This is a genomic window from Mesorhizobium sp. WSM4828 (assembly GCF_055811175.1).
Genome location: NZ_JBVVQK010000013.1, coordinates 1 through 55,340, shown reverse-complemented (window position 1 = coordinate 55,340; position 55,340 = coordinate 1). Strand labels below are relative to the sequence as shown.

At 61.5% G+C, this 55,340-nt stretch carries 58 protein-coding genes and 1 pseudogene (1 of these 59 running past the window's edge); 33 read left to right on the top strand and 26 right to left on the bottom strand.

The window, feature by feature from the left end; translation table 11 throughout:
* Positions 1 to 360, top strand: partial view of a nuclear transport factor 2 family protein gene (locus tag AC0L2X_RS16825; RefSeq protein WP_473555584.1) — the 3' portion only. It extends 69 nt beyond the left edge of the window; 360 of the gene's 429 nt are visible here — the last part of the coding sequence; its start codon lies beyond the left edge, outside the window; the stop codon is at positions 358 to 360.
* A 23-nt stretch (positions 361 to 383) separates the two neighbouring features.
* On the opposite strand, the gene AC0L2X_RS16820 is transcribed toward AC0L2X_RS16825, so the two are convergent.
* Positions 384 to 737, bottom strand: coding sequence for a gamma-butyrobetaine hydroxylase family protein (locus AC0L2X_RS16820; protein WP_023717628.1), 354 nt, complete (start codon positions 735 to 737; stop codon positions 384 to 386).
* A gap of 199 nt (positions 738 to 936) precedes the next feature.
* Between AC0L2X_RS16820 and moaA the strand changes: the two genes are divergently transcribed.
* Together moaA and AC0L2X_RS16810 are read left to right on the top strand one after the other, a co-directional pair.
* Positions 937 to 1,932 (top strand): GTP 3',8-cyclase MoaA, encoded by a 996-nt coding sequence (moaA, locus tag AC0L2X_RS16815; RefSeq protein WP_352491308.1) that lies wholly within the window; start codon positions 937 to 939, stop codon positions 1,930 to 1,932.
* A 55-nt stretch (positions 1,933 to 1,987) separates the two neighbouring features.
* A complete protein-coding gene (locus tag AC0L2X_RS16810; protein WP_352566232.1) occupies positions 1,988 to 2,461 on the top strand; it encodes a hypothetical protein in 474 nt (157 codons plus the stop codon).
* A gap of 42 nt (positions 2,462 to 2,503) precedes the next feature.
* Here the strand turns inward: AC0L2X_RS16810 and AC0L2X_RS16805 are convergent, their stop codons facing one another.
* The gene (locus AC0L2X_RS16805; protein ID WP_473600049.1) at positions 2,504 to 3,178 is read right to left on the bottom strand and encodes a hypothetical protein; all 675 of its coding nucleotides are present in this window, start codon (positions 3,176 to 3,178) and stop codon (positions 2,504 to 2,506) included.
* 260 nt (positions 3,179 to 3,438) lie between these two features.
* Between AC0L2X_RS16805 and AC0L2X_RS16800 the strand changes: the two genes are divergently transcribed.
* The 11 genes from AC0L2X_RS16800 (at position 3,439) to AC0L2X_RS16750 (ending at position 11,540) form a co-directional block, all read left to right on the top strand.
* Positions 3,439 to 3,795, top strand: coding sequence for a hypothetical protein (locus AC0L2X_RS16800; protein WP_352491305.1), 357 nt, complete (start codon positions 3,439 to 3,441; stop codon positions 3,793 to 3,795).
* A gap of 122 nt (positions 3,796 to 3,917) precedes the next feature.
* Positions 3,918 to 4,838 (top strand): DMT family transporter, encoded by a 921-nt coding sequence (locus AC0L2X_RS16795; RefSeq protein ID WP_352491304.1) that lies wholly within the window; start codon positions 3,918 to 3,920, stop codon positions 4,836 to 4,838.
* A 66-nt stretch (positions 4,839 to 4,904) separates the two neighbouring features.
* Positions 4,905 to 5,534 (top strand): molybdenum cofactor guanylyltransferase MobA, encoded by a 630-nt coding sequence (gene mobA, locus AC0L2X_RS16790; RefSeq protein ID WP_352491303.1) that lies wholly within the window; start codon positions 4,905 to 4,907, stop codon positions 5,532 to 5,534.
* Positions 5,531 to 6,040, top strand: a complete 510-nt coding sequence (gene mobB, locus AC0L2X_RS16785) for a molybdopterin-guanine dinucleotide biosynthesis protein B (RefSeq protein ID WP_473555591.1) — start codon at positions 5,531 to 5,533, stop codon at positions 6,038 to 6,040. The genes mobA and mobB overlap by 4 nt, the downstream gene beginning before the upstream one ends.
* Positions 6,041 to 6,253: 213 nt before the next feature.
* The gene (locus AC0L2X_RS16780) at positions 6,254 to 7,036 is read left to right on the top strand and encodes an ABC transporter substrate-binding protein (protein WP_292653573.1); all 783 of its coding nucleotides are present in this window, start codon (positions 6,254 to 6,256) and stop codon (positions 7,034 to 7,036) included.
* A gap of 118 nt (positions 7,037 to 7,154) precedes the next feature.
* Positions 7,155 to 7,868, top strand: a complete 714-nt coding sequence (locus AC0L2X_RS16775; RefSeq protein WP_473555594.1) for an ABC transporter permease — start codon at positions 7,155 to 7,157, stop codon at positions 7,866 to 7,868.
* Complete coding sequence (locus AC0L2X_RS16770; protein WP_473555596.1) at positions 7,865 to 8,692, top strand: ABC transporter permease; 828 nt, start codon at positions 7,865 to 7,867, stop codon at positions 8,690 to 8,692. Before AC0L2X_RS16775 ends, AC0L2X_RS16770 begins: the two co-directional genes overlap by 4 nt.
* 82 nt (positions 8,693 to 8,774) lie before the next feature.
* A complete protein-coding gene (locus tag AC0L2X_RS16765) occupies positions 8,775 to 9,644 on the top strand; it encodes an NAD(P)-dependent oxidoreductase (RefSeq protein ID WP_473555598.1) in 870 nt (289 codons plus the stop codon).
* A gap of 9 nt (positions 9,645 to 9,653) precedes the next feature.
* Positions 9,654 to 10,358, top strand: coding sequence for a DNA alkylation repair protein (locus AC0L2X_RS16760; protein WP_473555599.1), 705 nt, complete (start codon positions 9,654 to 9,656; stop codon positions 10,356 to 10,358).
* Positions 10,318 to 10,899 carry a GNAT family N-acetyltransferase gene (locus tag AC0L2X_RS16755; protein ID WP_473555602.1) on the top strand — a complete coding sequence of 194 codons (582 nt, stop codon included), beginning with the start codon at positions 10,318 to 10,320 and terminating at the stop codon, positions 10,897 to 10,899. Before AC0L2X_RS16760 ends, AC0L2X_RS16755 begins: the two co-directional genes overlap by 41 nt.
* Positions 10,900 to 10,967: 68 nt before the next feature.
* Complete coding sequence (locus AC0L2X_RS16750; RefSeq protein WP_292653568.1) at positions 10,968 to 11,540, top strand: DUF3299 domain-containing protein; 573 nt, start codon at positions 10,968 to 10,970, stop codon at positions 11,538 to 11,540.
* An 11-nt stretch (positions 11,541 to 11,551) separates the two neighbouring features.
* Here the strand turns inward: AC0L2X_RS16750 and AC0L2X_RS16745 are convergent, their stop codons facing one another.
* The 4 genes and pseudogenes from AC0L2X_RS16745 to AC0L2X_RS16730 all read right to left on the bottom strand — a co-directional run bounded on the left by AC0L2X_RS16745 (position 11,552) and on the right by AC0L2X_RS16730 (position 14,147).
* On the bottom strand, positions 11,552 to 12,043 hold the full coding sequence (locus tag AC0L2X_RS16745) for an Lrp/AsnC family transcriptional regulator (RefSeq protein ID WP_006333679.1): 492 nt from the start codon (positions 12,041 to 12,043) through the stop codon (positions 11,552 to 11,554).
* A gap of 202 nt (positions 12,044 to 12,245) precedes the next feature.
* Positions 12,246 to 12,937, bottom strand: a pseudogene (locus AC0L2X_RS16740) (uracil-DNA glycosylase family protein).
* Entirely contained in the window at positions 12,877 to 13,488 is a 612-nt protein-coding gene (locus AC0L2X_RS16735; RefSeq protein ID WP_352466226.1) for a glutathione S-transferase, read from the bottom strand. The pseudogene AC0L2X_RS16740 and the gene AC0L2X_RS16735 overlap by 61 nt, the downstream one beginning before the upstream one ends.
* Positions 13,489 to 13,529: 41 nt before the next feature.
* Positions 13,530 to 14,147: a thermonuclease family protein gene (locus AC0L2X_RS16730; protein WP_473555604.1), complete on the bottom strand. Its 618-nt coding sequence runs from the start codon at positions 14,145 to 14,147 to the stop codon at positions 13,530 to 13,532.
* Between the two features lie 75 nt (positions 14,148 to 14,222).
* Here AC0L2X_RS16730 and AC0L2X_RS16725 point away from each other — a divergent pair, with 75 nt between their 5' ends.
* Complete coding sequence (locus tag AC0L2X_RS16725; protein ID WP_473555607.1) at positions 14,223 to 15,737, top strand: sensor histidine kinase; 1,515 nt, start codon at positions 14,223 to 14,225, stop codon at positions 15,735 to 15,737.
* Positions 15,738 to 15,741: 4 nt separating this feature from the next.
* On the opposite strand, the gene AC0L2X_RS16720 is transcribed toward AC0L2X_RS16725, so the two are convergent.
* A complete protein-coding gene (locus AC0L2X_RS16720) occupies positions 15,742 to 16,740 on the bottom strand; it encodes a nicotinate-nucleotide--dimethylbenzimidazole phosphoribosyltransferase (RefSeq protein ID WP_473555741.1) in 999 nt (332 codons plus the stop codon).
* Positions 16,741 to 16,938: 198 nt separating this feature from the next.
* Between AC0L2X_RS16720 and AC0L2X_RS16715 the strand changes: the two genes are divergently transcribed.
* Positions 16,939 to 17,172 (top strand): DUF1289 domain-containing protein, encoded by a 234-nt coding sequence (locus tag AC0L2X_RS16715; RefSeq protein ID WP_031193575.1) that lies wholly within the window; start codon positions 16,939 to 16,941, stop codon positions 17,170 to 17,172.
* Between the two features lie 13 nt (positions 17,173 to 17,185).
* Positions 17,186 to 17,890 carry a TIGR02281 family clan AA aspartic protease gene (locus AC0L2X_RS16710; protein WP_473555609.1) on the top strand — a complete coding sequence of 235 codons (705 nt, stop codon included), beginning with the start codon at positions 17,186 to 17,188 and terminating at the stop codon, positions 17,888 to 17,890.
* Between the two features lie 8 nt (positions 17,891 to 17,898).
* On the opposite strand, the gene dusA is transcribed toward AC0L2X_RS16710, so the two are convergent.
* Both dusA and AC0L2X_RS16700 read right to left on the bottom strand, forming a co-directional pair.
* On the bottom strand, positions 17,899 to 18,891 hold the full coding sequence (gene dusA, locus AC0L2X_RS16705; protein WP_473555612.1) for a tRNA dihydrouridine(20/20a) synthase DusA: 993 nt from the start codon (positions 18,889 to 18,891) through the stop codon (positions 17,899 to 17,901).
* 200 nt (positions 18,892 to 19,091) lie between these two features.
* On the bottom strand, positions 19,092 to 19,763 hold the full coding sequence (locus AC0L2X_RS16700; protein WP_473555614.1) for a GntR family transcriptional regulator: 672 nt from the start codon (positions 19,761 to 19,763) through the stop codon (positions 19,092 to 19,094).
* Between the two features lie 140 nt (positions 19,764 to 19,903).
* Between AC0L2X_RS16700 and AC0L2X_RS16695 the strand changes: the two genes are divergently transcribed.
* The 8 genes from AC0L2X_RS16695 (at position 19,904) to AC0L2X_RS16660 (ending at position 28,724) form a co-directional block, all read left to right on the top strand.
* On the top strand, positions 19,904 to 20,491 hold the full coding sequence (locus AC0L2X_RS16695) for an amino acid synthesis family protein (RefSeq protein ID WP_473555616.1): 588 nt from the start codon (positions 19,904 to 19,906) through the stop codon (positions 20,489 to 20,491).
* Entirely contained in the window at positions 20,484 to 22,283 is a 1,800-nt protein-coding gene (locus tag AC0L2X_RS16690; protein ID WP_473555619.1) for an alpha/beta fold hydrolase, read from the top strand. Before AC0L2X_RS16695 ends, AC0L2X_RS16690 begins: the two co-directional genes overlap by 8 nt.
* Before the next feature lie 5 nt (positions 22,284 to 22,288).
* Positions 22,289 to 23,347, top strand: a complete 1,059-nt coding sequence (locus AC0L2X_RS16685; RefSeq protein WP_473555620.1) for an LLM class flavin-dependent oxidoreductase — start codon at positions 22,289 to 22,291, stop codon at positions 23,345 to 23,347.
* Positions 23,344 to 24,819 (top strand): aldehyde dehydrogenase, encoded by a 1,476-nt coding sequence (locus tag AC0L2X_RS16680; protein WP_473555622.1) that lies wholly within the window; start codon positions 23,344 to 23,346, stop codon positions 24,817 to 24,819. Before AC0L2X_RS16685 ends, AC0L2X_RS16680 begins: the two co-directional genes overlap by 4 nt.
* An 83-nt stretch (positions 24,820 to 24,902) precedes the next feature.
* On the top strand, positions 24,903 to 25,922 hold the full coding sequence (locus AC0L2X_RS16675) for an ABC transporter substrate-binding protein (RefSeq protein WP_473555624.1): 1,020 nt from the start codon (positions 24,903 to 24,905) through the stop codon (positions 25,920 to 25,922).
* A 66-nt stretch (positions 25,923 to 25,988) separates the two neighbouring features.
* Positions 25,989 to 26,849 carry an ABC transporter permease gene (locus AC0L2X_RS16670; RefSeq protein WP_473555742.1) on the top strand — a complete coding sequence of 287 codons (861 nt, stop codon included), beginning with the start codon at positions 25,989 to 25,991 and terminating at the stop codon, positions 26,847 to 26,849.
* Position 26,850: 1 nt separating this feature from the next.
* Complete coding sequence (locus tag AC0L2X_RS16665; protein ID WP_473555626.1) at positions 26,851 to 27,651, top strand: ABC transporter permease; 801 nt, start codon at positions 26,851 to 26,853, stop codon at positions 27,649 to 27,651.
* Entirely contained in the window at positions 27,648 to 28,724 is a 1,077-nt protein-coding gene (locus AC0L2X_RS16660; protein ID WP_473555629.1) for an ABC transporter ATP-binding protein, read from the top strand. The genes AC0L2X_RS16665 and AC0L2X_RS16660 overlap by 4 nt, the downstream gene beginning before the upstream one ends.
* A 589-nt stretch (positions 28,725 to 29,313) precedes the next feature.
* Here the strand turns inward: AC0L2X_RS16660 and AC0L2X_RS16655 are convergent.
* The 4 genes from AC0L2X_RS16655 to AC0L2X_RS16640 form a co-directional block, all read right to left on the bottom strand.
* Positions 29,314 to 30,351, bottom strand: a complete 1,038-nt coding sequence (locus AC0L2X_RS16655) for a phosphatidylglycerol lysyltransferase domain-containing protein (protein WP_473555631.1) — start codon at positions 30,349 to 30,351, stop codon at positions 29,314 to 29,316.
* 273 nt (positions 30,352 to 30,624) lie between these two features.
* Positions 30,625 to 31,347 carry a glycosyltransferase gene (locus AC0L2X_RS16650; protein ID WP_352491981.1) on the bottom strand — a complete coding sequence of 241 codons (723 nt, stop codon included), beginning with the start codon at positions 31,345 to 31,347 and terminating at the stop codon, positions 30,625 to 30,627.
* A gap of 89 nt (positions 31,348 to 31,436) precedes the next feature.
* The gene (locus tag AC0L2X_RS16645) at positions 31,437 to 32,228 is read right to left on the bottom strand and encodes a glycosyltransferase family 2 protein (RefSeq protein ID WP_473555634.1); all 792 of its coding nucleotides are present in this window, start codon (positions 32,226 to 32,228) and stop codon (positions 31,437 to 31,439) included.
* A gap of 113 nt (positions 32,229 to 32,341) precedes the next feature.
* The gene (locus AC0L2X_RS16640) at positions 32,342 to 33,505 is read right to left on the bottom strand and encodes a glycosyltransferase family 4 protein (RefSeq protein ID WP_473555635.1); all 1,164 of its coding nucleotides are present in this window, start codon (positions 33,503 to 33,505) and stop codon (positions 32,342 to 32,344) included.
* Here AC0L2X_RS16640 and AC0L2X_RS16635 point away from each other — a divergent pair.
* Positions 33,473 to 34,687, top strand: a complete 1,215-nt coding sequence (locus AC0L2X_RS16635; RefSeq protein WP_473555637.1) for a glycosyltransferase family 2 protein — start codon at positions 33,473 to 33,475, stop codon at positions 34,685 to 34,687. The genes AC0L2X_RS16640 and AC0L2X_RS16635 overlap by 33 nt on opposite strands.
* A gap of 30 nt (positions 34,688 to 34,717) precedes the next feature.
* Here the strand turns inward: AC0L2X_RS16635 and AC0L2X_RS16630 are convergent, their stop codons facing one another.
* The 11 genes from AC0L2X_RS16630 to AC0L2X_RS16580 form a co-directional block, all read right to left on the bottom strand.
* Positions 34,718 to 35,413: a sulfotransferase family protein gene (locus AC0L2X_RS16630; protein WP_473555640.1), complete on the bottom strand. Its 696-nt coding sequence runs from the start codon at positions 35,411 to 35,413 to the stop codon at positions 34,718 to 34,720.
* A 14-nt stretch (positions 35,414 to 35,427) separates the two neighbouring features.
* A complete protein-coding gene (locus AC0L2X_RS16625) occupies positions 35,428 to 36,207 on the bottom strand; it encodes a sulfotransferase domain-containing protein (protein WP_473555641.1) in 780 nt (259 codons plus the stop codon).
* 303 nt (positions 36,208 to 36,510) lie between these two features.
* Positions 36,511 to 37,689: a glycosyltransferase family 9 protein gene (locus tag AC0L2X_RS16620; RefSeq protein WP_352491986.1), complete on the bottom strand. Its 1,179-nt coding sequence runs from the start codon at positions 37,687 to 37,689 to the stop codon at positions 36,511 to 36,513.
* A complete protein-coding gene (locus tag AC0L2X_RS16615) occupies positions 37,679 to 38,866 on the bottom strand; it encodes a glycosyltransferase family 9 protein (protein ID WP_473555644.1) in 1,188 nt (395 codons plus the stop codon). The genes AC0L2X_RS16620 and AC0L2X_RS16615 overlap by 11 nt, the downstream gene beginning before the upstream one ends.
* A 9-nt stretch (positions 38,867 to 38,875) precedes the next feature.
* Positions 38,876 to 40,057 carry a glycosyltransferase family 9 protein gene (locus tag AC0L2X_RS16610; RefSeq protein WP_473555646.1) on the bottom strand — a complete coding sequence of 394 codons (1,182 nt, stop codon included), beginning with the start codon at positions 40,055 to 40,057 and terminating at the stop codon, positions 38,876 to 38,878.
* Between the two features lie 6 nt (positions 40,058 to 40,063).
* Positions 40,064 to 41,851 (bottom strand): ABC transporter ATP-binding protein, encoded by a 1,788-nt coding sequence (locus tag AC0L2X_RS16605; RefSeq protein ID WP_352710210.1) that lies wholly within the window; start codon positions 41,849 to 41,851, stop codon positions 40,064 to 40,066.
* 236 nt (positions 41,852 to 42,087) lie between these two features.
* Entirely contained in the window at positions 42,088 to 42,630 is a 543-nt protein-coding gene (locus AC0L2X_RS16600) for a class I SAM-dependent methyltransferase (RefSeq protein WP_352491990.1), read from the bottom strand.
* Between the two features lie 424 nt (positions 42,631 to 43,054).
* Entirely contained in the window at positions 43,055 to 43,309 is a 255-nt protein-coding gene (locus AC0L2X_RS16595; RefSeq protein ID WP_352977186.1) for a DUF6894 family protein, read from the bottom strand.
* A gap of 215 nt (positions 43,310 to 43,524) precedes the next feature.
* Complete coding sequence (locus AC0L2X_RS16590; RefSeq protein ID WP_473555649.1) at positions 43,525 to 43,749, bottom strand: hypothetical protein; 225 nt, start codon at positions 43,747 to 43,749, stop codon at positions 43,525 to 43,527.
* A 264-nt stretch (positions 43,750 to 44,013) separates the two neighbouring features.
* Complete coding sequence (locus tag AC0L2X_RS16585; RefSeq protein ID WP_352491992.1) at positions 44,014 to 44,556, bottom strand: hypothetical protein; 543 nt, start codon at positions 44,554 to 44,556, stop codon at positions 44,014 to 44,016.
* A gap of 6 nt (positions 44,557 to 44,562) precedes the next feature.
* Positions 44,563 to 45,084 (bottom strand): hypothetical protein, encoded by a 522-nt coding sequence (locus tag AC0L2X_RS16580; RefSeq protein WP_473555651.1) that lies wholly within the window; start codon positions 45,082 to 45,084, stop codon positions 44,563 to 44,565.
* 34 nt (positions 45,085 to 45,118) lie between these two features.
* On the opposite strand from AC0L2X_RS16580, the gene AC0L2X_RS16575 reads away from it, so the two are divergent.
* Together AC0L2X_RS16575 and AC0L2X_RS16570 are read left to right on the top strand one after the other, a co-directional pair.
* Complete coding sequence (locus AC0L2X_RS16575; RefSeq protein ID WP_473600048.1) at positions 45,119 to 45,478, top strand: hypothetical protein; 360 nt, start codon at positions 45,119 to 45,121, stop codon at positions 45,476 to 45,478.
* Between the two features lie 3 nt (positions 45,479 to 45,481).
* Positions 45,482 to 46,435, top strand: a complete 954-nt coding sequence (locus tag AC0L2X_RS16570; RefSeq protein WP_473555656.1) for a methyltransferase family protein — start codon at positions 45,482 to 45,484, stop codon at positions 46,433 to 46,435.
* A 36-nt stretch (positions 46,436 to 46,471) separates the two neighbouring features.
* On the opposite strand, the gene AC0L2X_RS16565 is transcribed toward AC0L2X_RS16570, so the two are convergent.
* On the bottom strand, positions 46,472 to 47,032 hold the full coding sequence (locus AC0L2X_RS16565) for a DUF982 domain-containing protein (protein WP_473555657.1): 561 nt from the start codon (positions 47,030 to 47,032) through the stop codon (positions 46,472 to 46,474).
* Between AC0L2X_RS16565 and AC0L2X_RS16560 the strand changes: the two genes are divergently transcribed.
* The 5 genes from AC0L2X_RS16560 to AC0L2X_RS16540 all read left to right on the top strand — a co-directional run bounded on the left by AC0L2X_RS16560 (position 47,031) and on the right by AC0L2X_RS16540 (position 54,687).
* On the top strand, positions 47,031 to 48,092 hold the full coding sequence (locus tag AC0L2X_RS16560) for a glycosyltransferase family 4 protein (RefSeq protein ID WP_473555658.1): 1,062 nt from the start codon (positions 47,031 to 47,033) through the stop codon (positions 48,090 to 48,092). The two genes, AC0L2X_RS16565 and AC0L2X_RS16560, sit on opposite strands and share 2 nt — an antisense overlap.
* A gap of 47 nt (positions 48,093 to 48,139) precedes the next feature.
* A complete protein-coding gene (locus AC0L2X_RS16555; protein WP_352491996.1) occupies positions 48,140 to 50,302 on the top strand; it encodes an amylo-alpha-1,6-glucosidase in 2,163 nt (720 codons plus the stop codon).
* 178 nt (positions 50,303 to 50,480) lie between these two features.
* The gene (locus tag AC0L2X_RS16550; RefSeq protein ID WP_352466252.1) at positions 50,481 to 52,262 is read left to right on the top strand and encodes an alpha,alpha-trehalose-phosphate synthase (UDP-forming); all 1,782 of its coding nucleotides are present in this window, start codon (positions 50,481 to 50,483) and stop codon (positions 52,260 to 52,262) included.
* Positions 52,259 to 53,101, top strand: a complete 843-nt coding sequence (gene otsB, locus AC0L2X_RS16545; RefSeq protein WP_473555661.1) for a trehalose-phosphatase — start codon at positions 52,259 to 52,261, stop codon at positions 53,099 to 53,101. Before AC0L2X_RS16550 ends, otsB begins: the two co-directional genes overlap by 4 nt.
* Before the next feature lie 128 nt (positions 53,102 to 53,229).
* The gene (locus AC0L2X_RS16540; protein ID WP_352491999.1) at positions 53,230 to 54,687 is read left to right on the top strand and encodes an NCS1 family nucleobase:cation symporter-1; all 1,458 of its coding nucleotides are present in this window, start codon (positions 53,230 to 53,232) and stop codon (positions 54,685 to 54,687) included.
* A 30-nt stretch (positions 54,688 to 54,717) separates the two neighbouring features.
* Here AC0L2X_RS16540 and AC0L2X_RS16535 read toward each other — a convergent pair whose 3' ends face one another.
* A complete protein-coding gene (locus AC0L2X_RS16535) occupies positions 54,718 to 55,257 on the bottom strand; it encodes a DUF1697 domain-containing protein (RefSeq protein WP_473555664.1) in 540 nt (179 codons plus the stop codon).
* Positions 55,258 to 55,340 lie beyond the last annotated feature (83 nt).

The following is a 55,340-nucleotide window of genomic DNA, read 5'->3' as shown; positions in this document are numbered from 1 at the left end:
CGTTTCCTGCAATCAGGGTCGGAGAGCCTCGATATGCTTGCCGGCGCATTTCATGCCGAGATTGTCGTGCATGAGCCGCGCTCCCTGCCCTATGCCGGTGACTGGAACGGCCTCGACGGCGTTGGCGCCCTTTTCCGCAAGATGCGGGAAATCTGGAGCGACGTGGCGGTGGAGGACCTTCAGGTCGCCCAAAACGATGACACGGTGTTCATGAGCTGCACGCTTTCACTGACGTCGCGGGCCAATGGTGCAACCATCAAACAGCCGTTTGCCGAAGTCTTGCGCTTCAAGAATGACCGGCTGATCGAAGGCATGCCGTTTTATTACGACACCAGCGAGATACTGGCGATCCTGCGTTGACCGGAGAGTCCTGCGGGATCCATTCAACGGTCGCGGCTCAGGCCCTTCTCTTCCAATTCGGCGAGATAGGCGGCCCAGCGTGCATCCTTCTCATGACCCAGCGTGTGCAGGTAATTCCAGGTGAAGATGCCGGTATCATGGAAATCGTCGAAGGTGATGCGTACAGCATAATTCCCGACCGGCTCGATCTTAAGGATCGCGACATTGCGCTTGCCGGGAACGGTGACGCGCTGTTCGGGCGAATGGCCCTGCACCTCGGCGGATGGCGAGGCGACGCGCAGCAACTCGGCCGGCAACTCGAACGGCTGATGGCCCGGAAAGGTCACGGAAAGCAGCTTGCGATCTTTCGAGACCCTGAGTTCCTTCGGCGCTGTCATGGTGGTGGATCCTGCGGAGAACTGCCCTTCCCTACGCCGCTTCGTGTCGAGGGAAAAGGCCGCATGGAAAGTTCCGACATGATCTGTCGGCGTCGGAATGTTACCGAAGATCGCGAGCTTCTATCTTGAATGGCAAGTTGGCTCGTATCACATAGCCATATATAACGAAGCCGTTCACGGCCACGGGAAGCGCATAAGCATGGATATGATCGATCCTTTCGGTCGCACGATCACCTACCTGCGCGTGTCGGTCACCGACCGCTGCGATTTCCGCTGCACCTATTGCATGGCCGAGGACATGACGTTCCTGCCTAAGAAGGACCTGCTGTCGCTGGAAGAACTCGACCGGCTCTGCACGGTCTTTATCGAAAAGGGCGTGCGCAAGCTCCGCCTCACCGGCGGTGAGCCGCTGGTGCGCAAGAACATCATGCACCTAGTGCGCCAGCTTTCGCGGCATCTCGAGAGCGGTGCGCTGGAAGAGCTGACGCTGACCACCAACGGATCGCAACTTTCCCGCTTTGCCGCCGAGCTCGCCGACTGCGGCGTCAAGCGCATTAACGTCTCGCTCGATACGCTCGATGCCGACAAATTCCACCAGATCACCCGCTGGGGCAATCTGGACAAGGTCATGGACGGCATCGACGCCGCGCAGGCGGCCGGGCTGAAGGTAAAGCTCAACGCCGTGGCGTTGAAGGACTTCAATGACGCCGAATTGCCGGACATGCTACGCTGGGCGCATGGCCGCGGCATGGATCTGACGGTCATCGAAACCATGCCGATGGGCGAGATCGACGCCGACCGCACCGACCAGTATTTGCCGCTGTCGCTGCTGCGCGCGGCACTCGAGCGCCAGTTCACGCTAAGCGACATCCCTTACAAGACCGGCGGCCCGGCCCGCTATGTCCACGTCGCCGAGACCGGCGGGCGGCTCGGCTTCATCACGCCGATGACGCATAATTTCTGCGAAAGCTGCAACCGGGTCCGGCTGACCTGCACCGGCACTCTCTACATGTGCCTCGGCCAGGAAGATGCCGCCGACCTGAGAGCGCCGCTGCGTGCGTCGGAAGGCAACGAGCTGGTCGCCGATGCCATCGACGAAGCAATCGGCCGCAAGCCCAAAGGCCATGACTTCATCATCGATCGCCGCACCAACCGTCCCTCGGTGTCGCGGCATATGAGCGTCACCGGCGGCTGATTTTTCGCCGATTTCGTGCAAGAATAATCGCCTTGGTATCGGCGCGAGGCAAGGCGTGCAGCGGTTTTTTGCAGTCCTGACGTTTTTCGGAGTGATGGCGGGGACCACGGCAGTCGCCGCGCCATTTACCTATACGAACGAGCGCTTCGGTACCGTCTGCACCTTTCCGGATGAAATCTTCACTCTTCGCCAGCCCGAGCCGGACAATGGCGATGGACAGCAATGGCTCACCGCCGATGGCGCCAGCCTGATCTGTTCGGGTATCCTCAACATCGATGATGACACCCCGACAGCCTTCGTCTCCGCTGAGAGGGCCAGCAAGGAACCTGGCTACAGGATCACCTACAGCAAGACTGGCAAGGACTGGGCGGTGCTGTCGGGCATCAAAGGCGGGAATATCTTCTATGAACGCCGCCTGTTCGGAAAAGACGGTGTCATCCGCACGGTCTGGATCGACTATCCGCCAGCCTTGAAATCGAAATACGACGCGCTCGTCGATGCGATTGCCGGTAGCCTCAGGGGACTGTGAGCATCCGCGACGTCAGAACTTATTCGCAGCCTATTGTTTTTGCTAGCGAGTCACGGTTGTTGACGCGTGTAGTCGTATCGTACGGCAATCCATTTCTTGCCGCTGCCATTGGCCTGGAGGAAATGTTGCTCGGCCACTTCGTGATTGTCGCCGTCCCTGGAAAATGACGAAATCGGAGGCCGTGAATCGCCCTTCGACCTCGGGCCCGAACCCGACGAAACCAAGCGGCTCGAACAGCAGTGAAATCTTGCCGTCCTCCTCGCCACCAAAACTCCAGGCGGGCATGATCCCTGCCGGGAAACGGGTGTCCATGGAGACATACTTCCAGCGGCCCTCCACCCGGTCATAGCTCAAATAGGCTATCCGCTGGAAGTCTGGGATTTTCGACCCGCGCGCCGGGCGCATCACCTCCTGCATGAAGGGGCCGATCATCGTGCGCTCGGCCACCAGCCCGGTCATCACGATCGGCTGGGCGCCGGGCGTTGGCCAGATCGTGTTGACGACGGACCATTTCCCGACGCGGCGAGCGAGCTCATCCGCTTCGTGACCCGGCGTGGACATCCGTTCGACTGCCGACGCCGAAGCGCCGTTCTCGGCGAACGCAGGCGCTATCGCCATGAGGATAACCGCCAGTGCAGAAGAGAACCGGAAAGCCGACGAAACGTGCCGCCTGCTGCCTGTGCCAAGCCTGTCCGCATTGCCTCGTGCATTCATCATGGACTACCTCCCCAGACAAGATCAGAAGCCTACAATGACCAATTTGGTGAATCTTGCCGAGCAAATTTGATGGCGTCGAAAAGTTTTCCTGGAGCCGCGGTGTGATCAGTTTGCCCTCCGAAGCCACCCTTTAGAACGGCACCTTTCGGGGTCACACCCAGAAAAGGTCTTGTCCGCAAACGGTCACCGGATTTACCGCAAGCCCATTCGGGCCTAGCCTCTGCCCTGGAGCGGTTCTTCGCCCAGTGGGGGAATACGATATGCGCAAACTCATTCTTTCTCTTGCATTGCTCAGCCTCGCGGCCCTGCCTGCGGCGGCTCAGTCGATCGGCGGCACCTATGTCGTGGCCGGCACCAATTTCGATGGGTCGTCCTATGATGGCGACGCGACGATCACGCTGACGAGCGAGACGACCTGCACGATCCATTGGGAGACAGGCGGCTCGTCCTCGGACGGTATCTGCATGCGGAACGACGATGCCTTCTCCGCCGGCTATGTCATGGGCAAGGCGGTCGGTCTTGTCGTCTACAAGGTGCAGGAAGACGGCTCGCTGCATGGCCTGTGGACGATTGCCGGCAAGGAAGGCAACGGCACCGAGGTACTGACGCCAAAATAAGCCCTGCCGCGCTTGCGCGGCAGATGTCATCGGCCACAGAAAGGCTGTGGCCCAGCCCTTTGACGTTGCTGTCTTGTGGGTGCCTGCTAGACGCTTGCTGCAGGACTCACACGGTAATCGCCTTGCCTCTTTCGCCAAACCTGCGCGGCGCGTTGTTCATGATGGTGGCCATGGCTGGTTTCACCCTCAACGACGCGATCACCAAATTCTCATCGGAATCGATGAACATGGCGCAGGTCATGCTGATCCGCGGCGCCTTCGCTTCGCTTTTCGTTGGCCTGCTTGCGTGGCAACGCGGCGCGCTTGCCCTGCCAGCTTCGATGCTGCAGCCGACAGTTGCGCTGCGCGTCGCCGGCGAGGCCGGCGCCACCGTGTCGTTCCTGGTTGCCCTGGCACATCTTCCGATCGCCAATGTCTCCGCCGTGCTGCAGGCGCTGCCGCTGGCGGTGACGATGGGCGCCGCGCTTGTGTTCAACGAGGGCGTCGGCTGGCGGCGCTGGCTGGCTATTGCCGTCGGTTTTGCCGGCGTGCTGATCATCGTGCGGCCGGGCTTCGAAGGGTTCAGCGTCTTTTCTCTGCTGGCGCTGGCCAGCGTCGCGTGCTGTGCGGTGCGCGATCTCGCCACCAAGCGGATACCGCAGGCAATTCCGACATTGCTGGTGTCGAGCGCCACGGCACTTGCCATGACAGTTCTGGGCGCGGCACTGCTTTCGCCGATGGGCGGCTGGACACCGATGACAGGAAGAACCACGGCGTTCCTGGCGCTGGCGGCGGTGCTTGTGCTCATCGGCTACCAGTTCATCATCACGGCGATGCGGGTGGGCGATATCTCCTTCATCGCGCCGTTCCGCTACACCGCCCTGCTCTGGTCAATCCTGCTTGGCTTCACGGTCTTCGGCGATGTCCCTGATCTGCCGATGATCCTCGGTGCCACGATCATCATCGTGTCGGGCCTCTATGCACTCTACCGCGAACGGATCGTCGGCCGGCAAAAGACAGCTGCCGAAAGCGCTGGACCGGACATGGCGCCGGACGGCATATAGGCGTGACCGTCGACGACCGTCTGATTTGAAAACTGGATTTTGGTCATTGGGTCTAGGCAGCAAACGATGGGCCGACATATCGCAGGGATCATTCTGGCCGGCGGCCGGTCGAGCCGGATGGGTGGCGGCGACAAGACCCTGCTTGCACTTGGCGACGGTACTCTGCTCGACCGTGTCGTTTCGCGCCTTGGCCCGCAAGTCGGCCCGCTTGCGCTAAACGCGAATGGCGATCCGGCACGGTTTGCCGCGACGGGGCTTCCGGTGCTTGCCGACACCGTCAAGGGTTATGCCGGGCCGCTTGCCGGGATCCTGACCGGCCTCGAATGGGCTTTCGACACGACTTGCCAGGCGCTGGTCACGGCTGCCGGCGACACGCCTTTCCTGCCCAGGGACATGGTCGAGCGGCTGCTTGCGGCAGCCGACGAACGCCCCGGCTCGATTGCGGTCGCCTGTTCCGGCGGCAAACGGCATCCGACCTTTGCGCTGTGGCCGCTGAGTTCCGGCCAGGTCTTGCGACAATTTCTCGTCGAGGAAGACAATCGGCGCGTTTCGGCGTTCATCGACCGGCACGGTTTTGTCGAGGTGGAATTTCCCATCCTGAAATCCGGCGGGGCCGAGATAGATCCGTTCTTCAACATCAACACTCCGGACGACCTTGCCCAGGCCGCGCATCTGTTGCAGAGCATCGAGCCATGAAAAGACGTATTTTCGGCATCACCGGCTGGAAGAACTCCGGCAAGACGACATTGACCGAAAAGCTGGTAGCAGAACTCGTCCGGCGCAACTGGAAAGTGTCGACTGTAAAACACGCCCATCATGATTTCGACATCGACAAACCCGGCGCGGACAGCTTTCGCCACCGGCAGGCGGGAGCGACGGAGGTCGCGGTCGTGTCGGGCAGGCGCTGGGCGCTGATGCACGAATTGCGGGGCGAGGACGAGCCGACGCTGGACGCGATCCTGTCACGGCTGGCACCCTCCGATATCGTGCTGGTCGAGGGGTACAAGCGCGAGGCGCACAAGAAAATCGAGACGAGACGGCTCGAGGCCAAGGACCGGACACCGCTCTCGGCAGGCGATCCACACATTGTCGCCATCGCGTCCGACTTCCCCATTGTCGGCGAAGACTTGCCGGTTTTCGATCTCGACGACACGAATTCGATAGCTGACTTCATCGAGCGCGCCACCGGCCTGTCGCGCTGAGAATGCGGCAGAAGACAGTTTCCGCCCACTTACTTTCCAATTTAGGCGTCTGACCCAGCGTCATCGCTTTCTGAACATGACCTTCCCTCAAGCGACGGTTTTGCAGTTGCTTTTTCTTGGGAAAGAATGGGAGTATCGCGCCAGCGGGCGGTCAAAAGCACCGCCCACAGAGCCGTTCGGGAACGACGGCCGGGACCAACAGAGAGGACCATTATGCGTATTGCACTGCGTATCGCGCTCGCCGCATCGGCTGCGCTGCTGACGCTTGGCGTTGCCCAGGCCCAGGAAAAAACCTTGCGGATCGGCACCGAGGGAGCCTATCCCCCATTCAACAATCTGACAGCCGACGGCCAGCTCGTAGGCTTCGATATCGACATTGCCAAGGCGCTCTGCGACGAGATGAAGGTGAAGTGCACCTTTGTCGCGCAGGACTGGGACGGCATCATTCCAGCCCTTCAGGCAGGCAAGTTCGACGCCATCGTCGCGTCTATGTCGATCACGCCGGAACGCGCCGAGAAGGTCGACTTCACCCACAAATATTACAATACGCCGCCGGCGATCGCCGCGCCCAAGGACACCGACATCAAGGGTGTCACCAAGGAAGACTTGGCCGGCAAGACAATCGGCGTGCAGGCGTCCACCACGCATTTCAACTATTCGACCAAGACTTATACCGACAGCACCGTCAAGCCGTACCCGACCGCGCAGGAATACCAGCTCGATCTGGCCAATGGCCGGCTCGATGCCGCCAATGACGACGTCGTCGTGCTGCAGCAATGGCTGGATTCGCCGGACGGCGCCTGCTGCAAGCTGGTCGGCACAATCCAGCCGGTTATCGAAATCCACGGTCCGGGCGCCGGCATTGCCGTGCGCAAGGGCGAGACCGATCTGGTCAACCAGTTCAATGCGGCGATCGACGCCATCCGCGCGAATGGAAAGTACAAGGAAATCAACGACAAGTACTTCAAATTCGACGTCTATGGCGGCGAGTCCTGATCGACCGACATAGGTCGACGTGAACGGCGGGAGATTCCCGCCGTTCTTATAAGGATGCCGCGCACGAGGGGTGACGCGGCACGGGTGGCAAAGAGCCTCAAGGAGAACAGGCCGGCGGATGCAGAGCGCACTGACGCTTCTCAGTTGGGGACCCGAAGGCTGGCTCGACGACATCGCCGCGGGTGTGTTTGTCACGGTATGTCTTGCGCTGGCCACTTTGCCATTTGGCCTGACGCTCGGCTTTTTCGTGGCGCTGGCCAAACAGTCGGAAGAGCCGTCGCTGAGACTGGCCGGGAACATCTACACCACGATTTTTCGCGGAATACCCGAGCTGCTCACGCTGTTTCTGATCTTCTTCGGCATCCCATTGATCCTGCAGTACATTGTCCGGCTGGTGAGCCCCGGAACGTCCGCCGACGTCAACAGCTTCGTCGCCGGCATGATCGCGCTATGCTTTATTTTCTCCTCTTATTCCAGCGAGGTATTTTTATCCGCCTTCCGTGCCATTCCAAAAGGGCAATATGAGGGAGGCTATTCAGTTGGCCTGTCCAGCGGTCAGACGATGCGGCTGATCGTGCTGCCGCAGTTGATCCGCATCGCGTTGCCCGGACTTGCCAATCTCTGGCTGATCCTGCTCAAGGACACCGCCCTCGTATCGGCCGTTGGCCTCAACGAGATCCTCCGGCAGAGCGGGGTTGCCGCGCGCGTCACCAAGCATGCCTTCCTGTTTTATGGTTTTGCCAGCCTGATTTATCTCCTGCTGGCGATCGTCTCCTCCTTCGGTATCAATGCGATCGAACGAGCGGTCGGCGGCAGAGAGGTCAAGAGATGAGCCTGGCCACCGATACGCTGAAGGTCGACCGGCCGCCGCCGCCCGCACGCGGCTGGTCGCGCCAACGCATCCTCGGCCATGTCCTGGTCGGCCTGTGGATCGCTCTCGGCATTGGCATGGTCGTCTACCTGGTCGCTGCGTGGAACCCGGAGTTCTTCCAGAAATATGCACCCGGTTACATATCCGGCCTCGGCATCACCCTGTTGCTGGTTGCCATCTCGATTGTGCTTGGTGCGATCCTGTCAGTGCCGATCGCCTATGCACGCATGTCGAAGAACCCGATCCTTTCGGGGTTCGCCTATGCCTATGTCTATTTCTTTCGCGGCACGCCGCTGTTGGCGCAGACCTTCCTGGTCTACTACGGGTTGGGCTCCTTCCGGCCGGAGCTCGAGATGGTCGGCCTGTGGGGTTTCTTCCGCGAGGCGTTCAACTGCGCGATCTTCGCCTTTTCACTGAATACTGCCGCGTACCAGGCCGAGATTTTGCGTGGCGCGATCGAGAGCGTGCCGAGGGGCCAATGGGAAGGTGCCGCCTCGCTCGGCCTGCACAAACTGCAGACGATGTGGAAGATCATCCTGCCGCAGGCGCTGATCGTCGCGCTGCGACCCTACGGCAACGAGATCATCCTGATGATCAAGGGCTCGGCGATCGTCGCCATCATCACCGTCTACGATCTGATGGGCGTGACGAAGCTCACCTATGCGCGCACTTTCGACTTCCAGTCCTTTATCTGGGCGGCGATCGTCTACCTGATCATTGTCGAGATGTTGCGCCACGCAGTCGAATGGATCGAACGGCGCATCACCATCCATCTGCACCGCTGACTCCCACCGCACTATCTCATCCGCTAAGAAGGCCTGATCCGGTAAGAAGGCCGGAAAGCAGGCTTGAAAGGATTTCGAAAACATGGCTTCGGTGGCATTTCTCGGTCTTGGCGTCATGGGCTATCCGATGGCCGGGCATCTCAAGAACAAGGGTGGTCATGACGTCACCGTCTACAACCGCACCAGGGCCAAGGCCGAGCAGTGGGTTGTCCAGCATGGCGGCAGCTTCGCCGCGACGCCGGCGGAGGCGGCCGAGGGCAAGGACTTCGTCTTTTCGTGCGTCGGCAATGACGACGATCTGCGCTCGGTAACGACCGGCGCCGGAGGCGCCTTCAATTCCATGAAGAAAGGCGCCATCTTCATCGACAACACCACGGCATCGGCCGAGGTCGCGCGCGAACTGGCGCAGCAGGCGCAAGCGCTCGGGTTTGCGTTTCTCGACGCCCCGGTCTCCGGCGGTCAGGCAGGCGCCGAGAACGGCATGCTGACCGTGATGGTCGGTGGCGAGCCAGACGCCTTCGACAAGGCCAAGCCAGTCATAGATGCTTATGCCCGCATGATCGGATTGATGGGACCGGCCGGGGCTGGCCAGCTCACCAAGATGATCAACCAGATCTGCATCGCCGGCCTCGTTCAGGGCCTGGCCGAGGGCATCCATTTCGGCCAAAAGGCTGGGCTCGACATCGAAAAGGTCATCGAGGTGATCTCCAAGGGCGCCGCCGGTTCCTGGCAGATGGAGAACCGCCACAAGACGATGAACGCCGGCAAATATGATTTCGGCTTCGCCGTCGACTGGATGCGCAAGGATCTTGGCATCTGCCTCGCCGAGGCCGACCGCAACGGCGCCAAACTACCGGTGACGGCACTTGTCGACCAGTTCTACAAGGACGTGCAGGCGATGGGCGGCAAGCGCTGGGACACGTCCTCGCTGCTGGCGCGGCTGGAGAAATAGGACTTCACCGTGGCCGAGCTTTCGCCTCAATCCAGCGCCGACGAAATCGTCGCTCATCTGCGCTCGATCGCCTCGGAGGAAAATCGACTTGGCATGCTGCGCTACGGCATCAAGATCGAACGTGCGCTCGGTATCTCGCATGGCGTGCAGCGGCAGATTGCCAAGAAAATCAAGCGCAACCATGAGCGTGCCTTCGAGCTTTGGCAGACAGGCATCATGGAGGCGCAGTTCATCGCTTCCGTGACAGCCGATCCGGAGCGGTTCTCCGCCGCGGATGCAAGACGATGGGCGGCGACTTTCGACTCCTGGGATATCGTCGACGGGGTCTCCGATCTCTTTGTTGATACGGATTGCTGGAGGGAATTGATCGCCGAATTCGCGGTCGACGAACGGGAATTCGTTCGGCGCACGGCTTTTGCGATGATGGCCTGGTCGGTGGTTCACCGGAAGAAGGAACCCGACACGACCTTCCTCGAATTCCTGTCGATCATCGAAGCGCATGCGACCGACGGCCGCAATTTTGTGAAGAAGGCCGTGAACTGGGCGCTTCGTTCGATCGGCAAGCGATCGATGAATTTGCACCGCCCTGCCCTTGCCGTGGCGCAAAAACTGGCAGCCTCGACGGACAAGACTGCACGCTGGATCGGCAAGGACGCCGTGAAGGAACTTTCCGATGCCAAGACGCTTGAGCGGCTCGCTGACAGAAAAGCTTGACCTGAGCGAACTGCGCTTCACGGAGGTGACGCAATCGACGCGCGCCGATTTCGAAAACCTGTTCGAGCAACCCGGCGGGCCGAAATACTGCTGGTGTATGGCTTGGCGCAATCTTGACCGCCGCGAGCATGTCGAGAACGTCGAGAAGAAACGCGCGATGATGGCGCTGATCGACGCCGGCACGCCGGTCGGCATTGTCGCCCAGAACGATGGCCGGACCGTCGGCTGGTGCTCGGTCGCGCCGCGCGAGACCTACCGCAAGCTGTCACGGCAGCAGGACGACCGCGAGGCGGGGATCTGGTCGATCGTCTGCTTCTTTGTGCCTAGAGCGTTGCGCGGCGGCGGGCTGGCGAGCGCATTGCTTGATGCAGCCATCGATCACGCCTTTGCCAAAGGCGCCACGACGATCGAGGCTTATCCCGTCGACCAGGCGTCGCCGAGCTACAGCTTTATGGGTTTTCGGGACATGTTCGCCGCCCGCGGCTTTCGCGAGATCGGCATGACCGGCTCGCGCCGGCATGTGATGCGGCTTGAACGTTGACCTTGGCGACAGCGGCAGCTTTACTTGCTGGCATAGGCCGCAGATCAAGGCTCAGCAGTGGAGCAGGAATGAAAAACCGTCTCAAGTCAGGCGCGACGCTTGCAGCCGCAGTGTTCGCGTCTGTTGTCGCAGGCAACGCTTGCGCCGGGACGATGCATATTTTCTGGAAGGATCTGCGCCCGGCGAGCCAGGCAGCCGCCGAAAGCGTCGGGCTGCCAATGATCGCGGCCAAAATGCCGGATCATGGCGAGACGCTGTCACTCAACTTGCAGGACAAGACCGTACAACTCGCGGGCTATGCACTGCCGGTCGATCGCGACGGTGATCTCGTCTATCAATTCCTGCTGGTGCCCTGGACGGGAGCCTGCAGCCATATGCCGACGCCGCCGCCCAACCAGATCGTCCTCGTTACGCCTGCCCAACCCTACCGGATGTCTGAGGCCTACCAGCCGGTTTCGGTAACCGGCGCATTGCAGCCGGGCATGGAGAAGAGTCAGCTTTTTATCCTTGACGGTGTAAGCGTCATCCAGTCGGGCTACACCGTGCGCAAGGCCGAGGTGGTCGACGTCGACACCGTGCCGGATACGATCACGCTGCCGGTCAACTCGCCCTGGACTTTCCTCAACAAAAAGAAGAACTAAGCAGAAGAATCTCAGGCGGCGTTGGCGCCGGACTCCTTGTCGAGCACCATGTAATCCAGCGGCATCTCGGTCGTGTATTTGATCTGCTCCATGGCGAAGGAAGACGACACGTCGCGGATCTCGATCTTGGCGATCAGCCGCTTGTAGAAGGCGTCGTAGGCGGCGATGTCGGGCACCACGACGCGCAAGAGATAGTCGACGTCGCCGCTCATGCGGTAGAATTCGACCACTTCGGGAAATTCCTGGATAACCTCCGAAAAGCGCCGCAGCCATTCATGGCTGTGCGAATTGGTGCGGATCGAGACGAACACGGTGACCCGCACATTGACCTTTTCATGATCGAGGATGGCGACACGCCGCTTGATGACGCCCTCTTCCTCGAGCTTCTGGATGCGCCGCCAGCACGGCGTCGTCGACAGGCCCACCTTCTTGGCGACGTCGGCGACTGCAAGCGTCGCATCCTCCTGAAGGAGGCGGAGGATTTTTCTATCGAGGCGGTCCATTGGGTGCTCCCCTGATGCAAGTCGTCCAAAGTGCGCAGCGGCCTTGGCACAACGACATGCATAAAAACAAGAATTTAACGCGCGTCCCCTCATGCGCGACGCGCTTCGAGGAATGGATTACCATATTCCCTCTTGCTCAAGCCTATTACAAGAAAGAAATTCTGTTGAATAGCGCAAAAGCGAGTGATTTCTTGCCGAATGCCTAGCCGAGGCGATAGCGGATTTCCGATCTCAGAAAGGGCAGCAAATCCATTTCAAACCATGGATTGCGCTTCAGCCAGCCGGTGTTGCGCCAGGACGGGTGCGGCAGCGGCAGGACTTTCGGGTCGGTCGCCGCCGCCCAGATGGCACGCCAATCCATGACCGTTTCCGTCAGCGAGGGACGGCGCGCCGCGCCCATATGCCAGCTTTGCGCGTAGATGCCGATCGTCAGCACCATATCGACTTGCGGCATCAGCGCCATCAGCGATGTGCGCCATGCCGGCGCACATTCGCGGCGCGGCGGCAGGTCGGCGCCCTTGGCGTCCTGACCGGGAAAGCAAAAGCCCATCGGCACGATGGCAAACTTGTCCGTGTCATAGAATTCCTCGCTGCCGACGCCTAGCCAGCTTCGCAGTCGGTCGCCGGAGGCGTCGGTGAACGGCATGCCTGACACGTGGACCTTGGTACCCGGCGCCTGGCTGGCAATCAGGATACGTGCGCTCGAAGATGGCCTGAGCACGGGCCGCGGTTGGTGCGGCAACGGCCTGCCGGCCGGCCTATCGACGCAGATGCGGCAGGCGCGTACCCTCGCCGCCAGGGCTTCCAGCTCTTCGCTCATTCGGAACTCATTGTCAGGCGGCTGCACTCGGCCGGCTGGAGATTTCTCGATACCAGCGCAGCACGTTGGTGCACTCTTCGGGTACCTTGATGCGAGCCGGCTTCATGAAGTCGATGGCGACCAGCCCGGTGATGTCGGCGATCGAATAGGCATCACCGGCGACGAATTCCCTGCCGGCGAGCTCAGTGTCCAGAAATCTCAGGAATTCGATCGCCTTCGGCTTGTTGGCCTCACCCCATTCGGGGATTTGCGGGATCTCCCATTCCCTCATTGCGGGGTGGATATGCCGGAACGCCGCGGCGACGCAGCCGAACAGATTGAACTCCACACGTCTTTGCCACATCTCGACGATCGCCTTGCCGAGCGCGCCACGCCCGAACAAAGCCGGCTCGGGGTGCAGCTCCTCGAAGTAACGACAGATTGCGACGGATTCGGTGATGATGGTGCCATCGTCGAGCTCGAGCACCGGCAGACGCTTCAGCGGATTGCGCGAGCTGACCGGCTGCTCTTTGTGCTCCAGCGCGCCCATGTCGACGGGCACCAGCGGCACCTGAAGTCCCTTTTCGGCCAGAAAAATCCGAACCCGACGTGGATTGGGCGCGCGCCCGCCGTCGAACAGCTTCATCTCTATCCTCCTCGTCCGTCTCGACGAACTATAGGCACAGCTCACCAGAAGCGAAAAATTTCGCGCAAGGCATCGCCGATCGACGCCAAGGTGCCGTGCTTTCTTTCGACCATCTCGTGGCCGTGGCTCTCGCGCCAGTTCTTCGGCTCGTCGAAAGTTCCGGCCCAGATGCCGGCTTTGCCCGCGCGCGCAGCAGCTTCCTCGGTCTCGAAATCGCCAAAGGCGACCGCCCAGCCGGCCTCGACCTGCGCGCGGTTGAGATCCTTGCCGCCGACCTTGCAGTCGCCGAGCAGCCTGCCGTAGCGGTCGCGCTGCCAGCCGCTGCAGGAGACGGCTTTGCCGGCTATCAACCGCACCAGGGACTGCCGCGCCAGCTTGCCGCAGGGATAATCGGCACCGTCCTTGCGGCAGATCTGCGAATATTCCGGGGCGTCGATGCCACGCATGCGGATGCGCTCGCTGCCGAGCGTGATGCTATCGCCGTCATTGACAATGGCCGCGCCCTCCGTCTTGCGCGTCTCCACCCGGTCGAGGCGCGCCGCCAGGAGGATCAGCAAGCCGAGCACGGTGAGTGTCAGCCCATAGTCCATCAGCCTGCGCCACAGGGGACGCGGCGCATAGTATCGCGGGCGCGGCCATCGCGACCACGAACGGCTCATATGGCAAACCGTTGGTTAATCATTCGAACGTAGCTTAACGATTTGAAATTGCTGCCCGCGTAAATTGAAGACTTCATGCCCCTGCAACGCTCGACCACGGCGGACAAGTTTATTGTGGACCGCAGGAAACGCCATCGCAACAGCGATGTCGCGCGCGCGGTCCGCAAGACGCGCGACCGTCTTTCGCAGCAAGCCGGAAATCCCGACTTCGACCGCGAGCTGTTGAAGCTCCACGCGCTTTCGATGACCGGCGGCGTGATCGTCATCCCGCTGCTCGTTCTGGCAACGGCCGCGGCAGGCTTGCTCGCGGGCATCGGCAAGGAGATCGGCGTCTGGGCGCTGTTCACATTCATCTGCTATACCATCGTTGCATTCATGGCGAGACGCGTCACTCAAGCGTCCGAGCTCAACCCGCTGGAGACGCATAGGGATTTCCTGATCGGCCATTTTCTTTGCGGGCTTGGCTGGGCCTGGTTCGCATGGCTCGGCTGCGAAACTTGCCAAATCGATCAGTTCCAGGTCGCCAAGGCGGTGGTGCTGCTGCTCGCCATGTCGGCAACCGCGATCCTGGCATCGTCCCTGCGCGGCGCGCTGTTGGCGACCTTCGCCCTCCCGGCCGCCATCTATGCCTATGCCAGCGCAAAATTATGGATGCCGGTCGAAGTGATCATGGCCGGTTTGCTGATCGCGTCGCTGCCTTTCTTCGCCTATGTGGCGCGCCAGCTCAACCGTTCCTCGCTGATGCTGCTTTCGTTCCGCTCCGAAAAGGATGCGCTGATCGCCGAATTGGAGACGGCGAAATCGATGTCGGACGAGGCACGGCGGCGGGCGGAAGACGCCAATCTGGCGAAATCGCGTTTCCTGGCCTCGATGAGCCACGAACTGCGCACACCGCTCAACGCCATTCTCGGCTTTTCCGAAGTGATGGCCAACGAGGTGCTCGGCCCGATGAGCAACCCGACCTATCGCGACTATGCCCGTGACGTGCATGACTCCGGACAGCATCTGCTCGACCTGATCAACGAAATTCTCGATTTGTCGCGCATCGAAGCGGGCCGCTACCAGCTCAACGAGGAGCCGATGATGCTGCTCTCCGTCGTCGAGGATTGCTGCCACATGATGGAGCTGAAGGCGCGCAACAAGGACATCCGCATCGTCCAGGATTTCGAAAACGCCTTGCCGCGCCTGTTCGCCGACGAACGCGCGGTGCGGCAGATTGCGCTCAACCTCTTGTCCAATGCCATCAAGTTCACCGCGACCGGCGGCGAAATCCGCGTGCGCGTCGGCTGGACGGCGGGCGGCGGGCAATATCTCTCCGTCAAGGACAATGGGCCGGGCATACCGGAAGACGAGATTCCGATCGTGCTCTCGGCCTTCGGCCAGGGCTCGATCGCCATCAAGAGCGCCGAACAGGGCACCGGGCTTGGCCTGCCGATCGTGCAAGGCCTGCTGGCCATGCATGGCGGCGAATTCCAGCTCCATTCCAGGCTACGCGAAGGCACCGAGGCGATCGCCATCTTCCCGCTGAGCCGGGTGATGGAGGAACTGCCGGCGCTGCCGACCAAGGCGGTTGCTTCGCGCCGGCGCTGAATGCTTAACCGCGGACCGCGGCTGCCATGCCGGAGCTGGTCAGCGCGGCCGCCTTGACCAGGCCGGCGGCAAGAGCCGCCCCTACCCCCTCGCCTTGACTGACGCCCAGATCGAGCAGCGGGCGAAGGCCGAGGCGCTCGGCGGCCTTGGCATGACCAGGCTCCGGCGACAGGCTTGCAAGGAGACAATGATCGAGCGCGGCGGGGTTGGCGGCATGTAGGACACCAGCGGCCGCGGTTACCGCAAACCCGTCGAGCAGCACAGGGATCTTCTGCATCCGCGCCGCCAGAATGGCGCCGCAGATCGCCGCGAATTCTCGTCCGCCGACGCGGCGCAGCGCTTCCAGCGGGTCCTTGAGGCTCGCGCCGTGAAACGCGATCGCGGCATCGACTACCTCCGCCTTGCGCCTCTGCATCGCCGCGTCGGCCCCTGATCCAGGGCCAACCCAGTCGGCGCCGGTGCCGCCGAACAGTGCCGTGCAAAGCGCCGCGGCAACAGTCGAATTGCCGACGCCGAGGTCGCCAAGGCAAAGCAGGTCGGTGCCGCCGGCAATCGCTTCCATGCCGAAGGCCATGGTGGCGGCGCAACCGCGCTCGTCTAGTGCCGCATCCTCGGTGATGTCGGCTGTCGGGATGTGCAGAGCCAGATCGAACACCTTCAAGCCGAGATCGTTGGCTATGCAGATCTGGTTGATCGCTGCACCGCCGGCGGCGCAGAGCTCGACTGCATTTGCCGTGGCGGCGGCGGGGCGCGGTGAAATGCCGTAGCGGGTGACGCCATGATTGCCGGCAAAGATTGCCACCAATGGTCGCGTCACCGCCGGCGGCGCGCGACCGCTCCAGCCGGCGAGCCATGCGGCGATGTCCTCGATGCGGCCGAGCGAGCCTTTGGTCTTGTCTGCCCTGGCAAACAGCTGGCGCACGCGGGCGTTGGCCGCCATATCTGCCGGCCGCAGGCTCACCAGGAGGTCGCGAAAATCGTCGAAAGGCAGCGCGCTGGTCATGTCGATGGCGATCGTCCGTGTGAATTGGTTAGCGGCATAGCCGCCTTGGCCAGCCGGCACAACCTCAAGCCGGCACAACCTCCAGGCCCCGGTACAACTTGGCGGTATTGACGCGAAAGCACCCGTTGGCGGCGCATCCCGGAGGGCTTGCATTGACATTGTCGTTGCACCATGTGGAGGCTAGCCAAGGAAATCCTTATGACGGCCATTGAATCTCCGTGTATCCTGGTCTGCTCGATCGACATGAAAACCGGCTTCTGTTTCGGTTGCGGGCGCACGCGCGAGGAAATCGCCGCCTGGATCGACATGACCCCACAAACGCGCCGCAGCGTCATGGCCGAGCTGCCGGCAAGGCTGGAAACGGTCGAGCGACGCCCCCGCCGGGAAACCCGTCGCAGCCGCATGGCACGCGAACGCGACGCCCTCTCGTGAACCGGCCGCAGAGATGAACCGACTGTTGTGGATTCTGATCGTCGCGATCGGGGCGGGTGTACTCCTGCTCATGCTCAACGATTCCGCCGGCAGCACATTCGGCGTTGAGAATTACGATTTCAGCCAGCTGATCTGGCTTGGCGCTTTAGCGGCGCTCGTCGGCGCCGGCCTGCTCAGATCAGGCAGGCCGTTAGGCACCATGGCCCGCAGCCTCGGCGCCTGGGGTGCCATCGTGCTGGCGCTGATCGCCGGCTATCAGTACCGCTATGAATTGCAGGATTTCGCCAGCCGCATCACCGCTGGCCTTGTTCCCGGCAGTCCGCTGGCGCTGGGCGTGGAAGAAGGCCATGCCACCGTCACCCTGGACAAGGCCGGCAGCGGCCATTTCGAAGCGCGCGTCACGATCAACGGCACGCCGATCCTGACGGTTGTCGACACCGGCGCAACCAGCACCGTGCTGACCGCCGAGGACGCGCTGGCGGTCGGGTTCAATTCGGCGGCTCTCCGCTTCACCATACCGATCTCTACCGCCAACGGCATGACACGCGCCGCCGCCGTAAGAACCGATGAACTGTCGATCGGCGGCATCGTGCGCAAGGACATGCCCATCATGATCGCCGCACCCGGCACGCTCGGCCAGAGCCTGCTCGGCATGAATTTCATCGGCTCGCTATCGGGCTTCGACGTACGCGGTGACCGCATGGTGTTGCGGGATTAAGTTTTTCCTCAGGCCGCCTCTGCGGTCCTGCCGAAATCGACCTCTGCGAAAGCCGCCTTGAGCACCTGCGGTCCGGCACCCTGCTTGGTCGCCTCGATGGAAAGGATCTGCCGGTAGCGGCGTGCACCGGGCAGGCCGTGAAACAGCCCGACCATGTGCCGGGTGACATGCCCCAGCCGGCCGCCCTGTTCGATATGGCGTGCCGCGTAGTCCGCCATCGCATCGATCAGTGCGGCAAAATCGAACGGCTCAGCTGTGCTGCCGTAAAACGCGGCATCGATGCCGGTCAGTATCCCTGGCGTGTGATAGGCGGCGCGGCCGAGCATGGCGCCATCGACATGGTCGAGATGCGTCAGCGCCTCTGCGAGAGATTGAATGCCGCCGTTGATGCCGATGAATTTGTTTTTCTTTCTGGCTTTCAGCCGATAGACGCGGCCATAGTCGAGCGGTGGGATGTCGCGATTTTCCTTTGGGCTCAGTCCTTCCAACCAGGCCTTGCGGGCGTGCACCCACAGCGCGTCTGCGCCGGCCGCGAAAACACCGTCGGCCAACGAATCGAGTGCCGGTTCCGGATCCTGCTCATCGACGCCGATGCGGCATTTGACGGTAACCGGTATTTTCACCGCCGCCTTCATCGCCGCGACGCAATCCGCGACGAGCACGGGCGCCTTCATCAGGCAGGCGCCGAAGGTGCCCGACTGGACGCGGTCGGACGGGCAGCCGACATTGAGGTTGATTTCATCATAGCCGAAGGCTTCGCCGATGCGCGCCGCCTCGGCCAGCTTTCCAGGATCGGCGCCGCCGAGCTGCAGAGCCACCGGATGTTCGTTGTCGTCGAAGCCGAGCAGCCGCTCGCGTGCGCCGTGGATGACCGCATCGGCCACCACCATCTCGGTGTAGAGCAGCGCCTCGCGCGTCAGCTGGCGATGGAAGAACCGGCAGTGCCGGTCCGTCCAATCCATCATCGGCGCCACCGCAAGTCTGTGGCGTAGCATATTCATTTTACTATTTTCTCTGTCTCAGTCCGTCCGATACTCCGTTTCGAATGACAGAGCAATTTGGCAAGAGATGCTCACCTAACTGACCCGATATACGATTTTGCCGCCGCAACTGAAAGCAATTTAGTCACGTCACACACCTCGCTGTACGCACCAGTTAGACGCCTTCCATGGAACGATGAACCGCGTTGGCGGCAAACCAGTCAGCCAAGGCGAAGCGTGTTGCGGGCGATCTGCCACGCGGATTCGACATGCCGCCGCGCCGCCGCCTCCGCCTCGTCCGGCTTGCGCGACCGGATTGCATCCATGATTTCGGTCATTTCGGCGATCGCCGGCTCGCGGCGGTTCTCCGATGCGATCGTCATTGAGCGGAGCTGATTGATGCGGACATTCAGCCCCGTCACGATTTCCCAGGCAATGCGCTTGTCGGCGGCCTCGAACAGCGTTTCGTAGAACTTGGTCGTTGCCCGCATCACCTCGACAGGCGCACCGGACGCCCACGCCTCAAGCAGGTTCGTCAAGGCGTCATCGAGCAAAGCGATCTGCGCGTCCGTGGCCGTTAGGGCGCAAGCCCGCGCCGCGATGCCCTCGAGCAGCGCCCGCAATTCATAGATTTCGTCGGCGCGGCCGAGATCCGGCTTGGCCACGGCGGGTCCGTGGCCCGGTATCATCTGCACCAGGCCTTCCGCCTCCAGCTGCCGCAGGACCTCGCGCACGACGGAACGGCTAACCCCGAGCTGATCGCATAGCGGCCGCTCGACCAGCCTTTCACCAGGCTGGAAATGGAAGCCCATGATCGCTTCACGCATGCGCTCCAGCGCCAGCGTCCTCAGCGTCTTGGCAGAGCGGTCGATCCGCAGCGTATCGCCTGACATCTTCTCTCCCTACCCCGATCCGGCCACAAAACAGATTCCATAGCCGATTGACAAGGCTCCCGGTGCTCCATAGTATGGTATACCATAAGATGATGTAAAGATTTCGGCGTTGCACAGCGCCATGGCGACCGAGGACTTTCATGAAACCAGCCATTCGAAAGATCGTCACCTACATCGAGAACACGCTAATCGAGGGCGGCAAGGAAGCCCCAAAACCGTTGCGTCTGATCGGCGTCGCCGCCGTGCTGACAAACCCTTGGGCGGGCTGCGGTTTCACCGACGACCTGTCGCCGGAGATCCGTGTCATTGCTCCCTTCCTCGGCGAACTGCTGACCCGCGAGATTATCGCCGTTGCCGGTTCCGGCGAGGCAATAGAGGGTTATGGCAAGGCCGCGGTCTGCGGCACGGCTGGCGAGATCGAGCACGCATCGGCGCTGATCCATACGCTGCATTTCGGCAACCATTACCGTCGCGCGGTCGGCGCCAAGACCTATCTCGCCTTCACCAATCTGCGCGGAGGGCCGAACACCCCGATCATGATCCCGCTGATGGACAAGAACGACGAAGGCCGCCGCTCCCACTATCTGACCGTACATTTCCAAATCGGCGACGCGCCCGCGCCCGACGAACTGGTGGTGGCGCTTGGCGCTTCGATTGGCGGCCGCCCGCACCATCGCATCGGCGACCGCTATCAGGACCTCAAGGAGGTCGGAGACCTGCATGGCTGATGTCGCTGCCACCGCATGGGTCCGGGACACGGCTCCGGACGGCACCGGCTTCATCCGCGCCGGCTCCGGCGCGCCGGTTCTGCTCATTCACGGTGTCGGCATGAACGCCGCGATCTGGCACGATCAGATCGCGGCGATGAAAGACCATCATGACCTGATCGCCATCGACATGCTCGGCCACGGCGTTTCACCGCTGCCGCCGGAAGAAGCCAGCCTGTCGGATTTCGCCGATCAGGCGGTTCGCCTGCTCGACCATCTTGGCGTGGCGTCGGTGTCGATCGTCGGTCATTCGATGGGCGCGCTGGTCGCACTGGAAATCGCCCTTCGCGCCCCTTTGCGCGTTCGCGCCATCGTGTGCCTCAACGCGGTGTTCCGCCGCCCCGCGGCCTTGACGCAGGCCGTGCGCGAGCGGGCGGCCGCGCTTGGCCCCCGTGGCAATCCTTCCGCCATTGCGGCAACACTTGCCCGCTGGTTCGGCGACCCGCTGCCTGCGAACCTTGTCGACGCGGCCTCTACCGCGCGCGCCGCCCTTGAAAGGGTCGAACCCGAAGGCTACGCGCGCACCTATCGCCTCTTTGCCCGTGCCGATGCCGAGCATGCCGATGCCCTCCCGAGTCTTGCCGCACCGGCCCTGTTTATGACCGGGTCGCAAGACAGCAATTCGACCCCGGCCATGTCGGCGGCGATGGCGAGGCTTGCGCCGCACGGTCAATGCCTCGTGCTCAATGGAGAAAGGCACATGATGGCAATGGCTTCACCTGAAAAAGTGACCAAACACATCATGGAATTTCTCGACACGGCAGGAGACGCTGGCGTGAACCCGGAGACGGATGCAGTCTTTGACAGCGGCGAATTCCGGCGCGCGCTCGGCTCCTTCCTGACCGGTGTCACCATCGTCACAACGATCAGCACGGAAGGCGAACCGCGCGGCTTCACCGCCAACTCGTTCACCTCGGTCTCGCTCGAGCCGCCGCTGGTGCTTGTCTGCATCGCCAAGAGGGCGCTGGGGCACAGTGCTTTTTCGACGTCGAGAGGTTTCGCCATCAACATCCTGTCAGAGGACCAGAAGGCCCATTCCGGCATCTTCGCTTCCAAAGCAGCGGACAAGTTCGCGGCCGTGAGCTGGCAACCGGGCCGGACCGGCAATCCGCTGGTCGACGGCTGCGTTGCGGTGTTCGATTGCGGCATGGAGCAACTGGTCGATGCTGGCGATCACTCGATCCTCATCGGCCGCGTCCGTGACTTCAGTCACAACGGAGCTCAGCCCCTCGGTTATTGCAGAGGCACCTACGTCACGCCTGGCCTCAGCCAGGAGGCCCTGGCGGCGGCGCCCCCCGATACGGAGATCGGCGCCATTCTCGAGAATGAGGGCCGTGTGCTGTTCTTCGCAACGGCCGATGGGTTTCATGAATTGCCAGCCGGACGCGGATTGGGCACGCCGAACGATGCGCGCAGTCTCAAGGGGCGCCTTGCCGCCAAGGCCATAGACGCCCAGCTCGGCTTCCTGTTCGCGGTGTGGGACGATGCCGCCGAACCCTGGCGCACGCATGTTTATTATCGCGGAACGGTCGAGGGACCCTATTCCGACGATCGCCAGATGCGGCTTGTCGACATCGAGAAGATCGCGGATCTGAAGATCGCCGATCCCGCAGTGCGTTCGATGCTTGCCCGCTATGCGCGCGAACGTACGGAAGATGCATTCGGCGTCTATGTCGGCAACGAGGTCGAAGGCGAAGTCCGGCCGCTCGCCAAGCCCTCTTCTTCTCAAATTCGTCTTTCCGGCCGCGGGTGAAACCGATGAAATTTTCGCTTTTCGTCCACATGGAGCGGTCGGATCTGGCAAAGCCGCATTCCGAGCTTGTCGGCGAGTTGGAGGAGCTGGTGCTGCAGGCCGAAAAGGCAGGATTCGAGACTGCCTGGATCGGCGAGCATCACGGGATGGAATTCACCATCTCGCCGAATCCGTTCATCAACATCGCCTGGCTCGCCGCCAAAACCAGGCGCATCCGGCTCGGCACCGGAACCATCGTCGCGCCATTCTGGCACCCGATCAAGCTTGCCGGCGAAGCGGCGATGGCCGACGTCATCACCGGCGGCCGTCTCGACATCGGCATTGCGCGCGGCGCCTACGCTTATGAATACCTGCGACTTTTCCCAGGCCTCGAGGCCTGGGGTGCCGGCCAGCGTATGCGCGAGATGGTGCCAGCGATCCGGGGCCTTTGGGATGGTGACTTCGAACTCGCCGGCGAGTTCTGGTCGTTTCCTTCAACCACCTCGTCGCCCAAGCCGTTGCAAAAGCCTTATCCGCCGATCTGGGTGGCCGCACGCGATCCGAACTCGCACGACTTTGCGGTTTCCAGCAAATGCAACGTCCAGGTTACGCCGCTTGCCTCGGGCGATGACGAAGTGGCCAGCCTGATGGAGCGTTTCAACGCGGCGTGCAATGCCCACCCCGACGTACCAAGGCCGGAGATCATGCTGCTTATGCATACTTTCGTCGCCGAGGACGCCGCGGATGCTGACCGGCTCGCGCAGGATCTGTCGCAGTTCTACTGCCAGTTCGGCGCCTGGTTCCAGAACAAGAAGCCGGTGCACCAGGGCATGATGGAAGCGCTGACCGAAGACGAGATCGGGGCCATGCCGCAATATGCGCCTGACAAGATCAAGCAGAACCTGGTCATTGGCGAAGCCGACGAGGTGATCGCCAGGCTGAAGGCCTACGAAGCGCTCGGCTACGATCAGTATTCGATCTGGATCGACAGCGGCCTTTCCCATCAGCGCAAGAAGAAATCGCTGCAGCTCTTCATCGACAGGGTGATGCCGGCCTTTTCCGAGCCGAAAGCTAGATTGCGATGAGCACCACTCAATTCAGGAACTATATAGACGGCAGCTTCGTCGAAGTGGCGGCGACCTTCGACAGCATCGATCCCTCGACGGGCGCGCCATGGGCGACGATGCCCGCTGCATCATCTGATGATGTCGACCGCGCCGTCGAAGCCGCTCACCGGGCGCTGCGCTGTGCCCCGTGGGCAGCGATGACGGCAACGGCACGCGGCAAGCTTCTGGTGAGGCTCGGCGATCTGGTGGTCGCCAATGCCGACCGGCTGGCTGAACTCGAGACACGCGACACCGGCAAGATCATCCGCGAGACCCGCGCCCAGATCGCCTATGTCGGCGACTACTACCGCTATTATGGCGGGCTGGCCGACAAGCACGAGGGCTCATTCGTCCCCATCGATAAGGCCGACATGGAAGTAACCATCCGGCCCGAACCGATCGGAGTGGTCGCCGCCATTGTGCCGTGGAATTCGCAGCTCTTCCTGTCCGCCGTCAAGCTCGGGCCGGCGCTGGCGGCCGGCTGCACCATCGTTCTGAAAGCATCGGAAGACGGCCCTGCCCCGTTGCTGGCCTTCGCCGAATTCGTCCATGAGGCGGGATTTCCCGCCGGGACCGTCAACATCCTGACCGGCTTCGGCCACGATTGCGGTCACCGCCTGACCAGTCATCCGCTCGTCGCCCGCGTCGCCTTCACCGGCGGTCCCTCGACCGCTCGGCAGATCGTCAGGAATACGGCGGAAAACCTCGCCTTCACGACGCTCGAGCTCGGCGGCAAAAGCCCGGTCGTGGTGTTTGCCGATGCCGATCTGGACAGCGCCGCCAACGCGGTCGTTGCAGGCATCTTCGCTGCCACCGGCCAGAGCTGCGTCGCCGGCTCTCGGCTGCTGGTCCAGCGCTCCGTGAAGGACGAACTCCTCGCCCGGCTCAAGCGCAAGGCCGAGGCGATCAGGATTGGCGATCCGCAGGATCCCGCGACCGAAATGGGACCGCTCGCCACCTCGCGCCAGCGCGAATGGATAGAGAAGATCGTTGCTGAAAGCCTGGCCGCCGGCGGGCGGCTGGTCACCGGCGGCATCCGCCCCACGGGCATGGCGGGCGGCTTCTATTACGCGCCGACGATTATCGACGCGCCTGATCAGACCCTTGCCTGCGTGCGCGAAGAGCTCTTCGGCCCGGTGCTCTCGGTGCTTGCCTTCGACAGCGAAGCTGAAGCGCTTTCGCTCGCCAACGACACGAAGTTCGGCCTGGCGTCCGGCGTGTTCACCACCAATCTGGCAAAAGCCCACCGCATGGCGCGCGGCATCCATGCCGGCGTGGTCTGGATCAACACCTATCGGGCGGTCTCGCCGCTGGTTCCGTTTGGCGGCTACGGCCAATCCGGGCTCGGCCGCGAGGGCGGCCTCGATGCGATCCGCGACTACACGCGTTCGAAATCGGTGTGGATACGCACCTCCGACGACCCGATTCCCGATCCTTTTGTCATGCGGTAGCCGCCGCTGGCCGGAGATGCGCGATCAAGGCGAAAACGACCGATCGCGAACAGACAACAACGAAAACAACAGAGGAGAACGACATGAAACTGATCATCACCGGCATCCTTGCCGGATTTATTGCAACGACAGTTCTGGCAACGACGGACGCAAAGGCCGAGGACATGGTGTTCACCAGCTGGGGCGGGACGACCCAGGAAGCGCAGACCAAATCCTGGGCCGAGCCGTTCACCGCTGCATCCGGCATCAAGGTCATGCAGGATGGCCCGACCGACTACGGCAAGCTGAAGGCGATGGTCGATAGCGGCAGTGTCAACTGGGACGTCGTCGACGTCGAGATGGATTTCGCCATCAAGGCGGCCAAGGACGGTCTGCTCGAGCCGATCGACTTCAAGACCGTGCCGAAGGCCGACCTCGATCCGCGCTTCACCACCGATCACGCCGTCGGCAGTTTCTACTATTCCTTCGTGCTCGCCTGGAACAAGGGCGCCGTTTCGGGTGAACCGGCCGGCTGGGCCGACATGTTCGACCTGACGAAGTTCCCGGGCAAGCGGACCTTCTACAAATGGTCGGCGCCCGGCGTCATCGAGATCGCGCTGCTGGCCGATGGTGTTCCGGCGGACAAGCTCTATCCGCTGGATCTCGATCGCGCCTTCAAGAAACTCGACACCATCAAGTCGGACATCGTCTGGTGGGGTGGCGGGGCGGAGTCGCAGCAATTGATCGCATCCGGCGAAGCAACGTTCGGCCAGCTGTGGAACGGCCGCGTCTTCGCACTGAACAAGGATGGCGCCGATGTCGGCGTCTCCTGGAACCAGAACCTGACCGCAGCCGACGTCCTGGTGGTACCGAAGGGTGCCAAGAACAAGGATACGGCGATGAAATTCCTCGCCGCGGCGAGCGGCCCCGCTGGCCAGGCCAAATTTGCCGAAGCCAGCGGTTATGCGCCGATCAACACCAAGGCCAAGGCAGAGATGCCGGCCGATGCCGTGAAATCGCTGCCGGATGCTCATGTCGACGGACAGATCAATCTCGACATGAACTACTGGGCCGCCAATCGCGACACCATCGCCGCGCGCTGGTATGCCTGGCAGGCGAAATAAGCCCGCCCTTGAACCGCAATGGACGAGACGGTTCGTACCGTCTCGTCCCGTAGCCGGGTCGCTGTCATGTCGGTCGAAACACGCCGGAACTTTGGAACGGTGCGGGTGCCGGCAGGTCTCAATGGCCTGCTGCCGGCCCTGATTCTGATTATGCTGTTCTTCGTCGTCCCCGTGCTGGCGCTGCTTTTGCGCAGTGTCACGGAGCCCGAGCCAGGCTTGCAGAACTATGCTGCCCTGCTTGGTGACGGCACCTATGCGCGGGTGTTCTTCAACACATTCCTGGTCGCGGCGCTGGTCACCATCGTCACCGTCCTTGTCGCCTTTCCGGTCGCCTGGATGCTGGCGATCATGCCTTCGGGACTGGCCTCGATCATCTTCGGCATCATCATTCTGTCGATGTGGACGAACCTGCTCACCCGCACCTATGCCTGGATGGTGCTCCTGCAGCGTACCGGCGTCATCAACCGGACGCTGATGACCATCGGCGTCATCGACCAGCCGCTGCCGCTCATCAACAATCTCACCGGCGTCACCATCGGCATGGTCTATATCATGCTGCCCTTCATGATCCTGCCGCTGGTCGGCACGCTGCGGGCGATCGATCCGATGACGCTGCGTGCGGCGTCGCTGTGCGGCGCAAGCCCTTTCCAGGCGTTCCGCCGCATCCTCCTGCCGCTGTCGCTGCCCGGCGTCGCGGCCGGCGGCCTGATGGTCTTCGTCATGTCGCTCGGCTACTTCGTCACGCCGGCACTGCTCGGCGGCACGTCGAACATGATGCTTGCCGAAATGATCGCGCAGATGGTCCAGTCGCTGCTTAACTGGGGACTCGGCAGCGCCGCAGCCTTCATCCTGCTTGTCGTCACCATGGCTCTCTACGCGCTGCAGCTGCGCCTTGTCGGTGCCAGGCGCACGAGCGGAGGCATCTGAGATGCTGCTCGACTATGACCGCATGGGTGGACTGCGGGTTGCCCTGCTCGGCTTCACCGCGCTGGTCGCCGGCTTTCTTCTGTTGCCGGTGGTCTTCATCGTCCTGCTCTCCTTCGGCTCGTCGCGCTGGCTGGCCTTTCCGCCGCCCGGCTGGACGCTCAAATGGTACCAGGAGCTTTTTGCCGATCCGGCTTGGCTCGACGCGGCGCTGACCAGCGCCCGAATCGCCACCATGACGGCGATCCTGGCAGTGGCGATCGGCCTGCTCGCCTCCTTTGCCCTGGTTCGCGGACGGTTTGCCGGACGTGAGATCCTGCGCGGCCTGCTGCTGACGCCGATGGTGCTGCCCGTCGTCGTCTTCGCCATCGCCATCTACGCCTTCTTCCTTCGCCTTGGCCTCGGCGGCACCACCATCGGTTTCGTTATCGCCCACACCGTGCTGGCGCTGCCCTTCGCCATCATCCCGATCGTCGCGGCGCTCGAAGGGTTTGACAAGTCGATCGAGGATGCGGCAATCGTCTGCGGGGCAAGCCCGCTCGAGGCCAGGCTCAGGATCACCTTGCCGTCGATCCGGATCGGCATCTTCTCCGCCGCGATCTTTTCCTTCCTCGCCTCATGGGACGAAGTCGTGGTGGCGATCTTCATGGCCAGTCCCAGCTTGCAAACCTTGCCCGTCAAGATCTGGAGCAGTCTGCGGTCGGACCTCAGTCCGGTGATCGCAGCCGCCTCAAGCCTGCTTGTCGGGCTGACGCTTGCCCTGATGGTGGTGACGGCGCTGCTGCAGCGAAAGTTCCGGACATGACCCACCCTTTCCTCTCCATCCGCAATCTGCGCAAGGCGTTCGGGGCGATTGTCGCCGTGCACGATGTCACGCTGGACATACCCAAGGGTGAGTTCCTGACCTTTCTTGGGCCCTCCGGCTCGGGAAAATCGACGACGCTCTACGCGATCGCCGGCTTTCAGAACCCGACTTCCGGCGATGTCTTGCTGGAAGGAAGATCACTGCTTGCAGTGCCCTCGCACAAGCGCAACATCGGCATGGTCTTCCAGCGCTACACCCTGTTTCCGCATCTGACGGTGGCCGAAAACGTCGCTTTTCCGCTGCGGGTTCGCCGCCGGACGGACGCCGAGGTGAAGAAAAAGGTCGCCGACATGCTGGCCCTGGTGCGACTCGAAAGCTTTGCCGGGCGCTTACCCGGCGCGCTGTCGGGCGGCCAGCAGCAGCGCGTCGCGCTGGCCCGGGCGCTGGCCTACGATCCGCCGATCCTTTTGATGGACGAGCCATTGTCGGCGCTCGACAAGAAGCTGCGCGAGGAAATCCAGGGCGAAATCCGCCGCATCCATCGCCAGACCGGCGTCACCATTCTCTACGTCACCCACGATCAGGAAGAGGCGCTGCATCTGTCGGACCGGATCGCCCTGTTCAAGGATGGCCGCATCGAGCAGACCGGCACCGGCGAGGATCTCTATCTGAGGCCGGCGACCGACTTCGTCGCCGGCTTCATCGGCAATTCAAATTTCCTCGCCGCCGAACATCTCGACACCACCAACGGCACGACAACGATCCGCATGACAGACGGTTCGATCATATCCGGAGTGAGGTCCAACGGCACGTTCGGCAAAGGCCAGAAGAGCAGGCTGATGATCCGGCCCGAAGCCTTTAGCATGGAGCGGAGCCCGGCGAGCGCTGAACTGAATGTCGAGATCGTCGATATCGCATTTTACGGCGAGCGCCGGCGGATTGTCGCGCGCACCGCCGCTGGACAGGAGGTTGACATCAGGCCGACCTCCGCCGCCATGCAATCGCAGGGTGTGTCGCCCTGCAGCCGGCAGGTCTTTTTCGATCCGGCGGCGGCGTTCCTGTTTCCGGCTTGACTAAGCCGCGGTGGATCGCCGCCATCCAACGCTTCGCAGCGATGGAGGCGTGCTTAGGACAAGTTGTGGTTCGGTCCATCATCAACTTCGGTCGGCAAGCGCGTAACGTGGTCGGCGCTACCGGCGGCTGATTGGATGGCGGGGGCAGCTCCTCTGTCCATTGACAGTCGTCATGCTCGGTTGGAAGATGAAGAAGGTCAGTGGCGATAGCCATACGGGAAGGCAATGGTCCAACCGCCAGATACCGGACACCATCCTGGCAGCGTCGTCGCGGTCATCGTCATTTGTTTGGTCATCGTTGCTTTGTTCTTCATAGGCTTCAGATACTCAAGGCCGGGCCAGGGTACTCTCGTTATTCCCGGCGGTGCGCAGCAGCAATAGTGAATCCGCTCGCTGGCGCGCTGATGCGGAGCCGGTGTCGGGCTGCCAAAAGTGCCTCGGCGGGACTGGGGACGACGGCAGAATGGTCCGGCGCTTCGCAGCCGGTCTTTTGCATCCGCCGCGGCATTCCTTTCCCCACCTAAACAACCAGCCTGGCCGGTGTGAGGTCGACCATACCGGGAGACGACGAGCGCTCATCTAACAGGCACTACACGGCCCTGATCAGCCGGAGCAGAGAAAGTGCTTCGAAAAAAGTCCCCTTGCGAAAGGCGAGATAGGTCGGTTCTTCGACACCGTGGAACCGGCGCTTGAAGGCCGCCTGCCCCTGCAGGTTGAAGCGGGTGCGATTGACCCACGGCGAGTCATAGGCACGCTGGAAGGCGTGCCGCCAGAAATCGCTTTCGGCAAAACCGCTAGGTCCGATTTCGACAAGCGGCGACAGGCCCAGGGTGACGACGGAAACACCTTCGTTGCGAAAGCGGTCGACCGCGAACTTGGTCAGGCCGATCTCGGCATGCGCCGAGGCATCGATGTGCTTGCGCTTGAACGAGGTGGTGTAGCCGATGATCTTGCCGTCGCTGAACAGCGGATCGAAATCCAGCAAGGCCACGAGTTCCCCATCCGGACCGTGCAGGACGAAACGGCGCATATCGACGCCAAGGTGATCGGCAAAGGGCCTGTTGAGAAATCTCATCTCCCAGCGCTTGACGATGCGGTCGGCCCGCCAATTCTGGGAGAGCCTGGCAATCTCGTCGAGGAAGACAGTCCCGTTGTCCTCTGCGAAGGAAAAACCCTTCCTCAAGAGCCAGCGTTCGGAATAGCGCACTGTCTCATTGCGCTTTCCGGAAAAGTCGTGTCCGGGCAAGACAAGCCTGGTGTCGACGCCGAGGCGGTTGACCTGATAGCCAAGCCCGGCAAGCACGCGCGCCGTCTGTTCGCCGATCTGCACGAACCACGGGCTGCCGGCAACCTCGATGAAACGTCTGATATAGTCGCGCCGATCGGCCGGGGCAGCCATTGGATCACCCAGCGCGAAATGATGTCGCGTTTTGCTGCCGTAAGCGATGTAGCCCTGGGCATCGCCGAAGTAGTGAAGCCCCTTCTGCACGGTGGTCGAATAGGCAAGGGAAAAATCACCATGGCGACGAACCAGCGCCAGGCGCTCGACATGGTTCAGCTGCAGCCGCGGTATTTTAGGCCCGCGGTTCTCCAGGAAACGATCGAGGCGTCTTCGCAGTGACGGCATGGTCGACTTTCGCGTGCCGGCTAGGGCGATGAAAGAGCTGACGGACCCCAAACCGATCATATTGCCGCGAGTTGATCCTTATCTCAGCGCGGCATGTTTGCCCGGCCGGAGCCGCCAGATCCGTAGGCGCAATCTGCCCCGGTCCCGCCCCCAGTCGGCACCACGCATTGTTGTCGACGCCCAGCGCCTGACGGCTGGTTGCTGCGCCCTTGGCGACACGAAAATCAATGCCACTTTCGCAAGCGCCCAGGTCACCCGCCAAACACGATGTTCTTATCGAACTGCGCTCTGAGAAGATGCCGCTTGATCGGAACCCAGGAACTCGTCGCGTTCTGCTATCCACAAGTCGGCGTAGTCGACATTCTGCCACTCGGCAAACCACGGGCCGCCGCTGGTATAGTGGACCGCCTTGGGTGTGCCGACAGCAGGCTTTTCGTTCCAGCCTTCGAGCCAATTCCACTCTACCGGCAATGAGCCCAAATCCTTGTCGGCAACCCACTGCATTCGGTGAAGATAGGCGCCACTTTCCTGATTCACGACGTCTGGCGTGAGCGATCTGACCGAAGGATGCGCGCAATTGAACAGCATCAGCGACGACCAGTTTTTCCGAGGATAGGACGTCTGGACCACGCCATCCATCTTGGTTGTGGCCTTCGGCGTATAGTCATGCTGGACGCAATAGACCGCCTTGTCCGAGTCCGTGTATTTCAGCAGGCCTGCGACGTCACCGAGCCACAGGAAATCGCAATCGCAAAACAGGGCCCAACCCGTGTAGTCGGCGAGAAAGGGCGTCAGGAAGCGCGTGTAGGTGAACTCCGTTGAGGCGAGCGGATCTTTTTCCCGCCAATACAGCCCGCGGGCACGCATCTCGTCTTGTTTGATCGGAATGACGGAGACAGGCGCCGACGCATGTTTGAGCAACGAGTGTCGCGCGACGTCGTACGCGATCGGCTCACGGCTGTCCCATCCGATAAATACCCTAAACGCATCAGTCATATTCACTACCCTGGCTTTCGATTTTAACGGTCGTACACTAACTAGTTGGCGATGGCTCGGCAACAATTGCGGTCAACCAAGCCGGTTTGTCACAGATTTGTCCTGGCCTCAGCCTTGCTTTTCTGGTGGACCTGGCCTCGCATTCCCAATGCGACACGCGCCCATTTCTGATAGGTGTAGCTAGCCGAATACGCGGCCACCATCGCACCAATGGAACCGTCCAGAAATCCCAGCCGGAAAACATAGCTGCGCACATAGGCCCAGACCGAGCGCAAGACCGCCTTGCCTATCGAGCTTTTTTTGCCCTCGGCAAGCAGCTGCGCGGCGGACGCTTCTGCGTACCGGCCGATCTTGTCGTGGGCATCTGCCAAGTCGGTGATGGAATCGTGCTCGATCGGCTGGGATAATCGGCTGACCTTCCCGTTCACCAATACCTTCTCGTGCACGGTGTCGTCGCTGAAGCGCCCGGAGCGGCGACGGAAGAGCCTGAGCACCAGATCGGGCGACCAGCCGCTATGGCGGACAATGTGACCGCAAAAGCGCGATCTTCTCGGTATTTCGAAGCCGTCATAGGCTTTTGGGTCGGCGATTGCGGCCCTGATTTCCGCGCCGAGCGGCGCCTCCACCCACTCATCTGCATCCAGCGAGAGGATCCAATCCCCCGTCGCCGCGGCCAGCGCACGGTTTTTTTGCGCGCCGAAACCGGGCCAATCAACGGTCATCAGAACCTTGGCCCCCAGAGCACCGGCAATCTCCCTGGTCCTGTCGCTGCTGTTGTTGTCGAGAACGACGATCTCATCGGCAAAATGGACCGACCGAAGGCATTGCGCGATGGACGCCTCCTCGTTGCGGGTGATGATAATGACCGAGAGCGCCGGCACGGTCAGAAGGTTCCGGCATCAAAGCTGCCACTGTCATTCGAATGCATCTGCAGCATCGGCTCCCGGCCTGTTGGCACACTGACGGTACTAACCCAATTCAACAAAGTCGAAAATCATTTCAGATCAAGGCTTTCATACAGCGCCATCATTCGCTTGATCATGACATTGAAATCATAGTGTTCGGCGGCCGCCCTCACCCGGGTTGCGGTCTCAGGCCGTGACGACAACTGCAGCGCGTGCGCGAGCGCTGCTGCGAGGTCGCTTTCGCTGGCCGCATCGCAAACGAGCGTCGGCTCGAACCGCTCGACAAGCTCGCGCGCTCCACAGCCGGTGCTCACCACGGCGGGCAAGCCGCTGGCCATCGCTTCGATGACCACCGTGCCGAAAGGATCATAGATGGAAGGCAGCACTGCAATGTCGGCCGCGCCGTACCACGGCAGCATGTCTTTCTGCGGCCCCAGCATCTTGAGCCGTGCGCCGAGACCGAGCCTGTCACCGGCCTGCCTGAAGGCGTTGGCGCGCGAATCATGGCCGATGACCCACAATTCAGGCTCGCCATCGAGCCTGGCGACTGCCGTCATCAGTGCAAGCAGTCCCTTTCGCGCAAAGCCCGAGCCGACAAACAGGACGACCGACCTGTTTTCGTCGACGTCGAGCCGCGCGCGGATTGTCGCCCGATGCCGCTGGCGCAGCTGCGGGTTGAAACGTTCGAGATCCACCCCGTTGGGAATATGGTGCACATTTTCCGCCGGATAATCGTAGTGACGGACAATGTCCTCTGCCACCATTTTCGAAATGGCAATGACAGCTTTGAGCCGCGGGCTGGCATAGGTTGCGCGCTCGAGGCGCAGCGTCTGGCGGTGAAAGGGGCTCAGCGCCATTGCCGCCCTGCCAAGCCGCGTCTCGAAACGCCGCCGCTCGGCAAGATAGGCGGCATGAACGCCCTCCCCGGCCCGGAAGACATCGCAGCACGGCAGGCGATCATTGCTCTGCACCAGCGCCGGCGGCATCTCGGCGATCTTGCGGCAGGCGGCTTGAGCAAAGGACGTCGCCCGCAGCGAACGCGGAAACCGGCGGCCGGCACAATGGATGAATTCTATGCCTTCGTTTCGCGGCCAGTCGCCGGAGAGCACGGCCACCGGCCGCTGACGCGCGGCAAATGCGGCCATGATGTTTTCCAGCATGATCTCGCCGCCGCCAAATGGCGCATAACGCTGGCGCACGAACAGGATCGGCCTGTCGAATTGAATTTCGGTGCCACGAATGCCGGCGTACATAGGGTCTGGGCTCCGGCCTGTTGCCATCCGACGATGTCTATAGAGGCCAGCGCGCATCGGCAACACTTGGAAAGCTCACCCGCCGGAACTCCGCAACTGCTTGCGATTTGCCTAACGGTGCTGCATGTAGAAATTAACTGCAAACAGCGGATCAGCGCCAGCTCCAGCCGGGCGGTGACCGCCATGAGGGGAATCGACGGCTTGAGCAAAGCAACCTGGCCCGCCATTGTCCGCCGGACGATTACCGACACCGCCATATATCGGCTGAGACACACCTTCGGAAGACGGGCAGAAGTGTCATCGCTGCGGCCGATAACGCCCCTTAAAGCGAATGACCTGCCTTTGATCCTCGTCATCCGCAACGAGGCGGACAGGCTACACCCGTTCCTGAAGCACTATCGCGAACTCGGCGTCACCAGATTCGCCGTCCTCGATGATCGCTCGACCGACGGCACAGCTGAGCTTCTGGCCGAGCAGCCAGACGTCGATCTGTTCAGCTCGCCGATCACCTATTCGCAGTCGGACCTGGGAAACCTTTGGCGGCAGCGTATTGTGCAGATTTACGGTCAGCCTCGCTGGTATCTGACCGTGGATGCGGACGAATATCTTGTCTATGACGGCATGGATCAGCATCCGCTCGGTGCGATGGCCGACTGGCTCAAGCGGCGCGGAATGACACGCCTGCTGGCGCCGATGATCGACATGTATCCGAGCGGAAACATCTGGGACGTACCCTTCGATCCCATCGTCCCGCCATGGCAAGTTGCGGACCATTTCGACGTCAGCGGCTATGAGGTGACGAGGAGCCCCCGGCATCTCAAGATCACAGGCGGCCCGAGAACCCGGCTTTTCGCCAGGCAGCACAAGTTGACCAAGTTTCCTCTGATATATGTTGATCGCCAGACGATTTTTACGTCGATTCACTCACCGCTGCCCTACTGGCGAAACTATATAAAAGGATTGGCCGGCCTGCTTCATTTCAAGTTCTTCGCCGATTTCAACGACAAGGCGCAGGTCGCGGTGGCGGAAGGTCAGTATTGGAACGGCGCTTCCAAATATCGCCAGTATCATGAGGTATCGAGCGGTAAAGCCGCTCTCAGCGCGATGAGCGAACAGTCAATGCTGTACGAAGGAGCTCACAGCCTGTTCAAAACGGGTTTGATCGACAAGATTGATTGGTAGACGGCATTTCCAGCAGATGCCGAACCGGCATCATGCATAACCGAATGCTTTCATAAGCTGGGCACCTCGTCCTTGTACCAGGTCCTGTAGTTCGGCGTTTCCAAGTTCGGAGCGCCATCTTCCGCTTCCGTCGTAGATCGGCTGATTGACCTGCTGGTTCCGGAGCACCGCATGTGGCGTCTCGTCGCTGGCGTCGGTCGGCTTGAACCATTGCTGCGGGTTCTTGTGGTAGTCGAGAAGATCCGGGCTGAAGGTTACATCGAGAAAGCCGCATATCTGCTCGACGACTTTGGCCGGATTCTCGACCAGGTCCTCATAGCGATAGATCAGCACATCCGGCTTTCCCCGTTCCGCAAGAACTAGCGCATTGTCGTTGATCCAGCGGTCGAGAGCCTCCTTTGGGTCGCCAAGTCGTTTGATCAGGGACGCTACCACGTCGCGCCCATCTCGCACCGGCATGACGAAACGCGCGCCGGGCACGAGCCGGCGAATGCGGGCGACACGGCGGATATGCCGCGGTGTCTTTTCAAGCAGCACGCTCTTTCCAGCATCGAGCGCCGCCCGCTTCAGTTTCCAGAAGCGGAACATGGCCAATGGCGTCCACTTGAAGAAAATGTTGGTTTCCTGGAGCGGCAAGTAGACGTCGGGATGCGACGCAAGGATCGTCGCAATCAACGTCGTCCCGCTATGACCGCAGCCGCAAATGAATCCGGTCCGCATCACCATGTCGGCAATGCTCCCTAACCCAAGGCGATCCGGGCGCGGTTATCGACGCGAGAGTAGCACAAGCCGTTCGTGCTAAAGACCTTGTCCAGCTTCTCCCAATATTCGAACTTAGCCAACTGCTCGTCACAATAGGCCACGTCGTCGTCGGAAAGATATTCGCCGTAACCGCCTATCTTGCCCTTGCGCACCTTGAAGCTTTCGGGATCATTCGCATCGCGCGGCTGTAATATCTTGCCGTATCGATCGGACAGATCACCGGTCGATTCACTCACTTTCATCTTGTCGAACGTTCGGTTGTTCGCCACCTCGACAAGCGTCCGATCGTCAGCCTGCTGGTTCAGGAATCCAAGAATCGCGCGAAGGACACCAGCCGTATCCCGATGCATATCTTCATATTGAAGATACCGGATTTCGCGCATCCGGGGCATGGCCGCGAACCAATGCAGATTAAATCTGATGATCTTTTCAATCCCATGATTGTCGCTTCTGATAAAATCGCTGAACGATCCCGCTGGAAGCATGTGGCGCTTCTGAACCTGAAAGTACCCTGAGACCACCGTATCTCTTGGATCGCGAACAAGCATTATTGTTCTTCTCTTCTTGTATCGAGACTTATTCTCCTTGAGGCTCGACTTCGGTCGAAGTAACTTGTGGTCGGTTCCGTCATGAATGTATTGAACTTCAACGCCGAGATCGTCCAGCATGACACGCAGCCACGTGCGCCCCGATTTTGGAAAGGATACGATAAGAGGAAGAGGCGGCGCTTTGGCCTGGAAAAATTTTAGAAAGGACATGGGAGAGACCTCCTTTAGATTATCAGAGCTGGCGCCCGAACCGCTGCCGGCCAGACCAACCCCATTACTGGGCGCCTAAGCCTACGACTGATTCGAACACAAGGCAGAAATGCCAGCAAGAATTGCGATCCTCTGCGGGGCGAATTGGGCCTTTACTATATCCCGGTTCGGAATGCCTTATGTTTTTTGGCCTGTTGCGACGACTGTTCGACACAGGCGCTCCATTCCGCGGTCCGTCGGCCGAACCCCTTAATGCGCATTGCGTCGAAGCGCATTCAGTGACGCGCTTTTGGACGACATGCTTTAGCCACTCACTTTTGTGACCCATGGCGCCAGAATGGACTCGGCCTCGTCCATCACTACGGACCAGGGGCGTTCCCGTTTCGAGACCAGCACGGCCGATGGATAGTAGGGCGTGCGGTCACCCTCGACCGGCCAGGAGCGCTTGAAGCCGTCGCCCAGAATGAAAACCGAGGGAATGCCGAGCGCGCCGGCCAGATGCGCTCCGGTATTGCTGATGGTCACCACGGCGTCCATCGCGGCAACCTGCGCGGCGAAAAGGTCCATGTCGACGAGCTGATCGACCGATCTGTCATGAAGAATGCGCTCCGGCTCACCGTCGGTCAGGATCTTCAGATCGGTCTCGATCTGGCCGTACTGCAGCGAGACGAACCGGAGGTCCGGGCGGCCGATCAGGTTTCGCCAGGCGGCAAGCGGCGGCAGGTCTTTGCCGGGATTGGAGCTGCCCCATGCGATACCGACCAACGGCCGCCCTTCCTTCCGGTAGCGGGCGCGAAGTTCAGCGACCCGGGCCGGATCCGGCTTAAGGGGCACGAAATGCTCGCGGATCGTCGCCTCGTCGGTCTCGAAAACGGCAGTCAGATGCTGGACGCCGGCGAAGGCCTGCGCCTCGGCATAGGCAGCCTTGCCATCAGCGCCGACCGGCCGCACATCGGCGGTTGGAAAAGTGCGCTGAAAGAGCGGTACCAGGCGGCGCTCGACCAGCACGATCGAGCGGGCGGCGCGCGCCAGGGCACAGCCGACGGAACTCGCATGATGAATCGCGGTGGCCAGACCCTGCTTTTCGGTTTCCATCAGATCGATCAGCAGTGTCTGGCCAGAAATATTCTGGCCCAGCCACTCGCCATCGACGCGGCCGTTGACGATGTGGCGTCGTGCGATCCTGAGTTCGGCGGCTGCGCCATAGGCGCCCATCCGCATCAGCGCCTTGCTGAGCTCGTCGATCAGGTGGACCTCGCCCCTCGACTTCGCAATGGACCCAAGAGCCAGGGCTTTCGGCAGTGCCGCCGGCCAATCGCGGGACTCGACGCTTCGCCGATAGTCCGCCATCTGATCGGCAATGTCGCCGTCGCGCCAGCGAAGGAAGAGCTGCCGGCGGTGACGTCGGAACCAGACCTTGTATTTGTAGCCTGCAAGCGCGACAGCGCGGCGCAACCGGCCGAGAAATAGGCTACCTTCCATCGCCAGCTCCGCCGATGATTTGCATGACCCGTCCGCCTGCTTCCTGCACTGCCGACGCCCAGGCTCGGCCGCCTTTTCGGACCAGTCGAATGCTCGGATATGCGGCGACGGTCTCGCCGAAGGCAGGCCAGGACAGTCGAAACCCGTCGTCGAGCATGACAATCGTCGGCACGCCGAGCGCGCCGGCCAGGTTGGCGCCGGTATTGCTGATCGTCACCACCGCGTCGAGCGCCGCGATTTGGGCGGCAAAGCGGTCCATGTCCGTCAACTGGTCGACGGAAGCGTCATGGATGATGCGCCCCGGCGCGTGGCGCTCGAACTCGGAGAGGGCCGGCCCGACATCGCCATATTGCAAGCTGACGAGGCGCCCCGGCAGGCTGCCGAACAGCGTCCGCCAATCGTCCAGAGCCGGCAGATCCTTGCTCTTGTTGAGGCTTCCCCAGGCAAATCCGATCAGGGGACCTGGGCCGCCATCGAGATAGGTGCCGCGCAGCTCGGCAACCAGTCGGCGGTCCGGCTCCAGCGGAACGAAGGGCGCGCGTGCCGCCGGGTCGTCCGGCCAGAAATGCTTTGCCAGTGTCTCGAAACCGGCAACGACATCGGCGTCCACCGCCGCCATGTCCTCTTCCCCTTCAATCCTGACATCGAGCGCAGGATATGTTCTGCGATAAAGCGGTGCCAGTCGCGGCTCGACGAAGACGATGCATCGACCGGCAGCCGCGATCACTGGACCAAGCAGCGACGCGAACTGGAAAAAGATCGCCAGGTCGCCTTCGCGACGATCGACGAGAAGCGTGCGACCCGCAAGATCACGGCCATCCCAATCGGGCCTGCCGCGCAGCTGCTTGCTCGCCGCCATCAACTGCCAGACGCGATTTCCTCCGTCGAGACGCCTCAGTCCACGCCCTGCTTTCTTGATCAGCCCGAGATCGCCAAGCTGCTCACCGAGCACGCCAAGCGCCAGTGCATGGTCGCGAGCACTTTGCCAGTCACCACGCTGCACGCTTTCCTCCATCAGCCTCATATGCCGTTCGGCGCTTTCGTCGGCGTGGCGCGAGGGACGTCTAAGAAGTTCCTTTGCCCGCTCGAGAACCTTCTGCAGCCGCTTGCCGACGGCGCCCTGCGGGCGCAGATCGGCGGTTTTTGCTTTCTGAAGGATGGTTCGTCTGTTCTGCACGGCGATGTTCTATCGTCCTCGGGGAGTGTCGGAAAGCGTCGTCAGGATCGACGAGAGCCGCCGGCCGGCCTCGTCGAGCACCAGCGACCAAGGGCGCCCCTCCTTGCGAATGACAATGCCCTTCGGATACCAGGGTGTCCGGTCGCCGGTCACTGGCCATGCCGTCTGAAAATTGTCGTCGATGAGGAAAACAGTCGGCACGCCAAGGGCTCCGGCAAGATGCGCCGCCGTATTGCTGATCGTCACGACAGCATCGAGTGCGGCCACCTGTGCGGCGAAACGGTCCATGTCGACCATCTGGTCGACGCTGTCGTCAAAGATAAGACGTCCGTCGTTGCCGTTGCGAAGGCGCCGCAACGCCGGCTTGATCTGTCCGTACTGGAGCGAAACGAATGTCGCTTGTGTCTGGGCGATGAACCGTGCCCATTCAGGAAAATCAGGCACGTCCTTGGTGTGGGATTTGCTGCCCCAGGAGAGACCCACCAGCGGCAGATCCGTCATCGAGCGATAGCGCTTGCGGAATGTCTCGACGAGTTCAGGATCTGGCCGCAGCGGCACGAAGTCGGCAGCAAGCTTTTCGGCATCGCGTCCGAACACCCAGGCGAGATCTTCGAAAGTCGCACGTTTGTCGCCGACCACATCCTGCTGCGCCGGGACCACGGTCGCCTTCGGGAACGTTCGTTGCAGAATTGATACCAGGCGCGGCTCGACCCGAATTGTTGCGCTTTGCGAATAGGAAGCGGCAGCGCCGGCCAGTCGCGCGTGGCGGATAACCCGGCCAAGGCTGCGCGGGTCATCCTCCACAAGATCGATCAGCAGTGTATCCGATCCGAGATTCTCGCCGATCCACTCGTTGGCGCTTTTCCCTTTCCGCAGCCGGCGCGCCGAAAGCCGAAGCTCAGCTGCCCGCGCAAAGTTGCCAAGCCGCTCGAACGCCTGGCCCGCCTTCTGCATCAACTCCGGATCGCGATTGTGATCGGCCGTGACAGCCATCTCATTGGTACCGGCTTCAAGGCCTTTCCAGTCCCTGCGCACGATCAGAGCCTCAACCTTGGCTTGCAGCTCAAGAATGGAACGCGGCTGCTTGGCACCGGAAAACAACCTGCGCACCGCCTTTTTGTACCGGCGCACCTGAAGGCCCAGTCCACCAATCACATACCGGACATAGGAACCATGATAAAAGCTGGTCATCGGCCTTCAGCGCAATACGCTCTGCCGCAGCTTTTTGCCGCTTTCGACCATCGGATCGGGCGCCTCCAGGTGGAATATCGAACGATATATCTCGCTGTGCTTGGCAAGCTGGTCATGCGTTCCAGCATCGACAAGCTGTCCGGCGTCAAACACGAGAATACGATCGGCCGCCTTGATTGTAGACAGCCTGTGCGCAATGCAGATCACCGTGCGCTGAAATGTGCTGTCGAAGGCTGCCTCCATAACCGCCCGTTCGTTTTCGCCGTCAAGCGCCGATGTCGCTTCGTCATAGACGATTACCGCAGCATTCTTGAGCAGGGCGCGTGCGATGGCGACGCGTTGTTTCTGCCCGCCCGACAGATTGGTGCCGCTCGGCCCGACAAGCGTGTCGAGGCCGTTTTCAAGCGCCGAAGCAAAACTGGTGACCCGGGCGAGGTTCGCAGCGGACTCGATTTCCTGATCCGTGGCGTTCGGGCGGCCGTCGCGAATGTTGTCGCGGATCGAGCCTTCGAACAGGAAGACGTCCTGTGACACAAGTGCGATATTGTCGCGAACGTCCGCTAGGCTGATCTTCGAAATGTCCTTTCCGTCGATCAGGATCCTGCCCTTGGCCGGCTCCATCAGGCGCAGGATCAGATTGACGATGGTGGTCTTGCCGGCGCCGGAGCGGCCGACGATCGCCAGCTTCTCACGAGGTCGCACGTCGAAGGAAACACCCTCGAGCGCCGGGCTGTTGCCGTCATAGGAGAAGGCCACATCTTCAAAGCGGATACCACCATCGACGTCGGTCAGGCGCTCGCCCGCGATTGCGAGTCGCCGCTGCTCGGGCGTGTCGATCAAATCATACATCTGCTCGACGGCGACCATCTGCTTCTGGACGTCGACATTGACCCGGGCCAACCGCTTGGCAGGCTCATATGCAAGCAGGAACGCGGTAATGAAGGCCATGAATTCGCCGGGCGTCTTGCCGTTGCCGAGGGTCTGCCAGCTGGCGTACATAACGAAAAGCCCGATGATCACGCCGCCGCCGGTCTCCATCAATGGGCTCATCAATGCTGACGTCCGGTTGATCTGGATGCCACGTCTTTCCATCTTGCGGACGGCCTTTGCAAAGCTGGCAACCGCCTTGTCCTCGAGCTGGAAGGACTTGATGGTGCGGATGCCTTCGACGGCTTCCGTGCCGATCGACTGGACCTGCGCGGCCAATTCCGTCTCGCCCCTCGCCAGCGCCTTGAGCTTCCTTGTTATCGCGCCGACTGACAGGAACAGCATCGGCAGAACCGCCACGGATATCAGCGACATCACCGGGTCCTGCTTGACCATGACGCTGGCCAAAGCAATCAGGGTCAGCAGATCAGAGACGGCGCTGCTCGTGAGGGTGAGAATAACGGTCGCCCCGGCGCGCGCGTTGAACATGATCTTGGCGATGAATTTTGCCGGATGCTGGTTCGCGAAACGGCTGATGTCGAAGCGCACCATTCGAGAAAATTGACGGTTTTGCAGGTCCGAAACGATAGCCCGGCGAATCTTTCCCGTCGTGACGGTCTGGCAGTAGGCAGCTATGCCCTTGACTAGGAAAATGCCGATGATGACGACGCTGATACCCGATACAGCGGCAGCGTCTCGCTCGACATAGATGGTGTTGATCATGACTTTCATGATCCAGGCCGTCGCGCCGACCGCGGCAGCAGCAGCGATCGAGCACAGCAAACCTGTCACATACAGCATCTTGTGCGGCGGCAGATTTTCGCCAATCAGACGCTTGATCAGCGGATATGCCGGGACCGTTGACACTCGTTTCTTTGCAATCATCTTGTCGCCGCCCGTTGCGATCCCGTCCGGTCTTCGTGTTGTCTTGAAGCGCGAGACGGTTTCGATCACCTGTCTGTGGCTTCGTTCCCGACCGCAGTCAATGCCGAACCGGATCCTTGCACGTCATCGGCCCATGACCGTCGGTCCCTCGCATGCGAGCGTAGCGGACCCCAGCCACGCGGCTCTTGCGCCAATCGTCGTCGGCCGCGCTATGCTGGTCAGTGTTTCGCGAGGACCATGAGATGGCTTCCAAGAGGCGATGTGTGATTGCTTTTAATTGAAAAGCCCACATCCGAAAGCACCGCGATCATCTCCTTATCCTTGCCAGGAGGGACGCGGGCAACGATCGTTTGAGCACGCCTGGCGATATCGCACAGCACGCTTCGCGCCTTGTCCGCGCCGAGGCTCCACTGCATGTGATGGTAGACCGCCAGCAGCATGACGATGTCGTACTGCGGTTGGAGAACATTTTGCAGCTTCCGGCTGCCAAGATCGAGACAATCGAACCGGCTTTGGACTGGACAACCCAGGAAGATCATCCTGGCCGTCTCGATATGCGGCTTGAGAATGTCGATCCCATGGATCGAACTCGGTCCTAGCTTGGATATCTCATAGGCGACAACACCCATGTTGCAGCCAACATCGAGAATGGATTTCCCGGCGTAGTCGACCTCTGCTGAGAATAGCCCGTCCAGTCGGTCATCCCACGTTCCCTTGAATCTCTTTTGCTTATTTGACCACCACAAATCATTGTTCTCCAAAAACGACGCCGCACTGGTTCCTCTACGGAAGAGGACTGTGCGCCGGGCCTAGCCCGGTCCAGTTGCTGGCGCGCAAACGACACTGTCCAGAGCGTCCTGTAAACGTAACCGCGGGAGAAAGGAACTCCTGATCACAGCATCCTGCCAAGCCGTTTCGGGAAGTTGACGAACACCCGGCCCGACAAATCGACACATCGGTTGGAAATCGCAATGTCGCTTGGCGCCCCTACCCGGGCCTGCCCTCGAGTTCCTGAAACGCACGTCTTTTCGGCATGGTAAGCCATGTTTGTTCTTGCTTTGTGCCGGCAGCTATGCTACTAATTTTCCCATGGTGCTGATTTGCACTGACGACTGTTTGCCGCGATATGCGGTTTTTTCAGCCAGGCTCGATCAAAGCTCGCCCGCATTGCGGCGCTTTTGGCCATCACGGTCGAGTGCCAGCCTTTTCGGCAGCTTCCGAGAAGGGAAATCGGAAAAGCAGCTTCCGGTTCTCGTCGCAGATTTCGAAGGAAAGACCTGTCAGGACCGGGCTGCCGCTGAGCAGGCCCTCGGCCAGGATTTCCTTGGCCGAAGCCATGGCGTTATCCTGAGCCGCGGACAAACCGTCCAACTCCTGACCCTCGAAATCTTCCGTCAAGCGGCCCTCATTGTTTCGGAAATGGAAAAAATATCTCGGCATGGCTGCTCCGGTTGGTCGGTTTCTCTAATGCATGTCGCGCAAAAATGTGCAGCGGTTTTGCGATAACAACATGTATCAAAACAAGAACCTAAAGCGCATCGCATGAGGCCGATCGACGCGACGCGCCTTAGTCGCAAGCGCCTCAGGAGCAGCCTCGAATTCGTACACGACAGCACCGCGCGATTTTGGCGTTGGGATTCATGCCGTTTAGGCCTTCATGCGTCAGGTCGATCGAACAGCACCCCCAGCCCATGTTCGAACGCACATGCCGCAATCATTTCGTCAAGGGCATTTCCGGAGACCGGGCAATTCGGTATGACAGCCCTGATCGCGATCTCAGCCGCTGCGGTAGAAACCACATCGTGGCGCCTCTTCCTGGTCTCCATATATTGCTCGATCAGAATTTTCAGGCGCCGCGCTGCAATCTCGTCAACGACCATCGTTCTCCCTCGATTCGGCACAATGTCCGTCTTCCGGGGTCCGTCCTCCGGGTGAAGGGTCCGCTGCCATTGGATAGCAGCGGACCACTCGGCTGGGTGAGCCAGTGGCCCGAGGCGGGGGTGTCTCGGACCGCCACCACAATAGCTTCGGCAGGCCACTCGTTCCACAGAACGCTGTCGTTGGTAATTTTCGTACACTGAGCATTGCCGCAGGCAGTCTGCGACCGTGGGAGTTTTGGGCTATGCCGCGTCGCCGGTACCGGATCAGTTCCGGTTTTGATAGCTGTAAATGCCCGCGCCGATCGCGACCGCTCCTACTGTGATCAGAATCGATGGCACGCCCATCGACGTGGCGACGATCCCCCAGACAATGGCGACGGCAATTGCGCCGGCGGTTCCCAGCACCAGTCTAAGCCGTTTCGACATTATCCATTCCCCCAAAAGTGCATCTTTGGCCTTTTCCGGTCGAAATACCGCAATGCGGCACCATTGTCTGCGCTTCGTCCAACTTTTTATGCCGCCACTGAGCCCCGACCGCTGAGGCGTAAGCGATCCGTATGCGGCCTTGTCGCAAACACCCACTCGACAACGAGGAAGCTTGGGCGTGAGCCCGAGAAGCGAGGCGTCAGAAAGCGAGGTATCTATGCACAATTTTCGGAATTTACTCCGGTTCACGATCACGGGCATGGCGGCCACGACAACCGCAATAGTCATCACGGGCCTTACCCCCGAGACAACCGAAGCGACTTTGATTTGCCATAGGTTGGTCTGCCAGCAGGCGAGTAATGAAGGCAGTGCCTTCGGCACCAAGTATCAGCGCAAGTGCACCTGCGAAAATCTAAGCGAGGGCGCCAACAACCATCCCTCCCCACGCAACGTCAACAAGGGGCCCATCGGCGGCTCAAGCAGCAGCGGATCGAGCGGCGCCAGCAGCTCAAGCGGCAGCAGTTCGAGCGGCACCAGCAGTTCCAGCAGCTCAAGCGGCAGCAGCGGCTCGAGCGGCGGCAGCGGTTCGAGCGGCAGCAGCGGCTCCAGCGGCAGCAGCGGATCAAGCGGCAGCAGCGGTTCCAGCGGCAGCAGCGGCTCAAGCGGCAGCAGCGGCTCCAGTGGCAGCAGCGGTTCCAGCGGCAGCAGCACTTCGAGCGGCAGCAGCGGCTCCAGCGGCAGCAGCACTTCGAGCGGCAGCAGCGGTTCCAGTGGCAGCAGCGGTTCCAGCGGCAGCAGCGGCTCTAGCGGCACCAGCAGTTCGAGCGGCAGTAGCGGATCCAGTGGCGGCAACGACGGAACAAGCAGCGGCGGGTCTAACGGCAGCGGCGGAGTGTAGCGGCTGCTCAAGCGGCTCCGGTGGCGGCGCCACTCGAGTTGAACCGTGGCGGCGACCACGCGGCCGGCAACGACGATCGATCCTCACGACAACGGGAGTAGTAGTATGACGCTCCAACCGAAATCGGCGACCGCGCCCCTCACCGGCCTTGCAGGATTGCTTGGTCTTGCGCTGACCGTCGCGATGCTCGTCGACAGAAGCTGGCCTGTGCATTTGCAGGCCATGACTGTCATTGCAGCTACCGCGGCAGCGATGATCGCGGTCGACACGGCCTATTTCCAGACGTTTCGAAGGCGTTCAACGGGATTGCAGGCGAAGCCGATGCGAGCGCTTGAAGTCGAGCGTGTCGTGCGCAAGCTCATCGGCTTGATCGTTACGCTCACGACCATTGCCGCAGTCTACTGAATAGTGCCGGAATACCGGCGTGAGTTTTACGCCCCCTACTGGGCAGCGCTCTACGACACCTTGCCGGCGCTGCTCGTCGCCGCGCCGTTTTATGTTGCTTATGTCGACCGCAGGCAGACCGATCCGGAAGATTCATATGCCGAAATCGGTGCATTCGTCCTCAGCGGCGCCGTGCCGCAGCGAACCGAGCAGATACGCCAGCATGTGCGGGGCTGGATCGTCAAAGGCTTCTTCCTGCCGCTGATGTTCGTCTATCTGTGCTCCACACTGGGTTCGATCCTGGCCGGGCTGGAACAACCGTATCGATTCGACATCACGCGCTGGCACGCTTTTGCAATCGATCTCCTGTTCATGGTGGATGTTCTTGTCGCGGTCGTCGGCTACGTCTTCACGCTGCGCGTCCTCGACAACCATATCCGCAGCGTCGAACCCACCGTGTTCGGCTGGCTGGTTTGTCTTGCCTGTTATGAACCCATCAACGCCGCCACCCGTGCCTACCTGAACTACGAAACGGGCGCCAACTGGACGGCGGTGATGCCCTCACCGGCGCTCCAGGTTTTCTGGGGATCGGCGATCCTCTTCTGCATCTTGATTTTTGTCTGGTCCACCGTGAGCTTTGGCCTGAGATTTTCCAATCTCACCAATCGCGGAATCGTCACCTGCGGACCGTATCGCTGGATCAAGCATCCGGCCTATGTTTCGAAAAACCTCTCCTGGTGGCTGATCTCCGTGCCTTTCCTCACCGCCGCAGGACCCGCTGAAGCGCTGCGGCACTCCGCCATCCTGTTCGGCCTCAACGCCGTCTACGCACTCCGCGCCATCACCGAGGAACGCCATCTGTCATGCGACCCCGATTACATCACCTATTGCGATTACATCAGCGAAAACGGCGCCGTTGCTCAGCTCAAACGACTGTTCGCGAAAGCGAGTCGGTCGCCGATCGGGCGTTCAGGCTGAATGCCACCCTTGCTCTGACGATCTGCGGCAACTGGCCTATCGCCTCAACGCGTGATCGCCATGCCGATCCTCGCCGCTCATCGGCAACGGCCTATCGCCCTCGAGCAGCCGGGTGATCCGGGCGAAGCCGGCAAAAGCCTTTCGCGCTTCCTCGGCCGACATCCGGCCGGCCATGGCCGCAGCGCAGCTATTCACGGCGCACTGGTAAACCGGCCCGCGCCGCCCGGCCGGCCATTTTCGCAAGAATGCCATAGCTTCGGCAACGTTGTCGATCTCTTCCACGGGCTGTCCCTGTCCGCGCAAAATCCGCACGGGCGAAAAGAATTGCAAGCGGTCCATCGTTTCCTCCCCGTCGACCGGATGCGTGCGATCGAACCCCACTAAACTCGCGAACCCGACTTTGGTTCCCGGCAAAAGAGGGCTTGGCCTGGAAAATGTTGGCTGGACCAGACGAGCAGCGGTGGAAGCGCCCGGCATCCCCAATTGGGTGACATCTTTGCCCCAATTGAGTGACATCTCGCCATTGTACGGGAACGTTCGCGCGGCTGATGCATTTCGATGCCACGAGCCGTCTTTTTGAGGGAAATGCCAAAACATGAGAATAGCCCATGTGGCGCCGCTCCATGAATCCGTGCCACCCCGGTTCTATGGAGGGACGGAGCGCATCGTCTCCTATCTGACCGAGGGATTGGTCGAGCTTGGCCATGACGTGACCCTGTTCGCCAGCGGCGATACCAACACGTCGGCGAAATTGGTAGCGTGTCGCGAGCGGGCGCTCCGTCTCGATCCGCGCCCGCACAAATCCGAAACCGCGGCGCATCTGGCGATGCTGGCCGAGGTGAGGAACCGAGCGCAACAGTTCGACATTATCCATTTCCATCTCAGCCACTTCCTGCATTTTCCTTTCTTCGAACACATGCCCGACCGGACGGTGACGACACCGCATGGCAGGCTCGACTATGTCGACCTGGCCCCAGCCTACGAGCGTTTTCCGCGCTTTCCGATGATCTCCATTTCGCGCAGCCAGAGAACCGGCTTACCCAGGGCCAATTGGCTGGCGACCATCCATCACGGGCTGCCGATCAATATGTACGAGCCGACTTTCGAGACGGATGCAGACGAGCCGTATCTGGCCTTTCTCGGCCGGCTGTCGCGCGACAAGCGCCCGGACCGTGCCATTGAGATCGCCTTGCGCTCCGGGCTGAAACTGAAGCTTGCGGCAAAGATCGGCGACGACGACCGTGCTTTTTTCCACGACACGGTCGAGCCACTGATCGACGGCGACCGCGTCGACTATATCGGCGAGATCGAAGAGGACAGAAAAGCGGAATTCCTCGGCAAGGCGGCCGGCCTGCTGTTTCCAATCGATTGGCCGGAGCCGTTCGGTCTTGCCGCGATAGAGGCCATGGCCTGCGGCACGCCGGTAGTCGCTTGGAAATGCGGTGCCCTGCCGGAGATCATCGACCACGGCGTGACCGGTTTCCTTGTCGATACGGTCGATGCTGCGGTCGCCTCGATCCCGGAATTGCTGCGCCTCGACCGGCGACAGGTGAGAGCCGTATTCGAAAACCGTTTTTCTGCCACGAGAATGGCCCACGACTATGTGGCTGCCTATTCGCGCCTGATCGGCGCTCCCGGTGAAGCGAGAGCATCCTGATCGGCGTTATTGTGGACGTTGGAACGAAACGACAGAGCTTGTGACATATGAATCAACTCGACGAGCGTAAGCTTGATCCCGCCGTAGCCCTTGCCTCCCTCGACGAGGTTGCGCCCCGGGAGCCGCACCGGCTGTTCGCCCTCAAGCAAGGCGACTGCTTCGCGGTGGCCGACGCCTATGGCGACATCCGCGGCGCCGGCGATGGCTTTTTCCGGGACGACACGCGTGTGCTTTCGGAATTCCGGCTGACGGTCGGTGGCCGGCAAATGTCGCTGCTGGGCGCATCGCTCAGCCAGGACAATGTGCTTTTCACCTCGAACCTGACCAATTTGCCGATCCAGAGTGTCGGTGGTCGCGACATTCCGCAGGGCGCGATCCACATAGAACGCGTCAGGCTGCTTTGGCAGGACCGGCTGTTCGAGCGCATCACCCTTTCCAACTACAGCCAGGAATCGTCGGCCATTCGGGTTTCATTGCATTTCGCAGCGGATTTCCGTGACATGTTCGAGGTGCGCGGTTCGACCCGGCTCAAGCGCGGGATTGCCCACGCCGCCGAGACCAGTCCGACATCGGTGGTGCTTCGATATGACGGTCTGGACCAGCTCGTGCGCCTATCGGCGATCTCGTTCTCGCAGGCGCCGGACAATTTGACCGCCAGCCGTGCGGATTTCCTGGTTGCAGTGACGAAGCGCAGCAGCGAGGTCCTCTATATCGAGGTCGGCCCGGAAGTGGCGGAGACACCCGACCGCGACCGTTTTCGGGCTGCCGCCGCCCGCGCTCGCTTCGGCATGCGCGCCAAACGCCGCCACGGTGCGACGGTGCACAGCTCCGGCCGCGTCTTCAACGACTGGATCGAACGCGCGCGCGCGGATGTGGCGCTGCTGACCACCGAGCTTGCAACCGGACCTTACCCCTATGCCGGTATACCCTGGTTCTCGACGGCATTTGGCCGTGACGGGGTGATCTCCGCACTGCAGATGCTGTGGCTGAATCCCGGGCTGGCGCGCGGCGTACTCGCCTTTCTCGCACAGCATCAGGCAACCGAAACGTCGCCGTTCAGCGATTCGCAGCCGGGCAAGATCATGCACGAGACCCGCAAGGGCGAGATGGCAGCGCTGCGGGAGCTGCCGTTCGGCCGCTACTACGGCGGTGTCGATACCACGCCGCTCTACATTCATCTCGCTTGCGCCTATGCGGATCGTACCGGCGACATGGCGTTCGTCGACAGTCTGTGGCCATCGCTCTGTGCAGCGGCCGAATGGACGGAGGAGACAAGCCGCGCGACCGGCTTCGTTACCTACCAGCGCGGCGCCGAGACCGGCCTCGCCAACCAGGGCTGGAAGGACAGTTTCGATTCCGTCTTCCATGCCGATGGCCGCATGCCCAAGGGGCCGATCGCCCTGGTCGAGGTGCAAGGCTACGTCTTTGCCGCGTTCCGTGGGCTGGCGGCGCTCGCCCGCCGCCGCAGCGAGGACGACAAGGCCGATCACTGGGAGGAACGCGCTGAAACCATGCGCGCCGCGGTTGAACGCCATTTCTGGATGGACGATCTCAATTTCTATGCACTGGCGATCGATGGTGCGGGCGAGCTCTGCAAGGTACGGACGTCGAATGCCGGCCATCTCCTCTATGTCGGGCTGCCCGAGCCGGAACGGGCGCAGATGGTCGCCGATCAGCTGCTCTCAGCGTCGTTCCACTCTGGTTGGGGAGTGAGGACGCTGGCCGACGATGCGATATTCTTCAATCCGATGTCCTACCACAATGGCTCGATCTGGCCGCACGACACCGCCATGTGCGGTGCCGGCCTGGCACGTTATGGCGTGCGCGACAGCGTGGTCCGGCTGATGAGCGGCACGTTCGAATCGGCTGTCCATTTCAACATGCGGCTGCCGGAACTGTTCTGCGGCTTTACCCGGTCGCCGGGCGAAGCGCCCATCGCCTATCCGGTCGCGTGCCTGCCGCAAGCCTGGTCGGCGGGATCGGCCTTCATGCTGATGCAGGCCTGCCTTGGCCTCGAAATCGACGGCTGGAACAGCGAAATCCGGGTCACCCGCCCAAGGCTGCCGATCGGCATCGACACGTTGACATTGCGGCATCTGGGTGTCGGCTCGACGGTGGTCGACCTCACATTCCAGCGTGTCGGCGACCGGGTCGTCGCCTTTCTCGCCGATCGGTATGAAGGGATGGTGCCGCTCATCGTGCGCACTTGATGCCGGCGCGCTGCGGCGCGTCGAAAATGACGCCCGGCATTGCAATCGTCCGGAACCGATAGCCTCTTTGTGCGTTGCAAAAAGGGGCAGCGGGGGATGCTGTCGTCGTCACGCGGCAGCGAACCAGAAAAACAAATAAAAAACGGCTATCGGCCGGCCGGAGGCGAGATCACATTCCATGTCAGATTATACCGTAAACCTGCTCTGGGTTTTGCTGATTGCAAGTTTTGGCTTTTCCGCTTTTGCCATTCTCCTATCGATATCCCGCCAGCGCCGCGGCCGCGCAACGGCGGCCGCATACACGCCGAGCGAGGATGTCGCGTCGGAAGCGGCACGCAAGGTGCTGCGCGAGTTCGAAAAGAACGGCCAGTCGGCCGATGCGGCACTGGTCACATGGTCGCCCGACACCTTGCGCAAGATCCTGGCCGACGACCTGCCGGACGCACAGGTCATCGTGGTGTCCAACCGCGAACCCTACATCCACAACATCAAGGATGACGGGGTGCAACTTTTGGTACCGGCCAGCGGGCTGGTGTCGGCACTCGAACCCATCACCCGCGCCTGTGCCGGCACCTGGATCGCCTATGGCGGCGGCACCGCAGACCGCCTCACCGTCGACAAGGACGACCGGGTGCAGGTGCCGCCCGGCAACCCGTCCTACACGCTGCGCAGGGTCTGGCTGACGGAGGAGGAATATCAAGGCTATTATCTAGGCTTCGCCAATGAGGGCCTATGGCCGCTTTGCCATATCGCCTTCACCCGCCCCGTGTTTCGCGCCTCGGACTGGGACGCCTACGAGGCTGTCAACCGCAAGTTCGCCGATACGGTGGTTGCCGAAGCCCGCAACGAACGGCCGATCGTGCTGGTGCAGGACTACCATTTCGCGCTGCTGCCGCGCATGATTCGCCAGCGCCTGCCGGACGCCATCGTCATCACATTCTGGCATATCCCGTGGCCCAATTCGGAAGTGTTCAGCATCTGTCCGTGGCGTGAGCGGATCCTGGAAGGACTGCTAGGCAGTTCGATCATCGGCTTTCATACCCAATTCCATGCCAACAACTTCACCGAAAGTGTCGACCGCTTTCTGGAGAGCCGGATCGAACGGGCAGACGCGGCAATCTCCTATGGTGGGCAGACCACATTGGTCCACGCCTATCCCATTTCCATAGAATGGCCGGCCCAATTGCTGGCAAAACTGCCGTCTGTGGAGGAGTGCCGCGCCAGCGTGCGCGACAGATTCGGCCTGTCTGCGGATACCAAACTTTGCGTTGGCGTCGAGCGCCTCGACTACACGAAAGGCATTCTCGATCGCTTCCATGCCCTGGACGAATTGTTCACGAGATATCCCGAATGGATAGGCAAGGTGGTTTTCCTGCAGATCGCGGCGCCGAGCCGGGGGACATTGCCCGCCTACCAGCAACTCCATGACGAATGCCGTCGCTGTGCCGAGGAACTCAACCGGCGCTATGGCAGCGAGACATACAGCCCTATCCTGATGGTCGCCGAACATCATCGGCAGGAGCAGGTCTACGAGGTCTATCGCGCCGCCGACATCTGCATGGTCACCAGTCTGCATGACGGCATGAACCTCGTCGCCAAGGAATTCGTCGCGGCGCGCGACGACGAACAGGGCGTGCTTTTGCTCAGCACCTTTGCCGGTGCCTCGCGCGAACTGCTGGAAGCACTGATCGTCAACCCCTACGATGCGGCCATGATGAGTGAGGCGCTGTTGCAGGCGCTGACGATGACGCCGGACGAGCAGCGCGAGCGTTTGCGGCCGATGCGCGAGATGGTCCGCGACAACAATGTCTACCGCTGGGCCGGCAGCATGCTGCTGGATGCGGCGCGCCTGCGCAAACGCGGCGATCTCGACAGGGTGACCGGAACCGGCGAGCGCCCGCCATCGAACACCAACAACGTCATCTCGATGTTCGAGCGGGCACGGAAGGCAGCATCGTGAAAAGCTTTGAACAACCGCCGGCGTTGAACCTGTCGGCAGGGCAATGGGCGCTCTTCCTTGACATCGACGGAACTCTGCTGGAGCACGCTGCCCATCCCGACGCAGTGTTCGTCGGCGAGGAATTGCGCAATCTGCTCGGACGCATAGAGCGGCGGCTGGATGGTGCGGTCGCCTTCATCACCGGCCGATCGATTCCCGCCGTGGACAAGCTGTTCCATCCGCTGAAGCTGCGGATCGCCGGACTGTATGGCCTGGAGCACCGGCTGACGCCGAGCGGTCCGATCGATGCCGCCGACGCGCCGGCCGACATCGCCGCCCTTGCCGACGAGATCGAGGCCGAACTGGGCAGCGGCAAGGTCTATGTCGAGCGCAAGGGGCCGGTCCTTGCCGTTCATACAAGAGCAGCACCGCAACTGCTTGCGCCCGCAATCCAGCTGGTCGAGCAGGCCTTGGCCCGGCTTCCGAAGGGTTATCGGGTGCTTCCGGGAAACGCCGGCGTCGAGCTCATGCCTTTGGAGGCCGTCAAAGGTGCTGCCATCCGGCGTTTTATGGACATTCCGCCCTTTGTCGGCCGGCGGCCGATATTCCTCGGAGACGATACATCGGACGAACACGGTTTCGAGGCGATCAATGAAATCGGCGGCATCTCCATCCGCGTGAAGCCGAACGGACCGACGGCCGCAAACTATGCCCTCGATGACGTGACCGGCGCGATAGCCTGGCTCGAAGCCAGTTTCGAGACGTCGGCGGTGGCCGGTGCTCGACCGGCCGGCAAGCAAGCAGCGACCGAATCAGCGGCGAAGCTCAATATCGCAGCCACGGCATCGTCCGACCGATAAGCGCGTTTCTCATTGAAGGCCTTTGAGTCCAAAGCCGGCAAATCGTCTGCTTGCCGGTTCCCCTGCGTCAGGCTTAACCTGCGTGCCATGCGTGGAGGCGCGTGCGGTTGCAAGGGGAGGACATAGCAATGACCATACAAGGCGCATCACCGGACCTGTACAATGAGGATCTCGCCCCGGCGAAGGTTCGAAACTGGGGACCGTTCTCGATCTTCAACGTCTGGACGTCGGACGTCCACAGCCTGTGGGGCTACTATCTGGCGGCCAGCCTGTTCCTGTTTTGCGGCGGCTTCGTCAACTTCATCATCGCCATCGGTATCGGTTCGCTGATCATCTATGCGTTGATGAACATGGTCGGCTATGCCGGCGTGAAGACCGGGGTGCCCTACCCTGTCCTGGCGCGTGCCTCCTTCGGCATCTGGGGCGCCAACATACCGGCGCTGGTGCGCGCCATCGTCGCCTGCTTCTGGTACGGTGCGCAGACGGCGGCCGCCTCCGGCGCGATCGTAGCCCTGCTGATCCGCTCGCAATGGTTCGCCGACTTCAACCAGAGCACACATTTCCTCGGCCACTCCGGGCTCGAGGTGATCTGCTTCGTCGTCATCTGGGCGCTGCAGCTCCTGATCATCCAGAAGGGCATGGAAACGGTGCGCCGCTTCCAAGATTGGGCCGGACCGGCGGTGTGGGTGATGATGCTGATCCTGGCGATCTATCTTTGCATCAAGGCAGGCACCTTCGCCTTCACCAGCGACATCCCGATGGATGTGCTGCTGGAAAAGACAAAGGACGCGGGCGTGCCGGGCACGCCGGGCTCCTGGACCTCGCTGTTTGCGGTGGCGGCGATCTGGGTGACCTATTTCTCCGCACTCTATCTCAACTTCTGCGATTTCGCGCGCTACGCCCCGGACAAGGCATCGCTGCGCAAGGGCAACATCTGGGGCCTGCCGGTCAATCTTATCCTGTTCTCGCTGGTCGCCGGCGTCACCACGATCGCCGCCTTCGACGTCTATGGCGAGGTGCTGCTGCATCCCGACCAGATCTCGGCGAAATTCGACAGCTGGTTCCTGGCGGCGCTCGCAGCCCTGACCTTTGCGGTGGCGACGCTCGGCATCAATGTGGTGGCGAATTTCGTGTCGCCGGCGTTCGACTTCTCCAACGTCTTTCCACGCCAGATCGACTTCAAGAAAGGCGGCTACATCGCGGCGCTGATCGCGCTTGTGCTCTATCCATTCGCGCCCTGGGAAGGCGGTGCCGCCTCCTTCGTCAACATCATTGGCGCGACGATGGGGCCGATCTTCGGCGTGATGATGGTCGACTACTACCTGATCCGGAAGGGCGAGGTCGACGTCGAGGCACTCTACAGGGAGAATGGCGAATTCCGCTTTCAAGGCGGCTGGCATGTCAATGCCTTCATCGCCGCCGGTATCGGCGCGGTTTTCTCCTCGATCCTGCCCAACTTCACCAGCCTGCTGCCGTCATGGTGGGGCGTCTATGGCTGGTTCTTCGGCGTGGCAATTGCCGGCGTCATCTATTACGTGCTGCGCACGATGGCACTCGGTGCTGGAGCCAGGATAGCGAAGGCTTGAGCGGATTCGGGGCGGCGCAAGCCGCCCCGTTCATTCTGCGACCATTTCGGCAAGGCGGCGCACGGTGTTCCAGTTGCGCGAGGTGCCGATGCCGAGACGTTTGTGACTGACCGCTGCAAGCAGCGGCGAACTCGGCGTCTCGCGGGAAAAGACGATCCAGATGTCGCCGCCGACAATCCGCAGCTTCTCGCCCGTGCCGGCATAGGCCTCAAGCGCCGCTGCGGCCTCCGCGGGAACGGGCGCCCGCATCACGCGTACCGCGACTTGATCGGCAGCGGCGACCGAATCGGCTGGAAATGGATTGCCGGCCGCGAGCTTCAGCCAATCATCCGCGCCGCGCACGATGATGTCGACGTGGCGGCCAAAAGTCTTTGCGAACGCCGCCTCCAGCCGCTGCTCCAATGCCGCGAGTTCTGTTTCTTGCACCTCGAAAACCAGATTGCCGGTCGCCACCAGCGTGCGCGGGTTATTCAGACCCAGGCCTTCCGCCATCGCCTTGAGATCGGACATGACGACCCGCCGCCCCTCGCCCAGGACAATGCTGTAGAGCAGCGCGACGTAAGTTTGCATGGGCGGCTAGTCTAGTTTCCGTCCGCAAACGACAAGCGTTTGATTTTGTTAGCTGAATCGCATCTTTGCGCGAGCAAGGCCCG

Coding starts and splice junctions, on each gene's coding strand:
- AC0L2X_RS16800 (WP_352491305.1), top strand. CDS start 3,439: ATGCGCAAACTCATTCTTTCTCTTGCATTGCTCAGCCTCGCGGCCCTG.
- AC0L2X_RS16805 (WP_473600049.1), bottom strand. CDS start 3,178: ATGATGAATGCACGAGGCAATGCGGACAGGCTTGGCACAGGCAGCAGG.
- AC0L2X_RS16775 (WP_473555594.1), top strand. CDS start 7,155: ATGCAGAGCGCACTGACGCTTCTCAGTTGGGGACCCGAAGGCTGGCTC.
- AC0L2X_RS16745 (WP_006333679.1), bottom strand. CDS start 12,043: ATGGACCGCCTCGATAGAAAAATCCTCCGCCTCCTTCAGGAGGATGCG.
- AC0L2X_RS16715 (WP_031193575.1), top strand. CDS start 16,939: ATGACGGCCATTGAATCTCCGTGTATCCTGGTCTGCTCGATCGACATG.
- AC0L2X_RS16560 (WP_473555658.1), top strand. CDS start 47,031: ATGAGAATAGCCCATGTGGCGCCGCTCCATGAATCCGTGCCACCCCGG.
- AC0L2X_RS16655 (WP_473555631.1), bottom strand. CDS start 30,351: ATGCCGTCACTGCGAAGACGCCTCGATCGTTTCCTGGAGAACCGCGGG.
- AC0L2X_RS16725 (WP_473555607.1), top strand. CDS start 14,223: ATGCCCCTGCAACGCTCGACCACGGCGGACAAGTTTATTGTGGACCGC.
- AC0L2X_RS16780 (WP_292653573.1), top strand. CDS start 6,254: ATGCGTATTGCACTGCGTATCGCGCTCGCCGCATCGGCTGCGCTGCTG.
- AC0L2X_RS16680 (WP_473555622.1), top strand. CDS start 23,344: ATGAGCACCACTCAATTCAGGAACTATATAGACGGCAGCTTCGTCGAA.
- AC0L2X_RS16610 (WP_473555646.1), bottom strand. CDS start 40,057: ATGACCAGCTTTTATCATGGTTCCTATGTCCGGTATGTGATTGGTGGA.
- AC0L2X_RS16730 (WP_473555604.1), bottom strand. CDS start 14,147: ATGAGCCGTTCGTGGTCGCGATGGCCGCGCCCGCGATACTATGCGCCG.
- AC0L2X_RS16565 (WP_473555657.1), bottom strand. CDS start 47,032: ATGTTTTGGCATTTCCCTCAAAAAGACGGCTCGTGGCATCGAAATGCA.
- AC0L2X_RS16675 (WP_473555624.1), top strand. CDS start 24,903: ATGAAACTGATCATCACCGGCATCCTTGCCGGATTTATTGCAACGACA.
- AC0L2X_RS16685 (WP_473555620.1), top strand. CDS start 22,289: ATGAAATTTTCGCTTTTCGTCCACATGGAGCGGTCGGATCTGGCAAAG.
- AC0L2X_RS16535 (WP_473555664.1), bottom strand. CDS start 55,257: ATGCAAACTTACGTCGCGCTGCTCTACAGCATTGTCCTGGGCGAGGGG.
- moaA (WP_352491308.1), top strand. CDS start 937: ATGGATATGATCGATCCTTTCGGTCGCACGATCACCTACCTGCGCGTG.
- AC0L2X_RS16625 (WP_473555641.1), bottom strand. CDS start 36,207: ATGTCCTTTCTAAAATTTTTCCAGGCCAAAGCGCCGCCTCTTCCTCTT.
- AC0L2X_RS16590 (WP_473555649.1), bottom strand. CDS start 43,749: ATGGTCGTTGACGAGATTGCAGCGCGGCGCCTGAAAATTCTGATCGAG.
- AC0L2X_RS16820 (WP_023717628.1), bottom strand. CDS start 737: ATGACAGCGCCGAAGGAACTCAGGGTCTCGAAAGATCGCAAGCTGCTT.
- AC0L2X_RS16755 (WP_473555602.1), top strand. CDS start 10,318: ATGCCAAGACGCTTGAGCGGCTCGCTGACAGAAAAGCTTGACCTGAGC.
- AC0L2X_RS16665 (WP_473555626.1), top strand. CDS start 26,851: ATGCTGCTCGACTATGACCGCATGGGTGGACTGCGGGTTGCCCTGCTC.
- mobB (WP_473555591.1), top strand. CDS start 5,531: ATGAAAAGACGTATTTTCGGCATCACCGGCTGGAAGAACTCCGGCAAG.
- AC0L2X_RS16620 (WP_352491986.1), bottom strand. CDS start 37,689: ATGGAAGGTAGCCTATTTCTCGGCCGGTTGCGCCGCGCTGTCGCGCTT.
- AC0L2X_RS16640 (WP_473555635.1), bottom strand. CDS start 33,505: ATGTACGCCGGCATTCGTGGCACCGAAATTCAATTCGACAGGCCGATC.
- AC0L2X_RS16630 (WP_473555640.1), bottom strand. CDS start 35,413: ATGGTGATGCGGACCGGATTCATTTGCGGCTGCGGTCATAGCGGGACG.
- AC0L2X_RS16720 (WP_473555741.1), bottom strand. CDS start 16,740: ATGACCAGCGCGCTGCCTTTCGACGATTTTCGCGACCTCCTGGTGAGC.
- AC0L2X_RS16735 (WP_352466226.1), bottom strand. CDS start 13,488: ATGAAGCTGTTCGACGGCGGGCGCGCGCCCAATCCACGTCGGGTTCGG.
- mobA (WP_352491303.1), top strand. CDS start 4,905: ATGGGCCGACATATCGCAGGGATCATTCTGGCCGGCGGCCGGTCGAGC.
- AC0L2X_RS16690 (WP_473555619.1), top strand. CDS start 20,484: ATGGCTGATGTCGCTGCCACCGCATGGGTCCGGGACACGGCTCCGGAC.
- AC0L2X_RS16765 (WP_473555598.1), top strand. CDS start 8,775: ATGGCTTCGGTGGCATTTCTCGGTCTTGGCGTCATGGGCTATCCGATG.
- AC0L2X_RS16540 (WP_352491999.1), top strand. CDS start 53,230: ATGACCATACAAGGCGCATCACCGGACCTGTACAATGAGGATCTCGCC.
- AC0L2X_RS16700 (WP_473555614.1), bottom strand. CDS start 19,763: ATGTCAGGCGATACGCTGCGGATCGACCGCTCTGCCAAGACGCTGAGG.
- dusA (WP_473555612.1), bottom strand. CDS start 18,891: ATGAATATGCTACGCCACAGACTTGCGGTGGCGCCGATGATGGATTGG.
- AC0L2X_RS16550 (WP_352466252.1), top strand. CDS start 50,481: ATGTCAGATTATACCGTAAACCTGCTCTGGGTTTTGCTGATTGCAAGT.
- AC0L2X_RS16710 (WP_473555609.1), top strand. CDS start 17,186: ATGAACCGACTGTTGTGGATTCTGATCGTCGCGATCGGGGCGGGTGTA.
- AC0L2X_RS16595 (WP_352977186.1), bottom strand. CDS start 43,309: ATGCCGAGATATTTTTTCCATTTCCGAAACAATGAGGGCCGCTTGACG.
- AC0L2X_RS16650 (WP_352491981.1), bottom strand. CDS start 31,347: ATGACTGATGCGTTTAGGGTATTTATCGGATGGGACAGCCGTGAGCCG.
- AC0L2X_RS16670 (WP_473555742.1), top strand. CDS start 25,989: ATGTCGGTCGAAACACGCCGGAACTTTGGAACGGTGCGGGTGCCGGCA.
- AC0L2X_RS16695 (WP_473555616.1), top strand. CDS start 19,904: ATGAAACCAGCCATTCGAAAGATCGTCACCTACATCGAGAACACGCTA.
- AC0L2X_RS16750 (WP_292653568.1), top strand. CDS start 10,968: ATGAAAAACCGTCTCAAGTCAGGCGCGACGCTTGCAGCCGCAGTGTTC.
- AC0L2X_RS16660 (WP_473555629.1), top strand. CDS start 27,648: ATGACCCACCCTTTCCTCTCCATCCGCAATCTGCGCAAGGCGTTCGGG.
- AC0L2X_RS16555 (WP_352491996.1), top strand. CDS start 48,140: ATGAATCAACTCGACGAGCGTAAGCTTGATCCCGCCGTAGCCCTTGCC.
- AC0L2X_RS16770 (WP_473555596.1), top strand. CDS start 7,865: ATGAGCCTGGCCACCGATACGCTGAAGGTCGACCGGCCGCCGCCGCCC.